The organism is Spirosoma panaciterrae DSM 21099 (genome assembly GCF_000374025.1).
Lineage (GTDB): Bacteria > Bacteroidota > Bacteroidia > Cytophagales > Spirosomataceae > Spirosoma > Spirosoma panaciterrae.
Genome location: NZ_KB893177.1, coordinates 115,343 through 173,013, shown reverse-complemented (window position 1 = coordinate 173,013; position 57,671 = coordinate 115,343). Strand labels below are relative to the sequence as shown.

The window sequence follows — 57,671 nt, the reverse complement described above, 5'->3', positions numbered from 1 at the left end:
GCAGTGGTTTTTTCATGGCATATTGGTCGTCGGTTGATTAGACCCAACGGAGGCCGAAAGGGTTGGGGCTTCGTCAACTTTTTTTTCTGATTCGTGGCTTTCTGGCTGAGCCATGTCAACCCAGACCTTCATGTCATTGAGTTTCATCGGTCCAAATTGCGTTGTAAACGCTACATCAGCTGCATCACGCCCATAGGCTACGGTTATTCGGTTGCCACGCGGTTCGCTCTGCGTAGCATCAAACGTAAACCAGCGTCCATCTATATACGCTTCGAACCAGGCGTGTAAATCCATTGGATCGAGCTTATATAAATAGCCAACGACCATGCGGGCCGGAATATTTAAAGATCGGCAAAGCGAAATGCCCAAATGGGTGAAATCACGGCAAACGCCTACCCGTTTGTTGGCCGTATCCATAGCCGATGTGCTGGCATCACTGGTGCCATACTCATACCGGACATTCTCATGAATCCACTTTCGGATGGCTTCGGCCTGATCGTATCCGGGTTCGGCATGGGCGGTAATGTCGGCGGCCAGATCGCCCAACTGATCGGACTGGCAATAGCGGCTTGGCAAAGTGTAATGAAGCACATCGTCGGGCAAATCTTCGACGGGGGTATAAGGAGCGCCCGGCGCTACATCAATTAGATCGGCGGTTTGAACCGTAGCCGAAAAGTGAATGGAAAACGGTCCTGCCGGTGCCACAACCCGTTGGCAAAGATTCCCGTACATATCGGTAAACTCCGTTACGTTGACAGTCGGGGTGATTTGATACTCTTCCCGAATAATCCATTGCCCTGCACCTGAGCGCGGGCGCAGCATTAAGATGAGAGGAGTTGGCGTTTCAGCGTCAAAATAAAGTTCGCAGCCTGCATTCAGTTGCATAGTGATTAGGGAAAACCTGTTAGCGTATTGTTCTGTAAGGTTAACTCAAACAGGCGTTTATGGTTGCGGTTTTCGAGCGTTTATCTGCTCAAAACCAGCTATTATCGTCACTTTATTTCTTGATAATGACAAACTCAACCCGACGGTTTTGCTGACGACCGGCTTCGGTATCGTTTGTGGCAATTGGCTTGGTTTCGCCGAAGCCCTTGCTGCCAACCCGATCGGGTTCAATGCCTTTGCTGATGAAATACTCCCGAACAGCGTCGGCTCTGTCCTGAGAAAGCTTGTTGTTGATCTCGTTAGAGCCGGTGTTGTCTGTATGACCGCGTACTTCAATGGTCATTTTAGGATTCTCGTTCAGCGTGGTCACTAACCGATCCAGCTCAGGACCCGATTCCGGGCGGAGTTCTGACTTTCCGGTATCGAAGAAGATGTTATTCAGCCGAACAACCGATCCTTCCTTAATGGGAGCCATTTTAACGGGATCGCTCTTAATTTCCTGAAACCCTTTGGTTTGTGTCAGATCAATATTTATACTTTCGGAAATGAAGTCCTTGGCAATGGCCCTGACAGAAAATTTCTGGCCGTAGGGAAGTACAATTTTGTATTCACCTGTAACGGGGTCAGAAGTGGCTTCACCAACTTCGGCACCATCGGGTAATGTATGATAAACGATGCGGGCTTCAATGGGCTTACCCGTAATCTGGTCAACAACCTTACCGCTGATCAGGGCAACGGGATCGGGTCGGGTGGCATCGGTTTGGCCAGCCACTTCATCACCACCACCCAGCCGCCCAGGCTGATTCGTAGGTCGATCTTCAGTAAGCTTAACCCGAACAATATCGCCTTTACCAACGGTGTTCTTAAAGGTGGTCAGGTACGCATAATCCCCTGATGCCGAGAGGGTATAATAGGCGTCGTAGCCATCTGTATTCACCTTCGGCCCCAGGTTTACCGGCTTGGTCCAGTGTTTCCAGGTCTTGTCGACTCGCTTGGTGACATAAATATCGTTGCTACCTAACCCACCTTCCCGATTGCTGGAGAAATAGAGCGTAGCACCATCGGGGGCCAGAAAGGGCGTGGTTTCCGTAAATTTGGTATTTACCTCCGAACCCAGATCCATTGGTTTGGTCCAGGAGCCATCTTTCTGGCGGAAGGATACGTAAATGTCGTCTTCTTTACTGTTCTTCTTTTCACTGAACGCCATGACCAGCGTTTTGCCATCGGCCGACATAAACCCGCAATCGAACTGCCCTTTGCTCATGCCCACGTAGCCAGGAATCTCAATCTTTTGTGGGGGCGACCAGCCAGTAGCCGTTTTCTTACTGATTGAAAAGCCGCGTGTTTCGTAGTTTCCGTTGTTGTACTGCCCTTTTATGAGCATGGTGTTGCCGTCGGGCGTAATGCTATAGGCGCAATTGTATTCGTCTTTGTTCAGGGGGAAACCCATGCGCCGGGCAGGGCCCCATTTACCACTGGCTGCGTCCAGGTCAGAATACCAGATGTCCTGGCTACCTTTGGTGCCGTGGGTATTGTTGGGGTGGCTGATCCGGGCGAAATACAACGTTTTGCCATCCGGCGAAATAACGGGATTAATCTCGTTGTATTCGGAATTGACCTGATTTCCGAGGTTTTCAACAGCGGGGTTGGCTGATCCTGTCGAATCTTTCTTCACCTGTCCGTAAGTTTCGAGGGCAATGGACAGCAAAGCTGCGACAATAAGACCGTAGGCATTCATGCGACGTATAGGCAATGGGAGTAGAATACTTTGAAGAGAACGATATGATGTGAAGGTTTTGTATGAAATAGGCTCGTCAGCAATCAAACTATGGAACGATTGCTAACAAGCAGGACAGAGAATACATCTTACTTACACCACAACTCGCAGCTTGGCGAAACTCAATAGTAGGGTCTTTTCTCCCACAACATCGAACAAGATCGTAGCTTTACGCTCGGTTCCATTCACATCTACTTTTTTCACGGTTCCAAAGCCAAACTTGGCATGTTCAACACGCTGACCCGATGCCAGATCAGCCGTACTGCTTGGCGTGAAATCGGGCGAAGGCGTATGCGTAGCCGCTGTTTGTGGGGTTTGTGTGCGAGCTGTTTTCTGCGCCAGCGACCGTACAAATGCCATCGAGCCCGTTGAGGTGCTTTCACTGCGTTCGCGTTCGGGTCGGTCGAAGTCCATGCGGCTGGGTGCCGAGCGGAGTTTCGACATCTTCAGATACCGCTGGTCGATCTCCATCAGGAATCGGCTGGGTTCACACATTTTCAATCGTCCATAATGATAGCGGGTTTCGGCGTACGACATCGTCAACCGCTTTTCGGCACGCGTTATGGCCACATAAAATAGTCGCCGTTCTTCTTCCAGGTCGTTTCGGCTTTCGAGCATCATCTGGCTGGGGAACAGGTCTTCTTCCATACCGACAATATGCACGTTTTTGAATTCCAGCCCTTTGGCCGCGTGAATCGTCATCAGCGTTACTTTATCATTATCACCATCGTCCTCTTTTTCGTCAGCAGAGGTTAGTAGCGAGACAGATTGCAAAAACGCGGCCAGACTTTTCTCTTCATTATCCGGGTTATCGACAAACTCCTTGATGGCGTTCAACAATTCCTGCACGTTTTCGTAGCGGGCCAGCCCTTCCACCGTTTTGTCTTCATACAGTTCTTTTAACAGACCCGATGCTTTGGCAATGTGCGAGGCTACTTCGTAGGCATCTTTCTGGTCGAGGAGGAGCTTGAAACTCTTGATCAGATCGGAAAAGCCTTCAATGGCAATAGCAGACCTACCGGCTACATGTTTGGTGATTTCAGAGACAATTTCCCAGATTGAATCCTGCTTTTCGGCGGCTATCACACTGATTTTAGCCACAGTAGTATCGCCAATGCCGCGTTTGGGCAGGTTAATAATTCGCTTGAAAGCCTCTTCGTCCTGCTGATTGACCGTAAAGCGCAAATACGCAATCAGGTCTTTGATTTCCTTTCGCTGATAGAACGACAGACCACCAATAATGCGGTACTTGATGCTCATCTTGCGCAGGGCTTCTTCAAACGCCCGCGACTGGGCGTTGGTCCGATACAAAATGGCGAAGTCGTTGTTGGTCAGCGATTCGTTCATTTTGGTTTCAAAAATAGATGAGGCTACCAGACGACCTTCTTCGTTGTCCGACGAGGCTTTTATTACGTCGATCAGTGGCCCTTCTTCATTATCCGTGAAGACGTGCTTTTCCAGTTGCTGCTTATTCCGGGCAATGATCGAATTGGCCGCTTCCACAATCGTCTTGGTCGAGCGGTAATTCTGTTCCAGCTTAACGATCTTGACATTCTCTTTGCCATAATCGCGCTGAAAATTCAGGATGTTTTCAATGTTGGCTCCCCGGAAGGCATAGATGCTCTGCGCATCATCGCCCACGACGCAGATGTTCTGATGCACAGCCGCCAGCTTACGGGTAATCAGGTACTGCGAAATGTTGGTGTCCTGAAACTCGTCGACCATCACCTGCTGGAACTTATGCTGGTATTTGTTCAGAATATCCAGATGATCGCGGAAGAGTACGTTGGTATTGAACAGCAGGTCGTCGAAATCCATAGCATTGGCGGCAAAACAACGAACGCTATACTGCTTATAAATTCGACCAATGTGCGGCATCCTTGCCGATTCATCGTCGGCCTGGATTACGGCATTGTTGAGGTAATCATCCGGACCAATGAGCCGGTTTTTAGCCCCCGAAATTCGGGAAAATACGCTGTTGACCCGGTACACCTTGTCGTCGAGCCCCATTTCCTTAATGATGCTGCGCAACAGGGATTTTGAGTCGTCGGTATCATAAATGGAGAAGTTGCTGGTATAGCCAATGGCCCGGGCTTCGATCCGAAGAATCTTGGCAAATACAGAGTGGAAGGTGCCCATCCAGATGTTGCGGGCTTCCGTCCCAACTACCTTTTCGATCCGGTGCCGCATCTCACCAGCGGCTTTGTTGGTAAAGGTAAGGGCCAGAATCCGGAAAGGGTCAATACCGTTTTCGATCAGGTAAGCGATCCGGTAGGTTAGTACGCGGGTTTTTCCCGAACCGGCACCGGCTATAATCATAAGCGGACCATCGCCGTGCATAACGGCCTGCCGCTGTGGGTCATTTAATCCAGAAATATAATCAACCATTCAGCTCGTCTCTATCCTTCTATAACAATCAAAACTACGAAATAATTTGGTAGCGGACGGATAGAAACGAGAGTTTGGCAGGTGTCAAATTGAATAAACCCTCTGACTGAACCTATAGCCAGATTTGTTGTTTTAGTGTCAGAGGAAAGCCCCCATATCGATGCTCATTACTTCCGACACGGATGAATTTGTAGCAACGCCACCATCGCCTTTTCGGTAACGCAGCCACTCCCGAGTTTTGTAGTTATATACGAAGCCTTCAAGGATGCCGTAGTCGTTATCTTCGATAAGATAAATGATTTTTCGTAGGTCATTACGTTGCCCATTGTTCTGACATACTTCTATGATAATCTTTGTTTCTTCAGCGGTTTTATCGTACAGGATTACGTCGGGTACGGCATGCCCAGGCCCTTCATCCAATGGCGTTTCAGGGAGAGGTTCCAGAATAATTCTCTTTTGCTGGTAATATAATAGACCTAATTCAAACGTTAGTTTACTGATAACGCGCTGATGGTCAAATGGAGAATTTGGGCCATCTTCATGGACCATAAACGGCTGGCCTTCCTGAGTTTTATACATAGTGATCAATGCTTTTATAGAGCCAATCTACAGAAAAACAGCCTTTAAACGATGTGAGGGTAGAAACGCTGACTTTTTCTGAATTATTGTGCAACATTCTCAAATTCCGTGCATCTTTCTATCGATAATAACTTAAACGTTGGGAAATACTGAAGCTGTTGGAACCTAAACCGTACCCCGACCGCCATGCTGACCTGGTCAAACGCTGCCAACAGGGCGAGCGACGGGCTCAGTATGAACTCTATCAGCATTACGTAAAGGCTATGTATAACGTTTGCCTGCGGATTCTGAACCATGAAGCCGAAGCTGAAGATGTATTGCAGGAAGCCTTTATGGATGCATTTAGCCATATAGGCTCGTTTCGGGGGCAAAGTACGTTCGGGGCCTGGTTGAAGCAGATTGTGGTAAACCGGGCTATCAATCATCTCCGCGCCCGTCGATTGGAGCTGGTGGATATGGAATCGAATCGGTTTGGTGAAGATGACGGGCCCGATTTTGCCGATCCCGAACCATATGACGAAGACGGAGTTCAGTTGGAAGTAGACCGGGTCCGAAGGGCTATGCAACTGCTTCCAGAAGGGTACCGGGTCGTGCTATCGCTTTATTTGTTTGAGGGATACGACCATGAAGAAATAGGGAATGTATTAAACATCAGTGAAACAACATCCAGAACGCAGTATTTACGAGGAAAAAAACGTTTACTTGAATTATTAAACTAGTTGAGAAAGAGTTAGTAAGGGCTGACGGGAGCAAACCCTGTAGATGGTATTTGCTCGTTCGCTCGTTCACTCTTTCGCTTACTGACCTATGAAAAAGGATAACCTTGAACGTTTTGTGCGCGATAACCGCGAGGACTTTGACGACAAAGAGCCGTCGGTTGATCTGTGGAAAAAGATTGAGGCTGGCCTTGACAAAGCTAGTCTGGATAATCCGCCGATTGTCCAGAACAATGGTTCGCCGTTTGTAGCAGTCCATAAAAACCGTCCGGCTTCGGGGGGACGGCAAATTGGCTGGCCCACGCTCGATTGGCGAGTGGCTGCGTCCATTGCCGTATTGCTGCTGGCTGGCTGCTTTCTGTACATGAACAAGCAATATGGGGTAACCCGCCAGCCTGAACTCGTGGCAGCTAATCCGACTTATGCCAAAGAGGTAGTGCAATACACGCAACTCATTGACAATAAACGTGCTGAATTAAAACAACTGACCGAGGATAATCCCGCTCTATATCAAGAATTTGCGATTGACCTGGACCGGCTCGAGAACTCCTACCGGGCACTCAAGGCCGATCTGCCTAAGAACCCGAATCAGGAAGTGTTGATCCAGGCCATGATTCAGAATTTACAGCTTCAGATCAACTTACTTAACGAACAATTGCGTGTTATTGAGCGCATTAAAGACCAGTCCCATGAAACGAGTCCTGTATAGTGTTTTACTATGCCTTAGCCCATTAATTATGCGGGCCGAGGTGCCGGTTCTGCCCGGTATGGTTGAAACCACCGTTGAAAAGAAGAAGACCATCATCAAACTATTTGATGTCGATAGTAAAGATAATCTGGTCGTCGATAATCAGTTTGGTCAGGTTACAATAGGCTTATGGGATAAACCGGAAATAAAAATTCAGATTACCATTGTTGCTAATTCGGATTCGGACGAGCGTACCCAAAAGTATCTGGATGCGGTAACGATTGAAGAAAAGCGCAATGGCAACCAGATTACCGTTCGGACAAATTTCAGCCAGAGTGCAGTTTCGAACTGGAGTTTTGGCAAATGGAAAGATGATGGCGAACGGAATTTTGTGCGGATCAACTACGATGTGATGATGCCCAAACAAAATGCGCTGACGCTGAAAAATAAGTTTGGCAATACCACCATCCACTCCTTTCAGGCTCCCCTCACTGTATATAGCCGCTATGGTAATTTCATGGCCGAAGAACTAGCCAGCCGCCAGAATGATATCGATGTGGCCTATGGTAAAGCCAATATTCGTTACATCGATGCCGGAAAACTGGATATGGCCTATGGAAGCCTGGAATTAGTAAAGGCCAATGAGCTGACGCTCACCAATAAGGCGGGTAAAATGACCATTGGTGATGTCGGAAAACTGAATGCCGACATCAATTATTCGGGGGCTAAAATTGGTAACCTGCGTGAATCGGGTAAAATTAAGCTCAGCTTCTCGGGTGGCTTCCGAATCGATCAGTTGCCTAAAACCGTCGAAAATGTTGATATTCAGGCTTCTTACTCATCCGTAGCGTTGCCTGTCGACCGAAATAACGACTGCGATTTTGATGTAACGGTTAGCTACGGCAATTTCAATTACCCATCCAATTCAACCTGGCATTTTACCGCCCAGCCCGACGACGACAACCGACGAGGCCCAAAACTGGTCAAGCAGTATGTCGGTAAAGTGGGCAGTGGCTCAGGTACTAAAGTCCGCGTAGTATCCAAGTTTGGGAATGTAAATTTCCAGTAATCAGAACCGGGATTTAGCAGATTGAGGGATTAAAACAGATTTTGTTTTTGCTTCTTCGAAGCTCTATAATTTAACAAAATCTGTTTTAATCCCTCAATCCGTTAAATCCCGGTTCAGTTTCTCAATAATCTCCTTATGCTGGGGAAATTCCTCCAATAGCTGGTTCCGGTCGGCCATTTCGAAATCCGCAAAATCGAAACCGGGCGCAACCGTACAGCCAACCAGCGAGAATTCGGTACCTACAGCCGGTTTTGAACCAAACCAGCATCCAGCCGGTACTACATCCTGAAACACCTCACCCCGCTCCGGGTTATTGCCGAGTCGTATAATTCTGAGCGAACCATCGGGGTTTATAATAAATACCTCCAATGGGCCACCCGCATAAAAATGCCATACTTCATCGGACTGAATCCGGTGAAATGCCGAGAAATGGTGTTGCTCCAGAAGAAAGTAAATAGCCGTACAGAATGAGCGATTTCCCCCGAATCGCTGCGGCAAGGCTTCCTGAGCAATGCTTTCGGATGATCGATACGTTTCGGCAAAATACCCCCCTTCCGGGTGAGGAGTCATGTTGAAAGCCCGGACGTAATAAGCGGCTGTCATAATTTAATTTTGAATGATCGAGTGATTGAATGATTGAATAGGTTCTTGGTTTAGCTATTCAATCACTCGATCATTCACTCATTAAGTTTATTGTGCTGCTTTTACAACCGTAAGAAAGTCAGGGGCTTTAAGGGAAGCACCACCGATAAGGCCACCGTCTACATCGACTTGGGCGAACAGCTCGGCTGCATTTTGGGCATTGGCACTACCACCGTATAAAATGCTGATGTCCTGGGCCACAGAATCGCCATATTGGCTGGCAATGTGCTGACGAAGCTCAAAGTGCATATCCTGCGCCTGCGCAGCCGATGCTGTCAGGCCGGTACCAATGGCCCAGATCGGTTCGTAAGCAATAACGACCTTCGCAAACGAATCGGCCGATAAGTGGAACAGGCTCTCGGTAAGCTGGTTTTTTACGAAGCCGACGTAGTCACCGTTTTCGCGCAGATCACGGGATTCCCCACAACAAAAAATAGGAGTCAGGCCATTTTCCAGGGCAATGTTTACTTTAGCGGCCAGTTGAGCGTTGGTTTCGCCAAAATATTCCCGGCGTTCGCTATGGCCAAGAATGACGTATTCAACGCCGATAGACTGCAACATAGGAGCCGAAATCTCACCGGTGTAGGCACCAGAAGCTTTCTCATGACAATTCTGAGCACCGAGCGAAATAGAACCACCGGATGGTATGGCTTGCCGGGCTGAGGTCAAATAAACAGCAGGTGGACACAGAACAACCGTGACATCACCCGTCACTTCAGCATTCACCTTGTCGATAATTTCCGATACAAGAGCAGTAGCCTCGTCGGCTGTTTTATTCATTTTCCAGTTGCCAGCAACTATTTTTTTACGCATAACCGATTAATAATGAGAGTCGAAAACGATGTTCTGGGCTTCTAAATGGCCCTATATTGCTTGAAATTTTTGACGAAATTAGGGTTTTGAACGGAATGCACCATCTTAAAGAGTGCGAAAGTTGCCCGGATACTAAATAAGTGGAAATAACTATGTGACAGTCAATAAACTTACTGTCTAATTTTTGTGTTATTCGGATAAAAAATGCGTAATTTCAATGTAATAAATCTACGATAAATGAAAACGCTGATACTGGTATTCGGGCTGTTACTGTCCGGTTGGGCAGCTCGGGGCGATGATAACCGACGTGTGCCTGATAAGGACCATTACGGCTTTTTTATTTCCGGGAATCGGACCTGGACCCGTATCCCGTTTCAGCTTCATTCGAACCTGATTGTTGTTCCGGTACGGATCAATGATTCAGACACCCTGAATTTTATTCTGGATACGGGAGTTGCCAATACAATTATTACTGATCCGGCTGCTTTTTCGAAACAGAAGCTCCAACTAACGCGGAAAGTTAAGATTAGCGGTGCTGGCGAAGGGGGGAGCCTGACCGCTTCCATTGCCATCGATAATACCCTGACGATGGGCGGCTTACGCGCATCGCATCATAATCTGGTTATTCTGGACGAGGATATTCTCAAACTGTCAGAATATGTAGGAGCCCCCGTTCATGGCATTTTTGGCTACGAGGTCTTTTCAAACTTCGTTGTTAATGTTGATTTTCAGCGCCATGAGCTGATGATCATGAAGCCAGGCAAGTACAAATACAATAAACACAAAGGTGACCGTTACCCAATCACGATTCAGGATACCAAAGCCTATACCGATGCCTTATCGGTATTCGATGGCGAAAAAACCCTGCCCTTGCGGGTTGTGCTGGATACAGGTGCAGGTCACGCCCTTCTGCTCGATCGGTCGCGTAGTACGGCCGCCATGCCGATTCCAGAAAAAAGTATTCGGGCGCAATTGGGTCGCGGGCTAAATGGTGTCATAAATGGGAGCGTAGGTCGGATTCAAAAAATCCGGTTTGGGCGTTACGAAATGGATAATATTCTGGCATCATTTCCCGATAGTATAGCTTTTGGGATGAAGCTTATCAACATGCCCGAACGGCAGGGAAATGTAGGTTGCGAATTGTTGCGCCGATTCAATGTGACCTTTAACTATCCCGATCAATACATTGTGATGAAGCCTGTTAAGCGACTGATGCGCGAGAGCTTCGAACATGATATGAGTGGTATGGAGCTTCGGGCAAGAGGGGAGAGCTTCCGTACCTATTATGTCGACAAAATTCTTGATGGATCTCCGGCCGCTAAGGCTGGTCTGGAAGAAGGGGATGAACTCCTGTTTATCAATAATACATCGGCCAGAGATATGACCATCAGCGAAATATACAAGATACTACAGAAAGGCGAAGGGAGAGAGATATCGCTGGTAGCCCGGCGAAACGGGCAGCTCATCATTGCCCATTTTGCCCTTAAGCGATTGATTTAGCAGAAGGCTACACCTCCATTTTTTCGAGCTTAAATCGGAAAGTGGTGCCTTTGTCGACCTTACTCATTACGGTAATTTTCGATTTGTGCGCGTTCAGGATGTGCTTCACAATGGCCAGGCCGAGGCCAGTGCCCCCCCGTTCTTTCGAGCGGCTTTTTTCGACCCGATAAAATCGCTCAAATATCCGGCTTAAGTGTTCGGGGGGGATGCCGGGGCCATTGTCGCGGACCGATACGATAATGTGTTTTTTATCTTCTTCGAGGTGAACGATCACTTTGCCGTTGTCATTTCCATACTTCACCGCATTTTCTATCAAATTAGTCATGACCTGCATAATGCGCTGAACGTCGGCTTTTACCCAGGCCGGGCCGGGTTGTGAGGTCTTGAGTGAGAGCGATGTGTTTTTGGCTTTAGCGATGGTTTCGAGCTGCTCAAAAATTTCCTGAATAAGCTGTGAAAAGTTGACCCGCTCAAAGCTCATTTTTACTTCGCCGGTTTCCAGTTGCGACAGCGCCACCAGGTCTTTTACCAGTGCATCCAGCCCGTCGAGGCTTTTGGCGGCTTTCGACAGGAATTTATCCCGAACGTGTTCGTCATCGACGGCACCATCGATCAGCGTATGAATAAAGCCCTGGGCGGCAAAAATGGGTGTTTTTAACTCATGCGATACATCGGCCAGAAACTCCCGGCGAAACTGTTCCAGCCGTTTTAGCTCGTCAATCTCCTTCTGCTTCTTGGCGACGTAAACAAAAATTTCGTCGTTGAGCTTCTTAAACGGATTGCTGTTCTTGATGATGGATTTTCGGGAAATGCTAAAGTCGCGGATTTTGAGCTGGTGGATGGTTTTATACATCTTGTTGACTTCCCGGAAGACCAGTAACTCAATCGCATAAAGTACCAGAAAGAACGAGATGACAAACGACGAAATCCCGACCACAAACAACATACTGCTCGTAACGCCTTCTACGAATGTGAGAAAAGCGAGCGTCAATGCCGAAATCAGGCAAGCCAGTAAAAGAGCAATAATGCGGGGACTGAGAGACATTGTGTAAAGATAAAAAGAGCGAAAGAGTGAATGCGTGAAAGAGCGAAAAACCTGCCGGGTGCTTCGCTCTTTCACGCATTCACTCTTTCGCTCTTTACTCGGGCTGGTCGGTAAACATATAGCCTACACCCTTTAGCGTTCGGATATGGGTATCACCGATCTTTTCGCGGAGTTTCCGAATATGAACATCTACTGTACGTTCGAGCACATAAATATCGGCCCCCCAGATTTTCTGAAGCAACTCCTCCCGGCTGCATACCTTATTGGGGTGCTGGGCTAAAAAGAACAGGAGTTCGAATTCTTTCTTGGGGAGTATAACCGTTTTATCGTTCTGCGTAACTGAATAGTTTTTGCGGTTGATCAACAGATCGGCAATCATAATTTGCTCACCTGGATCGGCCTTTTGAGCTTCGCGCCGGAAGAGCGCATTGATCCGACTCATGAGCGCACGGGGCTTGATGGGCTTGGTGATGTAATCATCGGCGCCTACGTCGAAAGCGGCTACTTCGGAGTACTCTTCCGAGCGGGCTGTCAGATACAAAATGTAGGTCTGACGTAATTCGGCGATCTCTCGGAGCTGGCGGCCTGTTTCTATACCATCTAACTGAGGCATCATAATATCCAGTAAAACCAGTTCGGGGAGATAGCCTTTAGCGACTTCAATAGCTTTCCGGCCATCGAACGCTGTGCGAACTTCGTAGCCTTCTTTAAGAAGGTTGTATTCGAGCATCTCTACGATGTCGGCGTCGTCGTCTACGACTAAAACGCGATGAAGGGGTTGAGCAGCTTTTGCAGCACTCATGCGAAGTTAAATTGTTGAGAATGACCTACTTCACTCGTGGCGTTTAGTAGTTGCCTTCTGTTTGGCAGCCCGAAGTTACATGACTTATCCACAACGTTACCAATTCCAAATGCATCCTTAACAAAAACTTAACAGCCTGAACAGCAATCAATAGCTGTTAATCCTGCCTGATACTAAGATAATTAGAAGAAGCTTAAAGTGTATAATTACTCAAACTAAAGTGGGTAGTTGGTGGTTGGGGAAATAGTTCGTCCTGTAACTGATAGGCAGCTTGCGGGATTGCTTTGCTTTACATTCACTACTATGGACACACGGTCTCCAGAAATTCAGTTGCCTTTCTACGCTAAAGTTACTTGTATACTCTTATCATTGGTAGTCATCGTATATGGGCTACATGTTCTGGAAAGCCTGCTCATCCCTTTAGTGTTTGCCATCCTGTTTGCTGTATTACTCTTTCCGCTGGTCAATCGGCTCGAAAATTGGAAAGTCCCCCGAATACTAGCCATTATCCTTTGTCTGTTATTGGCACTAACCATTCTGACAGGTTTATTTTATGGCATTTCCGTTCAGCTCAGTAACTTCAGCGAAGTAGTTCCCCAGTTTGTGAAGCGTGGAAATGAATACATCAACAGCATACAAAAGTTTGCCGACGAGCACCTGAATATCGATAAGCAGCGGCAGGTCGATGAAATACGGAAATACCTGAATCAGGCCCTCTCCGAAGCAGGAGTCATTGTGACCACTACTCTGCTGACCACAACCAACATTATCAGTACACTGTTCCTGGTTCTGCTGTTCGCTTTTTTCTTACTGCTTTACCGCGATTTTTTCCGGACGTTCTTTTATAAAATCTTCAGCGATGCCCGTCGCTCAAAGGTCGATGGGGTGATGAGTGGCATTTATGAGGTCGTCAAAGATTACATGGCGGGGTTATTCCTGGTCATTATTATTATTGGTACGTTGATGACGGTAGGTCTGCTGATTCTAGGTGTCGATTATGCCGTGTTCTTTGGTTTCTTTGGGGCTTGCCTGGTTTTGATTCCCTACTTTGGTATTTCGCTGGGTTCATTGATACCAGCCGCCTACACACTGGTTACACAGGACAATCCGTTCAAAGCCCTGGGAGTTATTGGTGTGTTTCTGTTCGTACAGGCGCTGGAAGGGAATTTTATTACGCCTTATATCGTCGGATCGAAAGTGAGTATCAATCCATTGGCGGCTATTATTGCCCTTATTCTCTGGGAAAATGTGTGGGGGTTGCCAGGGCTGGTACTGGCTCTGCCCATGACCGCCATACTGAAAGTGATTTTTGATGCTGTGGATTCACTAAAACCGTATGGATTCCTGATCGGTGAAGCCGAAAAGCCCCGCCCACCCATAAAGAACCTTCAGGAACTAGCCGAGCAACTGCCCAAACGAACCAAAAAAGTTGGGAAAGTGGAGGAGAAAAATGAGTGAATGAGTGATTGAGCGAATAGCTACCAAAAGCTTTTTTATTCGCTCAATCACTCATTCACTCAATCGGTCATTAAAAATTGAGCGGATCGAGGTTTTTGAAATGGCCGTTCATGCGGATGCGTTGCTTGGTGCGCTCCATGTCCGATACAACGGGTAAGACTGTATTAAGATGCTGGATCAGAAAAAGCTGCCGTTCTGCTTCGCTCTCCAGTGTCAGCAACTCATATTCCTGTTCGATTGATAAGCCTACTTTGTGCGCTACCTTATAGGATAGGTTTTCGGACCTCGGGTTATAATCGGTTTCTATCTGGAGGAGCTTATATAAGCGTTCCAGTCGTTCGGTCAGGGCCGATGCGTGGGCGCTAAAATTATCGCCAGCTTCAACCATTTCTACTTCGCCACCTGCATACAGTTTGCCCGGAATCGGGTTTTCGAAATTAACCAGCCGGAAAATGCGTAAGCCCTTGGTCTTTATATCCATCCGGCCATCAGGGTAGCGTTTGTGAAGGGTCGTAACGTGCATCTCGGTCCCATAACCCGGAAGCTTATTGTTAATGAAGGCGGGGATACCAAACGTACGTTCTTCTTCCAGACACTCATTAATGAGCTGTCGATAGCGCGGTTCGAAAATATGCAGGTTCAAATCCTCGCCAGGATACACAACCAGATTGAGCGGAAACAGTGAAAGCGCCTTTTGCATAGGTCCGAAAAGTACGGCTTTTTACGTAAAAACCGCATCAGATTCCATAAAACGGACAGAACGGGCTTTTGCTTCGGCATAGATCGGGTCGGCAAGATGGCCTAACCCTGCCACATCTGACATACAGTCGGTTACGACAACTAGCTTCGAAACCAGTTCAGGAGCGAAGTTCAGTATCTGTTTCAGACTGTTGGCTACGCAGTGCGATTTAGCTTCTCCCATCAGGTAAACGGTATCAAACCGAGCCAGATCGACAATCAGGGACGTATTCAGTTGCGTTTCGGCAACGGCAGGGTCAGGAACCTGCGCCCGGAAAATGCCAAAATGTTCGGAGAGCGGGTATAGTCCTTTTTGTATGGCTACGTAATCCTGATTGCGCAGGTGCGACCAGCTTTTCAGCGCATTCAGTAATGTGTCGTGAAGGGCGGCCCCCCGCGAGCCAATCAAACAATGCTCAGGCCAGATAAAATGGTCGAACTGCCCATCGGCTTCGAGGTCATGGACATATTTTTTCGCTTTTTCAACCGAAAAACGGGGTGTCCACCGGCCTGCGTCCACATCATCGCCCGTGATACGCGTGAAGGGCGCCGGATGCGTTCCGCTGGCATCCTGCCAAAAGCCCGGATGGGCAATGTCTAAAATATGATGCGTATCCAGCGTAACAACGATATGGTCGATCTGATTGCCGTGCTGCCGGATCAGATTCGCCATGCGGTCAACGTCCTGCTCAGCTCCGGGCACAAACAAAGCACCATCGGGATGGCAGAAGTCGAACTGAGCATCTATTATCAGAAACGCATTTTTCATGGGGTCGAGTCCCGTCGCTGAATTCGCTGGTAACGGTGCTCAAAGGTAATAAAACTCACAGACCGAGACCGAACGAAAATCGTACCATCGCCTGTATAGGATGGCGAAGTCCTGCATCTCGTCCGTTTAAATAGGAGGCTCCTGCAACCAGATTATAGAAATAAAAGCGCGTTCGTATGCTATGAATACCTATCCCCAATAAAGTAGCCTGCCGAAATGGATTAACGGTAATGGTTTGGTTCGATCCACCTCCTTCTACAGCTAGTTTGTCATGAAAAGGCAGGAGGCCCCGTGTTGTGACGTAAAATTGACGGTAGAAATTATTGGCCGACTGACCTTTCCGTATCGCTTTAGTAATCATTGGATAGTAATTTATTCCAACCTGCCCGAGCCAGCTACTTCCTGATATAGGGTTCTTCGGTGTGCCGGGAGAAAATTGCCAGCCTACACCACCCAGAATTGCCCAGGAAGGTGTAATCTTGTGCTCAATACCAGCCCACAAGCTAAACAGGCTCGTTTGTTCAATTACTGGCCGAGGGTCATTAAAGAGAACAATGCCTGCCTTATACGGGTATTCGACCCCAATCTCAATCAAGGTAATTTCCTGACGACTTCGCCGAAAAAGCTCTTTCATCAACTTCTTCTCTTTGTCGGTTCGTTCAGGATTGATTTGTTGGGTCGAATCGACCGATAATTTTTCCTGCGAAATTTCGACACGTGTGGAGTCAGACTGGCCGTAGCTATTTAACGTTAGACAGCTAATTGCCCAGCAAACAACAGAATATGTATAAAACGGCTTCATATCGTATGAAATGGTGAGAAGGGTGGATGGAAACAATTACAAGCCAAAGCCTACCAGAATAGAGGCTCGAATGCCAACGGGCATGGGATTAAGGCTACGGATCGTATAACCTGGGCCAATGTTTGCATCCAGATAGCCAAATCGGCTTAACCGCCGTTGTGTACCCAGCCCAAAACCTACCCATGAATGGGTTAAGCCGCTGGCTGGAGGCTCAAGGGAGTTGCTTGCCCAAAGCGATTTGATCAGTTGCATGGTTACGTATTGGCCCGAAAAGTTATTGGCGCTTTTGCCCTGCCGTATTCGGCGGTTCATAACAAAATACCAGCGTCCAGCTACTTCGCCCGAAATGCTCGCTTCATCAAAAGTTTTTGCCAGACGGCTATAGGAAGAGTGAGCCGAAATAAGAAGCGAAAAAGCAGATGTAAGTTTTTGTTCAACAGCGATTTCATTTCGAAAGCCCCATATGGGATCGGGGGTTGCTCCAAAACCAGTCGGCATCACGCCCAGCTTGATCAATGTTTTTTCTTCGATCTGGGCCCGTATAAACCGATTATAGAGCATCTTGAACCGTTTTGTGCCGTGCTGTGGCTGCTGGCTTGCCGCTTCCTCGCTGTATACAAGGCGTGTCGAGTCGGCTGACTGCGAAACGCTTTTGCTGGCAATCAGGCTAAGTATAGCTATAGAAAAGAGTAAAAGTCGGTTCATACGATTTGTGGCTTAACGACGGTCAACGAGTGGTTTTTCTCCCTGGATAATAATCGGACTATAGCGATTCTGAATAACGATTTCGGGCTTGTTGGCCAAAGGCTGGTACTTGAAAACCTGTTTGCTTTTGGTCTTTATCAGTTGATCGGCCACATTTTCGGGTACGCGTATGTCTGCAAACGAGTTGGTCAGTTCAAACCCAAAATCAGTCATGCGTTTTGTCGCGATGAGAATTTCGGTACGAGTCGCATCTACATTCAAGGCATCAAGGGTAGGGTTGGGCAGGAGGGTGAGTTTTCCGAAGCTGGCCTGGATCGTTACGTTTCCGCTTACATCCTGTAGGGTAATCTCGGCTTTTTCGGCCTTAATGGCCAGCGTAGCGTCAAGGTTGCGTCCGTCAATATCGCCATAGTCGGATTTTGTTGTGAGTTTGCCCGTGATATCATCCAGCCTTAGCCTGCCAAAATCGAAGGTCACCGTGGTATTGCCATCCAGATTGCTCAGATTCATATCGCCAAAAGAATTGGTTATACTGAGAAGGGCCTTAGCCGGAAGACTGATCTCATAAATGGCTTTCAACTGGCTTTTCAGCTTCCCAACCGATTGAGGAATGACGAAGCGATTCGACAGGTCAATCTGGTTATTGATCGCCCGTAAGGAGTACTGATGATACCCTAATTCCTGTTCGGCCACAGCTCGATCCGGATGTTTGGCAATGAGCCGCAAACGCACCGAAATCATTGAGCGATTCCAGCCTTTAATCGTTACATCGGCCTTTTGGGCAGTCAAGACAATAGGCTGACCTTCGGTGTAGGGTAGCTCTTTCTCGATGATCTTTGTGATGACCTGTACCGACTGCGCATAGCTGCTTAAGCCCCCGTAGATGCAAATGATCAGCCCGATAACGCATCTGATTAGCCGAACGAGACAATTGGGCAGCCGCGCCAGCCTAAAAAGACCCATGTTCATGATTCCAGAAGGGTTATCAATTCTTTCGTCACTTCGGCCCGCTGGGTTTCCAGTTTAGTCTGGGCGCGTAGTAAGGTTGGGTCGTCGCCGAAAACGGCCCGTTCCTGTTCAATACGTTGCTGCTTGATCGTCAGCGCCGTCAGTTGTTTCCGTAGTTCGTGAACTTCGGGACGCTGGCAGACGGCTTTCTGCTGGGCACATCGCTTCGCAATAAATTCTTCGGTTCGCGTAGTCGAAGCGGGCCAATGGATTGACTTTGGTTGTTTGGACGAAGCGGGCTTTGGTATCTCAGTGGCATATTCGATGCGCACTTTTTCTGGGATTTCGGAAGGCCATAACGACCATACCCCTACCATAAATAACGCAACCGAAGCGGCCAGACCTACCCATGGGAGGGATAAGTTGCGCCAGAGCGGACGGGTTATAGTTCGTTCGCTAGCAGATAGCCTGCTGTCAATTGAATTCCATAGATCAGCCTGGGGTTCGTAAGCGGGTAATTCACGAATCAGCCGATTAAGTTGCTCATCGGCCTGCAAATGAGCTTCGATCCGATCCCACAGCTTATCGGCTGGGTCGTATTCGGGTAGTTGCGGCAGTGAGTCGTTCATACTAGTCGTTGTCTTAATAGCTTCTTTGCATAACTCGTCTGCGATTTCGAAGTACCTTCCGAAATACCGAGCAGGTCCGCAACTTCTTTATGGGTATACCCTTCTACTTCAATGAGTAGGAACACCGTGCGGGCACCGTCGGGAAGCTGACGAATAGCCGCATCTAATTCAAGGCCCGTCAGGTTATCGCGAAATGCAATCGGGCTGTCATGCGTGCGTTCGTCCAGGGTCAGAAACCGACCTTCAAGCTGCTGTTTTCGGAGAGCCTGACGAACGACAATGATTTTTATCCAGGCACCCAATGTCGAACGAAAGGCGAACTGCTCCAGATTTCGAAAGACCTCCACAAAAGCGTCCTGTAGCACATCGTTGGCATGATCGTAGTCGTTTATGATCCGAAAAGCGGTCGAAAACATAGCCCGCTTGTATCGTTCGAACAGAAGCCGCTGGGCAACCCGGTCATTGGCCCGACAGCGGTCGATCAGGTCGCGTTCAGATATGTCGGTCGATGTGGCCAAGCGGAACATGGTTTTAACGGTGCGTCGGACTAAAGGGACACACTATAGAGAAAAGGTTGGAAAGTAAGGCAAAAAATGCAGAGAAGCAGGTCGATACAGAGAAGTAAAGCAAACCGTTTCGCTCTTTTTCGTTATTTTGACGTATGAATTATATTGAACTTCAACTGCATCTGTCGCCCGATTATACCGACATACTTACCGCCGAACTGGCCGAACTGGGATTTGAATCTTTTGTGGAAACCGACGAAGGACTGAATGCCTATATAGTTGATTCGGATTTCGATGAACAGCTCATACAGGAATTGATTGAGAAATACGCGGCTCAGACTGCAATAGCCTATGAAGTTAGTTCGTTAGAGAAACGAAACTGGAACGCCGAGTGGGAGCGCGATTATGAGCCGATCGAAGTGGCGGGCCAGGTCCGGGTCCGGGCGTCCTTCCATCCGTTGGACGCCCGATTTCGTTACGACATTGTCATTAATCCGAAAATGTCGTTTGGAACGGGCCACCACGAAACCACGGCGATGATGCTGGAGCAACAGCTTGGCCTCAATTTTGCCGGAAAAACGGTGCTCGATGTGGGGAGTGGAACGGGAATTCTGGCGATTCTGGCCGCTAAAATGGGGGCAAATGCGGTACTGGCCTTCGATATTGAAGAATGGGCAGTTGAAAATGCCCGCGAAAACGCCGAACTTAACGACTGCGCGCAGGTTACCGTATTCCAGGGAACGATTGCCGATGTAAAGGCTGTCGAGCCATACGACATCATCCTGGCGAATATCAACCGGAACGTGCTGCTGGCCGAAATTCCTACCTACACTACACTGTTAATCCAGAACGGATACCTGGTTGTCAGCGGCTTCTATGACAACGACGCGCCAGATATTCAGCAAAAAGCAGAAGAATCAGGATTAACGCTGGTAAAGCAGCTAACCAAAAATCAGTGGACTTCTTTGTCGTTTATTAAACGCTGATAGGGAAATACCCCTGGTCAGCCTTCGGATATGAATCGTATCTATTACAGCCTGGTTTTACCATCTTACCTGGGTTTGTGTCGTCATAGACCTTTTTGTGGGCAGTCGTCGGAAAAATTAGTGAGTACACAGACTCCGGTGAAAACCCAGATTCTGGTGGGACTTTTCTTCATGTTGACTCTGTCAAGCGCCATGGGTCAGGCGGTTCGGATTTCTGATAAGCCCGATCAGTTTGTAGCCGATGTGCAGAAACTAATGGCCACAGGTGGGCCTGCGGGCGTTCGGGCAGGAACCAACTTACAGGCCGTCTGGTCCGAAAACCGCCTTTCGGCCCAACAGCAGGAGCGGGTCATGTCCCTGAGCCGGAAGATGAACCAGAAGCGATTACCGGCAGCTACCATCTTTACGCCATTTTATGAAGCGTTGTATCTGGCCACGCAGCAGCAGCCTGCTACGAACGTCGATGGATTGCTGACTATTTCGGAAAAGCTGTTCGAAACAACGGATGCCAAGGTGTTTGCCCGAAGTCTGGAAACGGTTCGGCGGTTTATGGATCGTCGGGAATTGTATGCCAGTAACTACAACAAGTTATACGCCCATGGGGGCACGTTTGACTTTCGGTTTGTTGAAGGGCTGAAATCGTTGAAACCGACCGACATCAAAACGGTAGAGGACTCCGTTGCCGCAGCAAAGGCGGCAGCCGAACGGTCTCGATTCGATGGGTGGGATACACCCGCTTCGTCCGATTCCACCCAGCCCCGTTCCGTAGGGCCCCAGTATATTCCCCAGCGTCGGCCGTTACCTTCTGTGTCGGGTGTGTTGATTACGCTGAAAGATGTATCGCTGGCTATCGTGGCCAATGGCGACTCGGCTATTCTGGCGAATACCAGTGGCGATATGATGCTCAAAGACGGTGTATTGGTTGGGCAGGGTGGCAAGTTTACCTGGGCTACCGCCGGGCGACCGGATATTTTTGTGACGTTGAGCGACTATGCGCTCACGACCATGAATCCGCGCCTTCAGGCGGATGATGTAACGCTGACCTATGAGAAAACCCCACCCATCAAAGGAGTATTCGAGTATGTCAGTAAGAAAAAGGGTGGCCCCATTACCTATCCTCGGTTTATGTCGTGGCAAAATGACGTCAAACTGCCCGATTTAGGTCCTGATGTTGAGTATAAAGGCGGATTAGCGTTGTCGGGCACACAAATGGTTGGTGCGTCGGCCAGTGGGTTTCCGGCTCAGCTCACCGTAAAATACAACGGTAAGCCCGCTATGAAAGCTACCAGCCGTCGGTTCGATTTTGCCGTCAATGATATGCCGCCTGCCGATTCGACTCAGGCGGGGCTGGCGGCATCCGGCTTCAATACAACAGAGCCTGTAAAAACAACGACTGCTCGTACGGCTCAGGCAAGACCCATGATTTCGGCCAATTCGGCTGCGTTTGTGGGCTATGTCGATACCGACTCGATTACGCATCCATCCGTAAAGTTCCGGTACGACAAAGCCCAGCGCATAGCCTGGCTCGACCGCGAGCAACGCACCGATTTTGCCCGTGTGCCCTATGCCGACTCGTACCACAAATTTTTTATCATGCCCGAAGTGGTGCGCTGGGATTTGCCCCGCCGGAAAGTGGATTTCTATCAGATTGGCGCCAAACGCGAAGTGCCCGTCCGCTTCGAATCGTTCGATTATTTCCACCCTCAGCGCTATTCCGATCTGACGGTCGATTATGGATTTCACCCATTACAGATTGTCGCTAACTTCGTTTCTACCAAAAAGCAGCAGACATTCCTGGACGACGACATTACCCAGTTTGCCAAAAACGTAAATGCAAGTGCCTTGCGTGGTGCGCTGAACCGGATGGTGCTGGAAGGCTACATCGACCGTGACCCCAAAACCAGTATGATGCGCCTGAGTCGTAAGGGCGTACTGTATGTACTGGCCTATGCACACAAGCAGGATTACGATAACTTCCAGGTACAGTCGCTGTTTGTCTCGAACGATAGTATCAAAAACGCGACCATCGACCTCAACGACAAGATTCTGACCATTCGGGGCGTCCGTCAGTTTACCATGTCCGATTCGTTGAAAATTTTCGGCTTCCCCTCCGATAAGATACTCCGGGTAGGGAAAGGCCGCGATTTTACGCTGAACGGACAGCTCAAAGCAGGAACGTTACGATACGCTGGTCGGGATCTGAAATTCAACTATGATAAGTTCGCGATGAGCCTTAACAAGATCGACTCCATTACTTTTCAGTCGCAGAAACTGGCGGCACAGGGGAAAGAGGGCGAAATCGGGGGCGATATTAAGTACGAGAATCCAGGAACGGTTTATCTGGCGGGCTCTGACAACAAATCGGGGCAGATGGCGGGTAAGAAAACCACCCAGCGTCTGGTAATGCCCGAAGGGATGACCGTTTATTTTAACCAGCCCAACCGGGGTAACCTTACCTATAATCAGAAAGTCTACTTCAAAATCCCGGCTATCGACAACGACAGCCTGGGTAAGGGCGACATTGCGTTTATGGGAACGTTCTATTCGGATGGAATTTTTCCGCCATTCAAAGCGCAGCTAGTTACCATGCCCGACAACACCCTGGGTTTTGTGCATAAGGCACCTGCCACGGGCTACCCGGTCTATGCTGGCAAGAAGGGAACAGTGCCATCGACCGTCAAGTTTACGGGCGATCTGGTCATGGATAAAAGCGGCCTCCGGGCCGAAGGCGTACTCAATCACCTGACTACTACGCTTACGACGAAAGGAATCCTGTTTATGACGGATTCGCTGCTGGCATCGGGCGATAAAGGAGAAATAAAAGAAGGGCTCGTTGGGAAAGGCTATTTTCCGCAGGTTCAACTCAACAATTTTAGCATGAAATGGTGGCCTAAAACCGATAGCATGGTCATCACCACACAGAAAAATAACTTCAATTTTTATAGCGCCACTACCAATCTGGAGGGTGGATTGCTGGTACGTTCGTCAGGGTTGTTTGGCCATGGAACCCTGCGCCGGAAAGACTCAGAGACGATTTCGAACAGCATCAAATTCAATAAGGATGGTTTCCTGGCCAGTGGGGCACAGTTTAAAATCGTTTCGGATAAAGAAGCACCGGGAACGCCCGCTGGTAAACCCATTCTGTTAGGAAATGACGTCGATGTCGACTTCAATCAGACGAAAGGATTGGTTGGGCTGGCGATCAATAAAAAAGAAAGCATAGGCGATACCGTTTCGCCAAGTATAGAATTTCCCTTTGCTGCGTACAAGACCAGTATCAACCGGGCGCAGTGGAACGTAAATGCCAAAACCATTGCCATGAAAGGCGATGTGAAAACATCCCTGTTTACGGCAACAGCCGAGGAGCAGGAAGGGCTGGCGTTCAACGGTTCAGCGGCTTTGTATGACGTGGAGAAACGGACGCTGAACATTAGTGGAGTGCCGTATATTACCTCCGCCGATGCCCGTATCTACCCCGACAAAGGCCTGGTGTCGATCCGGCGAAATGGCGAAATGATGGCATTGAAAAATGCCCGACTGGAGCTGGATACCATCAACCTGTTTCACCGATTGAAGAACGGCAATATTCAGGTGCTGTCGCGGACTCGGTTTGCCGGTGATGCTACCTATCAGTTTGCTACGGCCAAAGGCGATACCGCCAGCATCAAAATGGGTAGTTTCGAGTTGAAAGAAGCCCCTGCCACGTTTGCTGCTAATGCTGAAGCGGCTTCTTTAACGGCCGATGCCAAGAAAGCGAGTCGTAGTGCCGCTCGTACTAAGGGTGGAGCCGACAAGCCCATGACAACCTATTTTACGGTGGCTCGTGCGGAGGTCGATGAAGCGGATAATCTGCAACTGGCTCCTAAAATGCTCTTCCGGGGGGGCATTGTGATGGAAGCGCCCAAGCAGGACCTGTCCATGGATGGCTTTATTAAGCCGGCTCTGAAAAAACGCAAAGACCTGATTAGCGACTGGATTCCATTCAAGGAAAAGGTGGCTGAACGGCTGGAGATAAAAGTCGATAAGAATCTTAAAAACGACGGTGGCCAGCAACTGGTAGCTGGTATTCATTTCCGGGCAGGTGGCGCTGGCGTGTACCCCACGTTCCTGTCGCCCAAAGAAGACTCCCGCGACGATGATCTTTTTAGTGCTACCGGGATCATGCGCTACGATGAAAAAGACAAAGTATATCGGATTGCCTCAAAAGGGGGCGATGCGGTGGCAGTGGTCGATTCGGTAGCCAAAGCGGATAGTTCGGAAGATGCCGATGTTGAGAATGCCTATACCTTCAACGATGCGCGTGGGCTGATGACCTACAAAGGCAAAATGAACTTCATGAACACGGCCCCGCAGGAATATTTGCTGTCATCGGGGTCGGCGCGGATCAACATCGACAGTAGCCTCTATCGGTTCAATACATTGATGGTGTTTGCCTTGCCCGTACCGGATCTGGTGAATACGAGCATTGCCGATAAGATCGTCAAAACGAACCTGGAAGAAAAGAATGACGAAGCGGCCGACGACGATCTGAACCGCCTTTCGGATAAGCTCATACCGCTGATTGGGCAGCAGGCCGTAGATGCGTATCGGGTTAAAGCGCAGAACCAGCACGTACCACTCAATCAGGCATCACCCAAACTAAATGCTATGCTGGTTATGGCCAATGCCAATTTACGCTGGTCGCCCAAATACAATGCGTTTTACAGTACAGGCCAGCTAGGAGTGTCGAACATCATGGCTACCGACATTAATGCGCAGATGGATGGTTTTGTCGAAATTCGTAAGACGGGCAATGGCGATGAGTTCAGCATCTACCTCGAATCGTCGCCGGATGTCTGGGTGTATTATGATTACAAAGGGGGTAATGGGCCAGGCGCTATCGGTCAGTTAGCTATTATCACCTCGGAGCAGGAAATCAATGACCGACTTCTGGCTGGCTCGAAAAACTCGTCTAAAGCGGCTCTGGAGGTAGTCCCGGCAACGGTCGATGAAAAAACGCTTTTTGTTGATCGCTACCTCGATCAGTATAAAACGAAGGCTAAGCCTGCCCCGAAGCCGAAATTACAACCCGGGCAGAAAGTGGTGAAGGAAGAGAAGAAGAAAGACGAGAAGAAAAAAGACAAAGAAGCCGAGAAAGAAGGGTTTTAACCTCGTTTTTTACCATTTCAACAAAGTAGAAATCGGAGAATGAGTCTATCGGTTTCTACTTTGTTGAAAAAGACATTATGAAAGCCCTTTGGCAAGACCTTCGTACTCATTTTCGCATCGACTTCCGGCCTGGCCTGTACGCGGCTACTGCGCTTTGGCTTACCGTACTTCTTACGATCAACTTCACGCTCGATCTCGAAGATGCCTACATCGATTCGTTTCAGGGAAAACCCATTTGGCCAGTTCTTTACTTTTGTCTGTACGCAACGGCCTATTATGTCAGTGTCTGGCTCTGGACATACGTTCATCGACGACCAGACATCTGGAGAAATCGACAATTCTGGCTGCGAAGTGGGGTAGCACTCGTTTGTTACTCCATCTACGCGGGGTTTTATGCACATAGTCAATGGAGTCAGCAGCTTTTTGGAGGACAGATTTATGTTTTTGCGTATTACTGCCTGCACAACCTTCAGTCGCTACTGACCATTGTATTGCCGTTGGTACTGTTCTATATATTCCTCGACCCATATCCCAGTAGCTTTTACGGTATGGCCCCCAAGCGGAAAGGCTTAGCGCTGTATGCCCTGCTGCTGGCGTTAATGATTCCGTTAATTACCTGGGCCTCGTTTCAGGCCGATTTCCTGGAATCGTACCCGACCTACCGGGATACCAATGCCAACGAATTTTTCGGTGTGCCCGAATGGGTGACTGCCCTCGTTTATGAACTCTGCTACGGCTGGGACTTCGTACCTACCGAACTGCTTTTTCGAGGGTTTCTGGTCATCGGTATGAGCCGGGTACTGGGGCATGGGGCTGTGTTGCCCATGGTCGTCTGGTACTGCTCCATTCACTTCGGGCGACCCCTAGGCGAAGCCGTTTCCTCCATATTTGGCGGCTATTTACTGGGGGTTCTGGCTCTCAGCACCCGTAGTATCTGGGGTGGATTGCTCATTCACATCGGTATCGCCTGGGGTATGGAAATTGCCGCCTTTTTGCAAGGGAGAGGCCACTAGCATTGAATAGGCTATGTTTTAAACGAGCCGATGCACTTCAAGAGAAGCAGACAAAGGGATCAATCAAAAAAGCAGATTGCCAACCGATTCCTTTAGCTTCTGGAGCAATGCCAAAGAAAACAGACGCAGAAATGGCGGGGTTTCTGTATCCGTAAACGATACCCTGCCCTAGTGTTTTATGCGCTCCCGATGCTGTTTACCCCATTTGATCATCTCTAGGATAATGTCGCCGAAGGAATGGCAGTAGTCTGTCGATGTGTATTCCACCACAACTGGCGTGGAGGGAATTACCGTTCGCTGAATTAATTGATTGGCTTCCATCTCTTTTAGCTCCCGAGATAACATACGGGTCGTTATGCCGGGTATGCTTCGCTCAATTTCGCGGAACCGTTTATTGCCATTACAAATCGAATTGATAATGGGCAACCGCCATTTGCCGCCAATCACATAAATCGTATCCTGTAAAGCCTGTACTTCCTGACGCTGATTTCGGGGATTATCCAGAACTGTACTGGCCAATTCATGGCGCTTGTCTTCCTGCATAGTTGGTATACTTGATTATACTGGTAACAAAGTTATACCAAATTCGCTTTACTTTTGCTCCATCCTATCAAAGTTTATAAATCATGGATACGCTAACAGGAAAAATAGCTCTGGTTACGGGCGGAAATAGTGGTATTGGCTATGCAACCGCTAAAGAATTAAAGCGGCAGGGCGCTCAGGTAATCATAACAGGACGACGAAAAACGGCCGTCGATCAGGCGGCTGCTGAATTAGGCGTTACAGGTATAGTGGCCGATCAAGGGCAACTCGCTGCCGTGGAAAAGCTGGCTGCTGCTGTGCAGGAGCTATACCAGACCATTGATATTTTGTTTATCAACGCTGGTATTCTGGAAGGAGCCAGTATTGAGCAAGCTACCGAAGACGTGTTTGATCGGGTAATGAACGTCAATTTTAAGGGCGCTTATTTTACCTTAAGCCGGTTTATTCCTTTACTGAATGACGGCGGATCGGTCGTTTTTCTGTCATCGAATACGGCTAGCATGGATGGCGCTAATTCCTCGATCTACTCGTCCAGTAAGGCGGCTCTAAATGCCGTCATGCGGATTGCGGCTGTAGAACTGGCTTCCCGTCAGATCCGTGTAAACAGCGTAAGCCCAGGCCCCACTCAAACCGAGATTCTGACCAAGGCGGGGTATAGCTCGGAGCAATTAAAGCAACTCGATCAGTGGATGCTTGATCGCATTCCACTCAAACAAATCGGTAAAGCCGAAGATGTTGGTAAAATGGTGGCTTATTTTAGTAGTGATGCCGCTCGTTTCATTACGGGGGCTGAACTAATCATGGATGGTGGTATGAGCCTAAAGTAAAATAGGTCTACTAATATGCCGAATCAAACCCGTCAAAAAACACTGTCGAGCCATCCGGCCGACGGAATCGGCAGTAGTCAACCGAACCCGTTCCGGTAAATTCATACGTAACACCAACTAAGTCAACTGGCGAAGAGGGAATAGTTGTTTGATAGGCCAGCCGCCCGTTTATCCAAATATGCGCTCGGTTCTGGATAACCTCGCACCGCAGCTCGACCCAGTTGGAAAAGTCAACACCAAAAGCTGATAGATTCGTATTGCGTCCGTCTACCTGATGGCCCGCAAGGCCTAGAAATAAATCCGAAATGCACCCTTTCGCCGATAAAGGAATAAAAAACATTTCCCCCTTTCCATGGATCATCAGTTGGGTCTGCTGACAAGCAGCAGACCCGGTTCGGTAAGTATGGCGGAGCCGGGTTTCAAGTACAAAGTTATTAGATTGTAGGCCTTTTAGCTCTCCAATGTAGCGATAACGGGTAAGCGGTGGCTGAGGTTGCATAGTTACGTGATGGGCTTCAATGAGTGACGGGGGCAGATCAAGTTTTCCGTGCTGGATCACATCGCCAGCCTTGAAATAAACCGGAACCGGCTCCTGCATTACGGCGATGTTCCAGCCCTGCGAGCGGATGAGTAGGTCGTGCTCCCGAACGACCTGTTTTCCCACCACCAGCTTAGCCCGGAAGTAGCCCGGATAATAGTAGATCGATGTATGCTGATGACCCGTGCGGGCAACAAGCTGACGCCGGGTCGGGTCCCAGGACTGTTGAATAAATACTGAATCCGTAGGAGAAGCAGTCGCGTCGTAATCGAACACCACTGAGTTCGGAATACCCTGCGTGATTGGTCGACTACGAAATGAGAAATCCTGGGGCGAAAGAGTCGGTTGTTGATCCGATAACAGCAGGAAAACGAGTAGTCCACTCAAGGCCATTCCCAAACCATACAGAACAACCCGGCTCAGTCGCCAACGTAAGTCAGGTTGGATGGCGGGCGAATCAGTAGTGGGTGAACCGGGAAGTGCCGTGATCGGATGCCGTTGATCAGCCTGGCTTTCAAAATCATGCCAGTTTGGATAGTCTAAGTACTGGACCAGTACGTTTAATGTGGTAGTCGTGGGCGAGGAATCATAGCGGACTTTACCCCATACGCGCTTCAGGGTGGTTATACTCAGGCAAGTGCCGGTTTTTTGCAGAATAGCCTCACTCAATCGATCAAAATCAGCGGTAGTCCATCCTTCAGCACTCCCCAAACCGCTGATCTGCTCAATTTGCTGGCGACACCTGGCCAAACTGGAATGATCTTTTTTTGCTGTCATGTGGCTGTCAGTAAGGCGATTATCGATTTGGTACAATTTGAATCATACTTGAACGCGATTGATCGAATAGTTTGAACGCTGATGAGTAGGTTTACAGCCGTTCCTGCCAAAGGCTCGTTCGCATTAACTCATGATGTACGCAATGAAACAAATCCATATCGCATCAATCCTACTGTACTGGCTGTTGAGCTTGCTTCTGAATGGCGTTGGCCTGGCACAATCGGCCGATGTTTTACGGCCTGATCTGACAATCCTGACCAGAAATTCCCAGACGGTCGTCAATCGTACCGCCACCGCTCTGATAGAGGGTACTTATAAAGGCATCCGCCTGGATGAAAAAACAGACGAAGGAGTAGCCTGGATACCTGACCTTCGCCTGGATAAGGGCACACTTGAATTCGACGTACGAGGTAAAAACGTACTCCAGCAGAGCTTCGTAGGGATTGCCTTTCATGGACAGGACAACAAAACCTATGAAGCCATTTATTTCCGACCCTTCAACTTTTTTAGTACTGATTCCCTCCGTCGGGTTCATGCCGTACAGTACATTGCTCACCCTATGTTTACCTGGCAAAAGCTCCGTACCAACTTTCCGGGAAAGTACGAATCCGCATTAAGTTCTCCGCCCGATCCCAACGGCTGGTTCCATGTACGCGTAGAAATTCAATCACACGCCGTGCGGGTCTTTGTCAATCAAAACACGACGCCGGCACTAGTGGTCGAACGACTTGTTCAGACAGCGAATGGTCGGGTAGGTCTGTGGGTGGGCAATGGCTCTGGAGGTGATTTCGCCAATCTTACTGTACGGCCAGTCCAATTTTGATTCAAGCTTGCCTTTACTGGATGCTGCGGCCTTTTCGACCCTGGCTTACAAATACTCTTCTGTATTCGTTCGCGTATTGATCACCCGAAGGCCTTTGAGCAGGGTGCTTCGCTCGACCCCATCCAGAAAAGACATTTGCCCGTCGGGATTTCGGCTTTCGCGAAAACGAGAATACACATAGCCCTCGTCGACGGTCAGAGCAGCTAAACCATTTAATTTCTCCTGCTTCACAAAGTAAGCATTATTGCCTGCCTGATTACAGCCCACAAAAGCATATCCCTTTTCAAGGGCCAGATCATACAAAGCAGGCAGCGAAGCACCGAAATATAAGTAGGAATAATGAGCCTGCTCACGATCAAAATCAGCTCTGTACGGAACACTGATCGATCGTTCGGCCCCAAACAGACTGTTGTATTCGATAACGACAATATCGGCCTCAACTACGGAGATTGCCTGCCAGACCCAGTAATCATTGCCATCGATATCAATACTGAGCAACCCAATCTGCCCGGTGAATCCATGATCAACCAATAGTTGATTGATGTTTTCAACAGTAACAAAACTCGCAATCGCTTTTAGGCTGTAGCGCCAGTAAAAGGAACTTGCCTTGATGAAATCAATGAAAGAGGACGAACCATCGATAATCAGCCCTTTCCAATTATCATTCATTAATAAAAACCGGGTGTTGGCTTCCTCATAATCTTCAACACCAAATTCAATAAAGGTATCTACCTGGGGCTTGATACGACTGATTAGGTACTGAAGAATACCATCATCACCAAACTGGGAAAATACTTTAAATTCGGCTTCCTTAAGGGAGGTCGCCTGTCTGGCTAGTTTCGCCAGTGCTGCTCCCATCACCAGTTTAGTGGCTATATTGTCTTCTTTTGCCTGTCTAAGCTGGGCTTGCACTTCGCGAATCTGGGCTTCCAGGGGTTCGTTCAGAAATCGCCTTATTTTCCTTCTCATATAGCATGCATGGGCTGTTCGATTAGCGGAAATATAGGGCAGAATAAGGTTAGATAGCCAATGGACTCCCATTAACTTAGCATACAGGCTGGTAAAGGCAAATTGGCAAAGGAATTAGTGAGCCCACCCGGTTTTGATTTGTGGCAACAAAGATTTCAAAAGACCAAGGTTTCGTAAGACGGCTGTTCAAAGCGTGTTTTGCTTCCTTTACTTTTGCTTGGCTAATGTTGCCAATATGTAGTGCAGGATCGATTTAGGCTGGGATTTGCTCTACCAGCACTGGATGGCCGGCTTTGTCGAAATAGGTGCAGGTCATGGCTTCAAGATCGACAACCCATTTTTCGATGCCCGTAGCGGCACAGGCTGTACAAAACGTAAAATAGTCAGTCTGGCCTTGCTGATGGATATGCAGGGCGTGAGCAAATGTTTCTTTATCGACAGTATCGGCGATGGACAGTTGGGCATACATCGGCTGCGACGACGTTTGGTATTGGCTGTCGCCGACGTAATCGGTATGGCTGTCGATCACCCAGGTTTCAAACGCTTTGACGCCTAATTTTTTGATTTCCTGAATGTAGTTCGGGAAGTCGGCTCCTGATTTAACATTAGCATGAGCGGCTTTGATTTGGGCTACTGTAAACATGGCTCGTTGTTGGTAAGCGATTGGCTGAATAAGAATATCACCACAAAGGTCCAACAATGAGAGTGGCTGGTATTGTAAAAAATCGTTTAGCTAATTGGTCCGTTTAAGGCGTTCGGGTGTTTCGCCCGTGTATTGCCTGACGTCTTTGATGAAGTGGGCCTGATCGAAAAAATTATGCTCGTAGCAGATTTCGGTCAGCGACTTGGTGCTGGTTGTCAGGTCGTTGAGAACAGTATTGAAGCGAACGATGGACGCAAATTTCTTAGGTGTTGTACCCACCAGCTTTCTGAAGCGCTTTTCTAAAGGGCTTTGACTGATCGCCAATGTTTGATTGAGTTCCGAAATTCTGATCGTTCCTTTTGACTGATAAATAAGCCTGACCGCTTCCATAACCAGTTTGTCGCGTTGAATCACCTTAAGTTGAGACAGCAAAAAGCGTTCAATAACCCGTATGCGCTCACTGTCTGTCTGGGCCATGGCTAATTTCTCCTCAGTCTCATCGATTGTCTGCTTGCTGAAAATGATATCAAGCGAAATACTTTGGTTAAATAGCTCATTGGCCGGGCAGGAAGTAAAAAAAGCGAGACCGATTTCCGTGAAAAAAACGAGGATGGTCCCTATATCAGCCGAGTTTTTAAATAGCTTGACCTGATCAGTAAGCCCCGTAATACCTGCTGTCGATAGCTGGTTTATGTGATCCTTTGCTATACTGGCTAATTGGCCCTGGTATTGAAACCCAATGACTAAACTGGTGGATGGAAAGATTTTATACGTAGTCTCCAGCGTGCTTTCTGAAATAACAAAATGCTTTATATAGGGCTTCAGTGGATCAGTAGGGAGGACTTTGTCAAATCTCATCCGGCTGTGCGTTTGCAACGATTTATTTCTGTAAAGATACCAATCGTTTACGGCTTTGTAGCCGATGTAATAACGGATTCTCTATTTGTTTTCTGTGTTAATTCTTTGGTAATCAGAGGGTGAGTTTGTTTTTGCCACGGGCTTATGCCTAGATGTAAAAAGGGCAACATGAATCATCCGAACTTATACGTTATATACTATAGAGTTTGCTGGTTTATCTGGTTCAAATGCGATCTTTGTGTAAAATTTTGTTGCTTATCTAATTCCTAATTGTATTATTTATGAGTTCCTTTCATCAGCAGCCGCCTACTCCATCTGGTAAAAAATTCGATGCAATCGTTGTTGGGTCAGGTATTAGCGGAGGCTGGTCGGCCAAGGAACTTGCCGAGAAAGGATTAAATGTATTGCTGCTCGAACGAGGCCGTATGATCGAGCACGTAACGGATTATCATACGGCTACCAAAGCCCCCTGGGAGTTTCCGCATCATAACCTATCTGTACCGCTGGAAACGCTCAAACAATACCCCATTCAAAACCGGACGGGTTTTACGATTACCGAAGCAACCCACCAGCATTTCGTCAATGACCTCGACAATCCGTATGTCGAAGAAAAACCGTTCGACTGGATTCGGGGCTATCATGTGGGTGGGCGTTCGCTTATGTGGGGACGCTACTCGTTTCGATTTTCGGATCTCGATTTTGAAGCCAACGCCAAAGAGGGTATCGGAACGGATTGGCCCATTCGCTACAAAGACATTGCCCCTTGGTACGATTACGTCGAAAAATTTGCTGGTATTGCCGGAAATCGCGACGGCCTACCGCATTTACCCGACGGTCAGTTTCAACCCGCCATGCCCGATAATTGCGTTGAGCAACATTTCCGAAAGTCGGTCAACAGCCAGTTTGGGGATCGAAAAGTGATCTCGGCGCGGGCCGCTCATCTGACGGCCCCTACGCCAGAGCAAACGGCCCTTGGTCGGGCAAAATGCCAATATCGAAACCTGTGTATGCGGGGCTGCCCATACGGTGCCTATTTCAGTACGCAGTCGGCAACTCTACCCGCAGCCCGGCGTACCAGGCGACTCACCGTTCGGCCACATTCCATTGTCAATTCTATTATTTACGACGATAAAACCGGGCAGGCAACGGGCGTGCGGGTGATCGACGAGCAAACGCACCAATGGCATGAGTTCAGGGCGAGCATCATTTTTCTGAATGCATCGGCATTAGGTTCAACGTATATCCTGATGAACTCAAAATCGAATCGATTTCCGAATGGAATGGACGATAGTGGTCAGTTGGGCCGTAATCTGATGGATCACCATTTTCACGTAGGAGCCCACGCCGATTACGACCACGACCTGGATAAATACTATTATGGTCGGCATCCGGCCGGGCTTTACATTCCCCGCTTTCGCAACTTACCGGGGCAGGATAAGCAGTCTTTCAAGCGTGGATATGGGTTTGAGGTCTATACAGGTCGCGAAAACTGGGATCATGCCTTTCACCTGGAAGGCTTCGGTGCCGATTTTAAGGAAAAAGCTACGCAGTTTGGTCAATGGAAAATCACGCTGGATGCCTTCGGGGAGTGTATGCCCTACGAAGATAATCGGGTTTCCCTAACCGATGAAATCAAGGACAAGTGGGGGCAGCCCGTTCTGAAAATGGATGTCCATTACCGCGAAAACGAAGCTCTAATGCGGAAAGATGCCCGCGATCAGGCCGTATTGATGCTCGAAAAAGCGGGTTTTTCCAATATTGATGGTTTCGATAGTCAGGCGCATCCAGGCTTGAGCATCCACGAAATGGGAACGGCCCGTATGGGTACATCGCCTAAAAATTCGGTCTTCAATAAGTTCAATCAGCATCATGCCGTCAAAAATGTGTTCTGTACCGATGGAGCCTGCATGACGTCTTCACCCTGTCAGAATCCGTCGCTAACGTATATGGCTCTTTCGGCCCGGGCGGCCGATTATGCGGTGAAAGCACTGAAACGGGGTGATATTCCGCGCTAAATCAGGTTTTTTAAGGTCTTCTATCGGGCGAAGGAGTAAGAGTTTGCAAAAGCCATCTTTGGGTTTTGCTACCCTATATAATCCGTTCGCTGTCAGAAGACCCATGCGTATCCAAAATCTATTGATCTGTTATCTGGCAGGACTTGTGGGCGTTATGGCGCAACCCAATCCTGCCCGGCCCGACTTGTGCCAGGGAGCCTATTTCACGGAAGCAGAAGGAGCCAAAGCGTTACAGACGTTTGCCAGTACCTATCATGACCGGGCCAGTTGGGAAGCTCGTGCCGCTCTGATTCGGAAAGGCATTCGCGAGGGAATGAAATTACCTGATAAGCCAAAGTTTGCCCCGCTTCAACCCATTCGGCATAGTTTGCGACAAATGGACGGCTATACGGTCGAAAATGTCGCGTTTGAGAGTTTACCGGGTCTTTTTGTAACGGGCAACCTGTATCGGCCCTTGAACGTCAAAGGCCGAGTGCCGGGTATTCTTTGTCCACACGGACATGGAGGTAGCCAGAACAACCGCCTGATGGAATACACCCAGCAACGTTGCGCTACCCTGGCACGAATGGGAGCCGTCGTGTTTGCGTATGATATGCTGGGCTATGGCGACTCGAAGCAGACCGACCATAAGATTGCCGAAGCGTTAACCTTACAGACACTGAACGGAATGCGGTCGCTGGATTTTCTGAGTGGATTACCCAACGTCGATACCGACCGTATTGCCATGTCGGGCGAATCGGGAGGAGGAACACAAACCTTTCTGCTGACGGCGCTCGACCCAAGAATCAAAGTTTCGGTGCCCGTCGTGATGGTGTCGGCTCATTTCTTCGGCGGCTGTGTTTGCGAAAGTGGTATGCCGATTCATAAACGGCCTACTCACCAAACGAGCAATGTTGAGATTGCGGCACTAGCGGCACCCCGACCCATGCTGCTGGTATCGGATGGGAAAGACTGGACGAAGAATACACCATCTGTAGAATACCCGTACATTCAGAACATCTACGGCTTTTATGGGGCAAAAGATCGGGTCGACAATGTCCACCTGCTCACCGAAGGGCACGATTACGGTCCGAACAAACGGTTAGCCGCCTATCAATTTCTGGCAAAACACCTCAAACTCGATCTGTCTCGTGTGCAGAAAAATGGACAGATCGACGAATCGCCCAATACAATACTCGAACCAACGGCTTTACAAGTCTTTACCGCCGAACATCCACGGCCCGCCCGCGCTGTTGTAGGCGACGATGCGGTGATGGCGCTTCTCAAATAAACCCCTCACATAAAACCCGGCTCTAGCTGCCTAAATCCTCAACTTGCATGGATAATTTTAATATCAACCGTCGTCAATTTATACAAGGTTCTACCGCTTCTTTGGCACTATCGACTTTTGGTGCCCGAGGACTGGATTTGATTAACCCTCCAAAGGCATACCGCGTTGCTTTGATTGGTACCGGCTGGTACGGTAAAAGTGATTTGTTCCGGTTGATCCAGGTAGCTCCCGTCGAGGTTGTTGCCTTGTGTGATGTCGACAAACATATGCTTGATTACGCGGCTAAAATGGTTAGTCAGCGGCAAAAGTCCGGCAAAACGCCTAAGCTTTACGGCGATTATCGGAAAATGCTGGCCGAGAACCAGTTGGATATTGTTCTGATCGGTACGCCCGACCACTGGCATGCCCTGCAAATGATCGATTGCGTAAAAGCGGGTGCGCACGTCTATGTGCAAAAGCCGATTAGTGTGGACGTAATGGAAGGCGAAGCCATGGTAGCAGCCGCCCGTAAATACAACAAAGTCGTACAGGTAGGAACGCAGCGCAAAAGTACCCCGCACCTGATCGAAGCCAAGAAGCGAATTGTCGATGCCGGGTTGCTCGGAAAAATATCACACGTCGAAATGGCTTGCGATCTGCACATGCGTAACAACGGAAATCCACCCGTGCAGGCTGTTCCCGACTTCCTGGACTATAATATGTGGACTGGCCCGGCTCCGCTCCGCCCTTACGATGGTTTACCTCACGTGCGCTGGTGGCGGACATTTATGGAGTACGGTAATGGCATCACGGGTGATATGTGTGTGCATATGCTCGATACCGTCCGTTGGATGCTGAACCTTAAGTGGCCGAAGCGGATTACCTCGCACGGCGGTATTTATGTTCAAAAGGAAGGGAAGTCGAATATCTCCGATACGCAATCGGCCCTGTTTGAGTACGACGAACTGAACTGCGTATGGCATCACAAAACCTGGGGTACCGCCAATAATCCGGATTACCCATGGTCGTTCACCTTATATGGCGAGAAAGGGACTTTGTGGGGGAGTACGATGCAGTGTGACTTCATCCCGGATGGAAAGGGAGAAAAAATCCACCTCGACGTAGTATACGAGAAAGAGAAATATCCGGAAGATGTTACGGAAGATACCAACCCTAAAATTGAGTTGAACGCGGCTCCAGCAACTCGCTTGCATATGCTCAACTTCCTGGATGCTATCGAACGAAATGGCCGACCAGTTGCCGATATTGAAGAAGGTCATATTTCGACGGCAAGCTGCATTCTGGCCAATATGTCGATGAAAACGGGCCGCCCAATGGTATACGATCCAGTTAAACACGAAGTCGTTGGCGATAAGGAAGCGACCAAAATGCTGGCTCGCGAGTACCGTTCGCCCTGGGTTCACCCCGATCCGAAGAAAGTATAAAGCTATACGAAACTCTAAAAGCTATAAATTCCGTGGGTGTATTCAACGAATTAACGTTAATTCGTTGAATACACCCACGGAATTTATAGCTTTTTTTAACCTAGAGCTACTAACTCTTTCAGTTCGGCATCGCTTAGATCGCCGAGCCAGGTTTCGCCAGTTTTAACGCTGAGATCGGCCAGTTCTTTTTTGTTACGGATCATGGCGTCGATTTTCTCTTCCATCGTTCCCTGGTTGATCAGTCGATACACGAGCACGTTTTTGGTTTGACCAATGCGGAATGCCCGGTCAGTGGCCTGAGCCTCGACGGCTGGATTCCACCAAAGGTCGTAGTGGATAACGTGGTTGGCTTGTGTGAGATTAAGTCCCGTACCACCCGCCTTGAGCGACAGAATGAAGGTGTGATCGCTCCGATTTTTCTGAAACTGCTCAACCATCCGGTCACGTTCATCGCGCGAGGTGCCACCATGCAGAAACAGAGGGGGTGTACCGAAAGCCTGCTGAATAAATTGCGCCAGCAACTCGCCCATCTCCTTATACTGGGTGAAAATGAGTACTTTTTCGTGGCTTGCATAGATGTTTTCCAGCAGGTTTAGCAGCAGGGTTGTTTTGCCGGATAATGCCGGAGCCTCGGCGCCTTGTTTCAAATATTGACGAGGGTGATTGCCAATCTGCTTGAGGGCGGTCATTAGTTTCAGAACCAGACCCCGGCGGGCAATACCATCTTTTTGCTGGATGGCTCGTAAGCTCTCCTGAACGACGCTTTCGTAAAGAGCGGCCTGCTCGGTAGTGAGGGTACAGAACTGATTATTCTCAATTTTGTCGGGCAAATCGCTGATGATACTCCGGTCGGTTTTTACCCGGCGGAGCAGGAATGGGCTCGTGATCCGTCTGAACTGATCCAGTTTCTGGTGGTCGCGTTCCTGCTGGATCGGCTTGCCAAATTCCTCGTTGAACTTACCCATCCCACCCAGATAGCCTTTGTTTACGAAATCCATAATGCTCCAGAACTCCGATAATCGGTTTTCGACAGGAGTACCGCTGAGCGCAATGCGGATCGGGGCTTTTAGGGCTTTAACGGCTTTGGTTTGTTCGGTATCGGAGTTTTTGATGTTCTGCGCTTCGTCGATAATAACTATGGCCCAGGTTGTTTTCTTGAGCTTGTCGAGATCGGAACGGATTACGCCATACGTAGTTAGCAGCAGGTCGTACTCGGTGGCTTTATCGTCAGGAAGTTTACGGTTAGAGCCATGGTAGATCAATGGGCGAAGATCGGAGGCAAAGCGGGCAATTTCTTTTTGCCAGTTGGTCAGCAGGGTTGTTGGCAACACCACCAGCCCTTTTTGTTTTTTGAACCGACCCTCCTGTTTGAATTTAAGCAGCAAGGCAATGATCTGAAGTGTTTTCCCCAGGCCCATGTCGTCGGCCAGCAGACTTCCCATGCCCAGGGATGTGTTTTTCATCAGCCAGTCGTAGCCGCGCTGTTGGTAAGGGCGTAACGTAGCGTTAAGAGCGTCGGGAAGCGGCTGCGAGGCACTCTCGGTAAACTGTTTGACGAGGGTTCTGACTTCGGCCGATAACCCCAGTCGTCCACCCTTGTATTCTTCAGCCAGAGCCGCCTTGAGCAAGTCGGAGCCCGTCAGTTCGGGCGGGTTTTCGAGCTGTTTGTAAAGTTTGGTCAGCTCGTTCGGGTCGATCAATACGTACTGATCTTTGATCTTGACCAACCCCGTTGTTCGGCCCACCAGCTTCTGAAATTCATTCACACTGATCATTTCCTCCCCAAGTGCCACCTGCCAATCGAAGGTCAGCATATCGTCCAGCCGCATAAAGGCATTATCGGCAGTAACTTTTGCTTTAAGTCGCCCACCTGCCTGCGGACGAACCCAGTGCTGTAGCGATTTGGGCAGCCAGAGCGAAATACCCAGCAGTTGCATACGGGGCAAGGTTTCGAGCAAAACGTCGACAAACAGACTGGGTGAGTAAGTCAGATAGGCCGGACCCCCCATTTTAGTCAATCGGGCTAAATCCGGGAAGTGTCTTGATAGTACCAGCAAATCCTGCAATACAGCCATCCGAATGCCCTGGTGTTTCTTTTTGGTCAGCAGATCGGGCAGTGGAATGGGTGGTTCAAGAGTGCCTTTGGCGGTTTTCGATTCACGGTCGCGAATGAGCAGGCTTAAGTGAAATTCATCGCCGAATTCGTTGTCTTCTACGGCTACAATGGGCACAAATCGTTTGTGGGTCAGAAAGAAGTCGTTGAGCCAGAGCTGTATAGCCAGAGGCATTTCTTTTCGGCCAAAGCCTTCGAACCGTAACGTTTCGATGCCAAAAAACAGTCGGTCAGCATCCTCCAGCGGCCAGCGCTCCCAAAGCTCGATGGTCGTTGGTTTGATGACCCGTCGTAAAAACAGTGAACAAAGTGTTAATACCAACTGCTCACCGGGTAGGGCCAGCCATTCTTTCTGCCAACGGACCGTTAGCAAGGTGGGTGGGATTTGAGAAGACAGAAACTCGGTTTGCTGTTTTACAAATTCGTTGAGCATGGCCGGAATCCAGCGAACCCGGTACTGATCTTCACCGGGAGTTACCCGGAGCAATTGCGGCACTACGGCTCCCCGACGTAACAGTGCGGCCGAAAATTGGTGGGTAAGGTATAAGGCTCGGACTGAATCGCTCATTTCGGGCCAGTCGGCTTCGGTGAGGGTGCCGATCCAGCCTACCAGGTCACTCATTTTAAACCCGCTGAGTGAACGAGGTTCGCCATGCTCACTGAAAATATTGATCTTTTTCACCGACATCACTTCATCCAGTTGTAGCTCGATGCTATCACTGAAGCCAGGGTGTTCGTCGAGTGATGTCGATTTGTCGTCGGTTGGCGGCTTGCTGAAAAGTTTGTAGGCCCGGGTTAACGACTTGTGAAAATCGCCTTTGGTAAATGTAACGTCTGGGGCGAGTAAGCCTAACAATTGCTCCGATAAGGCTGGTATCGTAGCGTAATCCAGGCGGGTTCGGGTGGCTTCGGAGGGTTGCCAGTCTTCATCGTCGGGCAGTTCGTCGGTACAGATATCTTTGAACGACAGAACCTGGCTCATACTGCCGCCCATTACATCGACCTGATCTTTTTGCAATTCCTCTAGTATGTCCAGCCCCTTTAGCTGAAAAACCAGAAATGGATTTCGGTCGATCTCATTGGCAATGATGTAAATAACAGCAGCAACATGCTTGCACGGAACGGCAAAATCAGGGCAGGAGCAACCCATCGATAAATCCCGGAACGACGCTGGAAACAGTTGGATGCCCCGGCGATTAACGAATTCGGTCAGTTCAGGGGGTAATTGCCGATTCAGGAGTTGCGCTAGCGTGGCCGGATTTTCACGAATTTCTGCCAAAAGCCATGTTCGTTCCTGCTCGGTAAACAGCGGCACCGATAACTTGATTTTATAGGGTCGGGGTGCCGTTCCTTTTACGGAAGCACTAATCTGATTGGTCGAAATAAGCAGACCCATAACGGCCCCCTTGTTGGCGTAGCTTTTTCCGCGTGGCAGGCGGTTTGCCATATCAATGCTTGCCAGAGCATTAAGCCATTTCTGGCCCCACCACGTTTTGCCGTAAGCGATCCGTTCTGCCATTTATGCCGAAAAACAATTAATTCGGGTACAAAAGTAGGTGATTCAGGACTTTACAAAGAGCCGTGCCGGTGTCGTTTCTGACCATACGCGGCTTTTTGTGTAACGATTGAACAATCAAAATCGCGTAGTGGCTTATACAAAAGCAAAATTTCTTTAGAAACGCTTCCTGCCGAAGTGCCACGGAACGGTGAAGAATAAATCCTTCTTCTCATAGCGAGGGCGCTTGAGGAATGACAAAGCGATTGCGCCTTTGAAAAACGTAAGCGGATAGGAGTCCATAAACCGAAATAAAGTGACTGGTTTATCTGCAAGTTATCGTAAAAATTTATAACTAGCAGATAGTCAGTTAGAAAGTAGGTGACTTGAGCCGTTTTTGGATCGTATTCGGATTTATCATGAATGAGTAAAGAATGAAACGGCAATACGCTCACTTTCCGAGGCTATTGTCATCGGTTCGTGTTCTTTTTGTTTACTTTTACCTAGGTACGTTCGTCAGTCAAACCCGTATTTTATATGGTTCTGAATACTCCTGCTACTGATACGCCACTGGGCCGAGGGATTAAACACATTGGCATTGGAAAATACGGAAGTAAGCCGCTACCGCCCGATTTACTGTCTGAGTGTCGTACCGCACTAACCGACCCGATGAGCCACCCTTTGCAGCGGGGCGCCTTTTGGGGCGCCTTGGTAGCGAAAGGGCCAACACAGGAAGAGCGAACCCTGGAGGAGTTAATTGGTAAAGGCGCTTTTTCGCACCCTACATTTTTTATCAATAAAATTTGTCCTGGCTTACCCGACCGTTTATTGCCTGTTGCTACCAAACTGGTGCGAGGGGGGCATTTACAGGTGACGGAAGCCGAACAACTGGGCGATTATTTGTTCGGTCAGAACGACTGTGAGGTGTTTCGGGCGTTGGCAGCCAGCATCCTGCGTGTTCGACACGAAACCAACGACGAGTATCTGGGGCTTATGCGGGCGGCCGAACGTACATTTTCGCCTGGATTTGGGTCCATGAGTTGTGCCGATCGCCCGTTGATTCAACTTGCCGAACCGTTCGATGGGGTTGAGAATAGTTACCTGATAACTCCGCTATTGGCCCAGTTCTTTCAGAAGCGGGGTTATGGAGCCGTGTCGCTGGTTGGCCGGTCAGGTGGGCCAAAGTTTACCCTCAATGCATTGGATTTGTACATGAATCTGGGGTGTCAGTTTCTGCAAAGTAACCATGAGCTTGATACACCGTTGGCAAATTATGGCTGGGTGCTCGACCAGAAAGCGCTGTCACCTGCGTTGAATCGGTGGGTTGAGCGCCGGCAGGTTATTATCAAACGCCCGTTTCTGGCAACCCTCGAAAAAGTATTGAACCCCTGCCATGCCCAAATTTTGGTTACGTCTGTTTTCCATATTACGTACCAGATGAAAATGGCTGAACTGGCGCTTTTGGCGGGTTTTGATGGTGTTCTGGTTCTTAAGCGGGGGCTGGAGGGAAGTTTGGCCCCATCGACCAGCCGGGCTTGTGGGGTATTGTGCGCGGTCAGAACGCCCCGTGGCCATTTATTTTTTCAACATTTCGAAGGCGACTCGCCTGCCTTTGCTGCGTTCCGTACCCAGACCGAAACCGAACATGAGCAACCTCAGGCTCTGGAAAATGCTCGTTTGGTACGGCAGTTTATGAAAGAAGGTCGTACGGCAGATGCTGACTTCGATAATCGGGTTCACTTTGCCCATGCGCTCTATCAACGTGGCCTCGACTGGATTGAGGGGCAACTGCGTTAATGCTGCCGTTCGTCGTTTAAATTATCCATTCATCCAAAATAGCCCAGGAAACACTCCAGAAGGGCATCTTTGGATAAAATACAACCTAAATATTCCCGTTTTAGGTGTACGATATTGGAACAGTAAACGACAGCTAAAGGATGAAGGGCGCAACGAAAATCTCGTTGCGCCCATTTTTTTGCCGTTCCGCCGTACCTTTGTTAATTATGACAGACGTAGTAATCATTGGCGGTGGAATCGTTGGACTGGCTACCGCTTTACAATTAAAGCAACAGCGCCCGCAACTCTCGATCATCCTGCTTGAAAAGGAGCCGTTTGTGGCACGTCATCAAACCGGACACAACAGTGGAGTGATTCACTCCGGGTTATATTATAAACCGGGTAGTCTGAAAGCGACCAATTGTATTCGGGGCTATCAGATGCTGATCGATTTCTGTGATACCGAAGGCATCCCCTACGAATTGTGTGGCAAAATCGTGGTAGCGACCAGGCCAGAAGAAGTCCCTCAATTGGAAACCCTGTATCAACGCGGCCAGCAAAATGGATTAGGTGGTCTAAAAAAACTATCGCTGGCTGAAATGCGGGAGATTGAGCCGCACGTCAATGGTGTAGCCGGGATGTTCGTACCGCAAACGGGTATTATCGATTATAAGCAGGTAGCTGAAAAATACGCGTCTAAATTTCAGGCTTTGGGTGGAGAAATCCGATTCAACGAGCGTGTGGAGCAGGTTACACCCGGCAATAGCCTGAGCATTGTAGTGACCGACAAAGGTCGTTACGAAACCAGGCTTGTGGTAAACTGTGCCGGGCTTTATTCCGATAAAATTGCGCAGCTTACCCAACGCGAATCGGTCAACGTCAGGATTGTACCGTTTCGGGGGGAATATTATCAGATCAAACCGCAGAAAGAGTACCTGGTCAAAAACCTGATTTATCCCGTTCCTGATCCTAACTTTCCATTTTTGGGGGTTCACTTCACCCGTATGATTCACGGTGGCGTAGAGGCAGGTCCGAATGCCGTACTGGCCTTTCAGCGCGAAGGCTATAAAAAGTCGGATATCAACCTGAAAGAGCTATTTGAAACGCTCTCATGGCCGGGTTTTCAGAAAGTAGCGGCTAAATACTGGGAAACGGGCTTAGGTGAAATGTACCGTTCGTTCTCGAAAGCGGCTTTCACCAAAGCGTTACAGGCATTGATTCCTGAAGTTCAGGAAGCTGATCTGGAGCCGGGTGGGGCAGGTGTTCGTGCCCAGGCTTGTGACCGTACAGGCGGCTTGCTGGACGATTTTGCCATACTGGAAACCGATAAAGCCATCAATGTCGTGAATGCGCCTTCGCCAGCGGCAACTTCGTCGTTATCCATTGGCAAAACCGTATCGGAGAAGGTTCTGGCTCGTTTTTAAATGGACGCACTTGATCCGTTCGTTCGGCATATTCAGGCACGAGTTGCGTTGACTGACGAAGAGCTGCAGGAACTGCTTGCGGTCTTTAAACTGAAAAAGGTTAAGAAGAAACAGTTTATCATTCAGCCAGATTTTGTGGCTACCCATAGAAGCTATGTGTTGCAGGGGGCCTTACGATCGTATGTGGTTGATCAAAATGGTGCTGAGCACACAGTACAGTTTGCCTTGGAGGACTGGTGGATATCTGACTATAACAGCTATTTGTACCAAAAGCCAGCTACTCTATTTGTTGTGGCGATGGAAGACAGCACCTTAGTTCAAATAGACTACATGACCGAACAGCGTCTTAAAGCTGCGAATCATAAATTCGAAACATTTTTCAGAATAGGTGCCGAACGAACGGCGGCTTATCACCAACGGCGGATTATTTCAGCTCTAACCCGCACAGCCGAAGAGCGGTATAATGACTTTCTGGAAGCGTATCCTACGGCAGCGCAGCGGTTGCCTCAATATGCCATTGCTTCCTATTTGGGGATGACTACTGAGTTTCTTTCTAAAATCAGGCATGATAAGGTTAAGCGAAAAAGTTGAACTGGTTCAAGCGTTTTTCCTAAGCTAGTTCATTTTAAAGCCCTGCCGCTGCGGTCAATTTTGTGGCGTTAAAACACACGAAAATGTCACAGAAATTAGCAGGGAAAGTAGCCGTAATTACGGGAGGTAATAGCGGTATTGGGTTTGCAACCGCCAAATTATTCGCCAAAGAAGGCGCTAACGTTACGATCACAGGCCGAAATGAGGCCACCATCAAGAGTGCTACGGCCGAAATTGGGCAGGGAGCTATTGGCTTCGTTAGCGATGTATCCGATATCAGTAGCATTGAGCCGGTCTATAAAAAAGTTGAAAGCACATTCGGTAAAATAGATGTATTAATCGTGAATGCGGGTATTGTGATGATTTCTCCACTAGAAAATTTTACCGAGGAGATGTTTGATACAATAAGCGATATCAATTACAAAGGCGTCTTTTTCACTGTACAGAAAGCACTACCTTACTTAAATGAGGGTGCTTCAATCGTGGTTACCTCCTCTACTGTGGCCAATAAAGGTATAGCGGGTGGAGCGGCCTATTTGTCGTCAAAAGCAGCGGAACGAGCGTTGGTAAGGGCTTTTGCTGCTGAATTAGTTAGCAAAAACATCCGGGTAAATGCCTTATCGCCCGGTTCGATTGATACGCCTATCTTTGAAAAGGCAGGCTGGGGAGCTGCACAGATTGATGAGATAAACAGCTTTTTTGCGACCGTAACACCCATGAAACGCGCGGGCACAGTTGAGGAAATGGCGAAAGGCTTTTTGTTTCTGGCTTCTGGCGATTCGTCCTATATGACCGGGGGGGATTTACTACTGGATGGCGGCTTCAGTAATCTGTAGCCTGTTGGCAAAAGAGATATTGTATAAAAGGGCGACCGTCTATTCTGATGATAAATTAGGGAAACGATCGCTCTTTTACAGGACAAAGGTCATTATTACAACGGCTGAATATAGGTTTTGAACCACTCCAGTACACTCTCGAGAGAATGGAAACCTGATGCTTCGTCAAGCGTAAATTGGGTTAATAAATCGTCATCAACCAGTTCTGCAAACCTATATTCATTAAGAAGAAGGAAAATTAGTGCTGCCTGCAAACCTGTACGTTTATTACCATCCTGAAAAATGTGGTTGCAGATGATATTGTACATATACAAACCCGCTTTCTGATAAATTTCTGGATAAAGAGACTAGCCAAACATATCCGCTTGTACCGCTTCCAATAAGTAGTCTAAATTTTCTTCATGGAGAAAATTGCTGGGTGGAACGAAATTGCCACCCACATGCTGAATGGTTAAGAAGTTAATATACAGTATATCTTCCTTCTCCAGATACTCCATTACGCCAAGGCCTTAAATACGTTTTCGTAGCGTTTAAAATCCCGTTTGATAATCGCGTCAATTTTTGCCTTTCGGTCAGATCGGCTAGTGTCTTCTTCAATAATTTCGCGGATAATGTCTTTGAAAAAATCTTTGTTTTCGTGCATCATTTCGCGGATGATCCCCTTAACCTCCTCTTTCTCCGTTGCTGTCATGGATGTAGCATTTTTACAAAGATAGTAACAGTGGATTAGGTTGGGAGGTTCTGCTCATTTGAGCGAACAATGCGGGGTAAACGTAGTTTTCCTTAAAACAGATGTTTGTTTAAAACCACATAGCATTCATGAAAGCTATCAATCAAATTGAAGAGCTGGATACACCGTCCGATCTAAAAGAAAAAGGACGCGAAAAAGTGGCTGAAGCCTTGAATCGTCTGGTTGCCGACGCCTTTGCCCTCTACATCAAAACCAAAAATTATCACTGGCACGTATCCGGTCGCCATTTCCGCGATTACCACCTGCTACTCGATGAGCAGGCTGATCAGATTTTTGCGACCATCGATCCATTGGCCGAACGGGTTCGGAAAATAGGCGCTAATACCATCCGCTCGGTGGCGCATATTGCGCAGTTGCAGCGGGTGAAGGATAATGACGAGGACTTTGTGAAGCCAATCGATATGCTGAAAGACCTCGAAGAAGAGAATCGGAAAATGGCAAAAAATATGCGCGACGCCCACCAAATTGCCGATGATGCCGAAGACGTAGCCACAGCCAGCTTACTTGAAAATTTCATCGACGAAACCGAGCGACGTACCTGGTTCCTGTTCGAGACCAGCCGGGATTTAAGTTAATAGTTAAAAAGTGGTCAAATAGTGTCAAGAGTGGTCAAGAGTGGTCAAGAGTTGCTACATTATCTGACCACTTTTGACACTATTTGACCAGTCTTGACCTCATTTACGGTCGTCTTTGCCAGTGATAAATTGGGAAAGACGACCGCTTTGTTTAAGTTGGCAGCATGAAAGTTCGTCCATGTGCCCTAATCTGGCAGCAAACAGCCAGCAATGTTGAAGTATTATTCATGCGTTATTCTTACGGTGGGCATGATGTATTTGCGTTGCCAGGTGGTAGCCCCGACCGGAATGAAACCTTACCCGAAACGATTGTTCGGGAAGTTCAGGAAGAGCTAGGAGTTTCGGTCGACGTTGGCGAAATGATTCTGGCGGGTGAAATGCTCCTTTCGCAACGGAACGACGATGTATTGCACGTGGTCTTTGCCGGGCGGAATCTTCAGGGCATTCCCGTATTAAACCCGATCGAAACTACGGCGCTTGAATTGGTTTGGAAACCAGTTTCTGAACTACATGGCCTCAATTTATACCCAAACGTAGGGAAGCAGCTTCAGGCATGGTTTGAGAGCGCTGTAGATTTAGGCTACGTAGGCCGTATAGAGCAACAGTATTTTGGTTGATATAATAAGTTTAAATGATGCTTCTGGAAGTTCTGAATACGCTGTTTCAGCGTGATCTTGCTAAACTAAGGCAGGAAATCAGTCTATATAAAGACGAGCGAAACCTTTGGCTTGTGGAGGAACATATTGCCAATTCGGCAGGTAATCTGTGCCTGCACCTGATCGGTAATCTGAATACCTACATTGGAGCCGAATTCGGTAAAACGGGATACGTTCGTCACCGGGATCTCGAATTTTCACTCAAAGATATCCCCCGGACTGAACTGCTGGCGAAAATTGATGAGACGATGGCTGTTGTTGAAAAGGGACTTTCGAATGTGACGGAAGCACAACTTGCCGAAGAATACCCGATGCTGGTTTTCGAGAGGCCCACTTCAACGGAATACTTTCTGGTTCATTTAACGACGCACCTTACATACCATCTCGGCCAGATCAATTACCATCGCCGTTTGCTTGATTCGTAATCGGGGGTGTTGCACTCAATAAACTGCCAGCAACCATGCCGAGGGTGCTGGCCAGCAATCCCCAAAGCAGGGGTGGATGTTCGCTTTGTTGCCACAGACAGAGTAGCCAGACCACAAAGCCAATCGCCATGGAGCAAAGACAGCCGATCAGGGTGGCCCGTTTCCAGTAAATTCCGGCCGCTAAGGGCACAAATAGCGATACCAGACTGAAAGCTGAAGATTCGCCAACTAAGTCGAAAATATTGGTATCGCGGGTTGTGCTCATCAGTACGCAAATCACAGTAATTACAACTACTGCCCAACGGATGGTTTTCAACAGATTGGCATCGCTGATATCAGGCCGGAAGAATTTGACAACGTTCTCGCCAAAAACGGTTGATGGGGCCAGAATGGCCCCGCTCGATACACTCAGAATGGCTGAGGTAACAGCGCCAAAAAACAGGATCTGTAGAGGTAAACTCCCATGCCGCATCACCATATTTGGAATAATGAGCTGATTATCTTTGGGCAAATCGGGATGAAGGATCTTGGCACTCAAGGCAATAAAAAGCGGCAGCATGGCAATGGTTAGATACATGCCCGAAGCCAGGTAGGATGCCCGCACTGAAATCGTTTCCGATTTGGCCGACATAACCCGCTGAAATACGTCCTGCTGTGGGATAGAACCCAGACCGATAGTTATCCAGGCAGCTAGGTACGCTAACCAATCCTTGCCAGTATTGTCGGGTACTAAGCGAAAGAATCCAGCCGAAGTGCGCTGTCGAATGGTTTCCCAACCACCTACTTCGTTCCAGAGTAATACTGCCAGAACTGCCAGAGCCAGAATGATAATTAAATTATGAAAGAAATCTGTCACGGAAATCGACCACATACCGCCCAATAGCGTATAAATCATGACGATAGCCGCACTGGCCATGATGCAGTATTCGCGCGGTATGTCGGTCACAACGCTCAGGACAATGCCGATAGCAATCAACTGGGCGGCAATCCAGCTAAAATAGGATGGAATCACCATAACGGCTGATAGCAGCTCGGCAGCGCGCCCATACCGAATGCGGAAATAATCGCAGAAAGTCGTAATGTTGAGCCGATACAAAGGTCGAGCGAAAAAAGCACCCACCAAAAACAGGCATAGTGCCGAACCAAAAGGTTCTTCGATGACAGCCAGAAAACCACCTTCAACAAACATGGCTGGTGCGCCCATGATGGTTTCTGAACCAAACCAAGTCGCAAATGTTACGGACGCTGCTAAAAATAAGGGTAATCCCCGACCAGCCAGAATGAAATCCTGCGAAGTAGTGACGCGCCGGGCCGCCCAGGCACCAACTGCCACATTAGAGAGAAGATAGAGCGCTATGAAAAAGAGGAGCATATCAGAACAGTAGCAATCGCCAAAACTACATAATCAGCAAATAAAAATTCCGTAAGCAGTCGAAAGGAATCAACGGCTTACGGAACGGTAATGCTACTATGTACCAATCGATTACAGCTTCAACGTGGATGGCAAATACTTCGCAATCAGGTCTTCGTAGTAAGGCTTCAGCTCACTCACAACGGGTGGCTTGGGACTTTTCGAATACAAGTCATACGGATTGAACTTCCGAACCCATTTGAACATCTCATGATCATGCTCGTCCATCAGGTGGTTGTACGATTCCTCCCGGTGCTGAGAGTAAAATGAGTGATACCGCATCATGTACAGTGCCGGTTCGGGCATGTAGTTTTTCATCATCTGATACAGATACTCGTCGTGCCCCCACGACATATGCACGTTGCGAAGCCCACAATTTGGCTCGTAAACACCGTACTTGGTATTGTACCGATCATCCTGACTGTCGGGGTTATTAGCGAAAAACTCAGGATAAACAATTTTGTCCGAATGCTTGCAGCCAACGGGGAATGTATCGCCAACCACTGCCCATTGCGGTTCGCCAAACAGGCAAAGTACTTTGCCCATATCGTGCAGGAAACCCGTCAGCACGAACCAATCTGGATGGCCATCGGCCCGGATGGCTTCGGATGTTTGTAGCAGGTGCTGAAGCTGATCCAGGTCGGTATCGGGGTCCGAATCATCGACCAATGTGTTCAGGAATTCTGCAACGCCCCAAACAGGTAATTCTTTTTTATCGAATTTCAGGAATTCCCGCTCTTTTTCCAGCACGAAATCATAGGTCTGGTAGGTATGATTCAGTCGATAGAACTCCCGAACGGTATCACGCTCGGGCGTGTCGTAGTTGCGATAGTCGTCTTTCGATTTGTGTTCGGGCTGGGGGTAACGACTCAGTACGTCGTCTTCCCATACATCCAGGCTGGCAAGGGGGGCTGTTTCGCTAATCATGATCGATAAAAAATTTAACTAACAAATCTCGAAAATTTATTCCTGTAAACCAATACGATAGAGCAAAGGTTGAGCCAGAACGTATTATTGAGTTAGCTCATCCAATGCCAGAATATTGGCCAGCTCAGTGGGGTATGCACGGGCTAGAATCTTTAGTACGGCAGACGCGTTCGCTTTATTGTCGGCCTTGTTGGAAAAGTAAGCCATCAGGAAGTTTTTATCCGGGATAGATACTACAAAATTATTGAAGCCGCAGGTACTGCCTGAGTGGAATAATACCAGGCTGTTGGGCTGTTGGAAAAACCAGCCTGCGCCATAATAGCTACCTGGATTAGAGCGAATGGCCTGGCCCGTACGGATCAGCGTAGCCTGGAGGTTGATAAGCGTATGATTGCGTAAGGCATCGATCCATTTTTTGTAATCGGTTAGCGACGTATACACTCCGCCGTCTCCTTTCGTAGCACTGGTTACACTCTGATCCGAAAACAGGTAGTTTGTTCCTTTTTTGCGGTAACCCATCGCTCGATTGGCAATCGGTTTTCTTGCTTCGTAAATGACCGATTGTGTCATGTGCAGTGGTTTAAAAATGCGTTCCCGAATAAAGGTCGAAAACGGTTGCCCCGATACGCGCTCAACGATCAGAGCGAGCAGGCAATAGCCTGAGTTGCTGTACCGAAACGCACTTCCTGGTTCGAAATACAGTGAATCTCGGTCTTTAAGCAGCGTAAGTACGTCGGCATCCAGGAGTTGCTCGTGCTGGTTTGGGTTCATCACAGCTTCGTAATCCAGTAGGCCCGATGAGTGGGTTAGAAGATTTCGAACTTGTACTTTCCGGCCAACCTGACCGTTGAACTCTGGAAAAAATCGAACAATCGGGTCAGCCAATGAAAGTTTACCGTCTTTCTCCAGTAGTAGAATGCCCATAGCGGTAAACTGCTTGGAAACAGATGCCATTCGGAAGTTCGTTTCGGCCGTAATCGGTGTTTTGAGAGCTACGTTGGCTGAACCTTTACCTGACTGATAAATGCCTTTCCCGTCGATTTCGACCAATAGTGCAGCACCTGGCTGGCCTGATTGAATGGTTGACCGCATCAGCGAGTCGAGCCGTTTGGGCAGTTGTGCCAAAGCCGCTGTGGACAATAGCAGAAGACCCGTCGTCAGGAATTTTAGCATGTATTTCTACCAGAAGACCGTATACAATACAGCCAAAATACCAAAAATTCCGACCGAGCCAATCACGAACGAAGGCGTTACCCGGAACATACTGCGATCAACGATGATTTCATCGCCTGTTCGATGACTGGCTGGGTCGGTGAGGGATACAAGCACCATCAAGACAATATCGATGCAGAAAACCCAGGTAGTGCGGTGCAAAAACGGAATCGATTCGGCCTGAACCCCAAAGAGATTCATGAATTCGGACCAGAATTTTAGTAGTGTAGAGAAAGGTAGCGTCAGGATGGCAACCGTCAGGGCGGCCCGGTTGGTGGCTCGTTTCCAGAAAAAACCCAGTAGAAAAATCGCGAAGATGCCCGGTGTAATGAAGTTGGTATATTCCTGAATGTACTGATACACCTGATCGAGCGAGCGGAGCATGGGGGCCAGCGCAATGGCAATGATGAATGAGACAATAACCGCCCAGCGGCCTACATTGACCAGTTTTTGCTCCGACGCGTTTTTATCCACGTACTTTTTGTAGAGGTCGAGGGTAAAAATGGTTGAAATGGAGTTGCATTTGCCTGCCAGTGACGCCACAATAGCCGCTGTTAGTGCCGCAAAAGCCAGCCCTTTCATGCCGATTGGCAACAAATTCATGAGTACGGGGTAAGCATGATCGGGCTTTAGAACCCCCGACGCATCGGTCATCGCTTCACGGAAAGAGCCCGTCTGAAAGAGAACAAAAGCCGCGATCCCCGGAATAACCACAATGAGTGGAATCATTAGTTTTAGCAAAGCCGCAAATAGAATCCCACTTCGTGCCGTTTTGAGGTCGGCTCCCAGGGCGCGCTGAACAATGTACTGATTACATCCCCAATAGTAGAGATTGTTCAGCCACATGCCCCCCGTCACCAGGGCCATACCGGGCAGTGCGTCGTAATAGGGGTGACCTTTGGGAAGAAACATGTGAAAATGACTGTCGGCCTGCGTCCGAAGCGAGACCAAGCTACCCCAGATTGATGTTGTTCCGGTTTCTTTTCCCACTAGTTCGAGAGCCAGGTACGTGATTACTAAGCCACCGAAAATCAGGACAATGACCTGGATAACGTCGGTATAGCCAATCACTTTCATCCCTCCCAGGGTGATAAAAATGGCAAACACGGCTAACCCGATCGTACAGGCCGTAAAGGAAATACCAACCAGCGATTCGATGGCAATGGCACCCAGATACAGGATTGATGTGAGGTTGACCAGTACATAAACCACCAACCAGAATATGGCTAGAATGGTACTTACAGTGTCGCTATACCGCTGCGCCAGAAACTGAGGCATCGTATAGATATGATTGCGCAGGTAGATCGGGATGAAAAAAACGGCAACGATGATCAGTACGGCAGCAGCAAACCACTCGTAAGAAGAAATGGCCAGCCCCATGGCAAAGCCCGAACCGGCCATGCCGATGAAGTGTTCGGCCGAAATATTTGATGCAATCAGCGAAGCCCCAATAGCCCACCAGGTTAGCGATCCTTCGGCCAGAAAAAAATCGGTAGTATTCATTTGGGCCGATCGTTTCCGCTGGTAAACCCAGTAGCCGTATCCGACAACAACAATAAAATAAACAAGAAAAACGATGTAATCGGCCGTAGCGAGGTGATTCATGTAGTGCAGTGGGTATTAAAAAACCGAGGTGTCTTGCACTAAAGCAAGACACCTCGGTTTTTTAATGTTACGCAGGTAGAAACCCGCGATAGTGTTTCCTCATTCTTTACTGTGTCGTTGCGGATAGCCAGCCGCATAACGTTACAGCTTACTGAAATCAAATGTTTCGAGGAAAGCCGTCGTGAATTTACCCGACTGGAATCCGGGGTCGTCCATCAGCTTGATATGGAACGGAATCGTTGTTTTGATACCTTCGATCACAAACTCCTGCAAGGCCCGTTTCATCCGGGTAATCACTTCTTCCCGCGACTGGCCTGAAACGATCAGTTTTGCAATCATCGAGTCGTAGTTGGGCGGAATGGTGTAGCCACTGTACACGTGGCTGTCGATTCGGACACCGTGCCCACCTGGGAAATGCAGGTTCGTGATCTTACCAGGCGAAGGGCGGAAACCATTGGCAGGGTCTTCCGCATTGATACGGCATTCCATCGCATACAGCTTCGGCGTATAGTTCCGGCCTGAAATTTCAGTACCGGCAGCCACCTTGATCTGCTCTTTGATCAGGTCGAAGTCGGTTACCTCTTCCGTAATTGGGTGTTCCACCTGAATTCGGGTGTTCATTTCCATGAAATAAAACTTCCCGTGTTTATCGACCAGAAACTCGATGGTTCCAGCTCCTTCGTAGCCAATGGCCTGTGCACCCTTAATGGCGGCTTCACCCATTTGTTGCCGGAGTTCGTCGGAAACGATAGGGGAGGGGGTTTCTTCGACCAGCTTTTGGTGACGACGCTGAATGGAGCAATCGCGTTCCGAAAGATGACAGACTTTTCCGTATTGATCGCCCACAATCTGAATTTCGATGTGGCGCGGCTCTTCAACGAATTTTTCCAGATACAGACCGTCATTACCAAAAGCGGCTCCCGCTTCAGTACGGGCATCATGCCAGGCTTTTTCAAAATCGGCTTCTGATCGGATAATTCGCATACCACGACCACCGCCACCAGCCGTAGCTTTGACAATAACCGGATAACCCATTTCGGCCGACAGTTTTTTGCCTTGTTCGATGGAGTCGAGCAGACCTTCTGAACCGGGAATCACCGGAACACCAGCCGCTCTCATGGTCGCTTTGGCCGTGGCTTTATCGCCCATGCTGTTGATCTGATCAGCAGTGGCACCGATAAACTTAATGCCATAATCGGCGCAGATTTGTGAGAATTCGGCGTTTTCCGACAAAAAGCCGTAGCCTGGATGGATGGCATCGGCCCCAGTTACTTCGGCTGCTGAAATAATATTAGGAATGCTGAGATACGACTGTTTGCTTACTGGCGGACCAATACAGACAGCCTCATCGGCAAAACGTACGTGTAAACTATCGCGGTCGGCCGTTGAAAAGACGGCCACCGTTTTAATGCCCATTTCGCGGCAGGTACGGATAATTCGCAGAGCGATTTCCCCCCGGTTGGCGATAAGAATTTTCTTGAACATAATGTAAAGAGCGAAAGAGTGAAAGAGCGAAAGAGTGACAATTGGGCGCCGAATAAACGCTCATTCACTCTTTCGCTCTTTCACTCTTTGTTTTAGATGGGTTCTACCAGGAACAGCGGCTGGTCGTACTCGACAGGGGTCGCATTTTCAACAAGCACTTTAACAATACGGCCCGACACTTCTGATTCAATTTCGTTGAAGAGCTTCATGGCCTCGATAATGCACACCACTTTACCTGCGGTTACGCTGTCGCCTACCTCAACAAATGAAGGTGTTTCGGGATTAGATGACCGATAGAACGTACCGATCATTGGCGATTTGATGGTAACATAGTTTGAGGTGTCGGCCTTAGGCGTAGCTACTGGCGCAGGAGTCGATATGGCGGTTGGGGCTACTGCCTGAGGAGGTGCTACAGGAGCCTGCACTGCGGCAGGAGCTATGGCTGGTGCCGCTGCTACGGGTGCAACTGCCGGAGCGCCCGAACCATATCGCTTGACACTGATTTTGAGATCGTTTGTTTCGATGTTGACTTCGTCCAGACCCGATTGAGAAATGAAGTCAATAAGTTGCTGTATGTCTTTGGTTGTCATAGTTTGGTAGTCACACAGTTGAATGAGTGATTGGTAGTTTAGGAAAGAAATTTACTTTCTAACTGGATTAAAGACTAACTGTTTAATGATAGCTATTTCACTCGTTCAACGTACTCGCGAGTACGGGTATCGACACGGATTTTTTCGCCGGAATCGATAAAAAGCGGTACCATAATTTTAGCACCCGATTCCACTTCAACCCGCTTTTTGGGGCTGTTGGCCGTGTCGCCTTTGATCCCTGGCTCTGCGTAGGTCACTTCCAGTTCCACAAACGGAGGGAGTTCGCACGAAAGTGGGGTTTCGTTTTCGGCATTGATCAGCATTTCCACCTCCTGGCCTTCTTTCATCAGATCGGCGCTATCAACTATTTTCTCGTCGAGGTTAATCTGGTCGAACGTTTCCTGATCCATGAAGTTGTAACCGGCTTCGTCCTTATACAGGAATTGGAATTTCCGGCGCTCAACCCGTACAGGATAGATCGTAACTCCTGAGTTGAAGGTGTTGTCAATCACGCGGCCTGTAGTCAGGCTTTTCAGCTTCGTACGAACAAATGCAGCGCCTTTTCCTGGCTTTACATGTTGAAATTCAGTAATTTGAAAAAGGTCGTTGTTGAAGTTTAAGACCAGTCCGTTGCGGATGTCTGCGGTCGTTGCCATCGTTTTTTTAATGTATGATATAAGGTGTATGATGTATGATATAAAAGAATGTTCAAAAGCGTACATTCTATATCACATACCATATATGAAAAATTAATAGGCCCACTTTACGTAGGCGGCTCCCCAGGTAAAGCCACCACCAAAAGCGGCTAGTACCAGATTATCGCCTTTTTTCAACTGCGATTCATAATCGAATAAGCAGAGTGGGATAGTTGCAGCAGTTGTATTGCCGTATCTGTAAATGTTCATCATGACCTTATCGGATTGGATACCCATCCGATGGGCTGTTGCGTCGATGATGCGTTTGTTAGCCTGGTGTGGAACCAGCCAGGCAACATCAGCGCCTGTCAGGTGATTCCGCTCCATAATTTCGGCAGATACATCGGCCATATTTTTGACGGCAAACTTAAATACCGAAGGGCCATCCTGATAAACGTAATGCCAGCGTTTTTCGACGGTTTCGTGAGTAGGTGGATAGCGGCTTCCCCCTGCTTTCTGAAACAGGTGATTTTGTCCGACCCCATCCGATTTTATAATCGAATCCAGAACCCCATTGCCTTCGTCATTAGGTTCAAGGAGTACGGCGCCAGCTCCATCCCCGAAAAGCACACAAGTGGTACGGTCCGTGTAATCAACGATTGCCGACATTTTGTCTGCCCCTACAATAACGACTTTTTTGTATTTGCCGGTCTCGATAAATTGAGAGCCTACTGTAAGGGCATACACAAAACCGGAGCAGGCAGCCTGAATATCGAAGCTTCCGACGTTACGGATGCCAACCATGTCGCAGATGAGATTGGCGGTGCATGGAAACACATAGTCGGGGGTTGTTGTCGCACAAATAAGTAAATCGACTTCTTCGGGTCTGGTATTGGTCTTTTCCAGCAGGCCGGTTACGGCTTTAGCTCCCATGTGCGACGACCCCATACCTTCACCCTTGAGAATGTGCCGTTCCTTAATGCCTGTACGGCTTGTAATCCATTCATCATTTGTATCCACCATACGCTCCAATTCAGCATTGGTCAGCACATAGTCGGGAACGTAGCCGTGGACTCCTGTTATGGCAGCTTTACTCATAAGTGGTATTTACAACGTTTTCTGTTTGTCGCTTCCTTTGACCAGTCCATGAAAATGAGCATGCCAGTCAAGGAAAGCGGCAAACAGAAAACTAACTCAATGCTTGTGCAATTTTTATATAGGCGTTGGACTCAACCTGTCGAATGGCCAGGCCAATCATGTTTTTAATCGCTAAAGGGGATGAGATACCATGCGCAATAATGACATTGCCATTGACACCCAATATCGGACTACCGCCTACAGACTCGTAGTTCGTTTTATCCAGAAACTCATCACGAATACCCCGTCGGCTGGCGATATCATAAAAAGATTCGCCGAGTTTAAACATGGCATTTCCGGTGAAGCCATCGGTTATGATGACGTCCGCTTTGCCATCGAAGAAGTCTCCCCCTTCAATATTACCGACAAAATTAATCCGACGATTGTCTTTAAGAAGTTGGTGGGCGGCCTGAGCAATCAATGATCCCTTCTGTTCTTCAGAACCAATGTTCATCAGGGCCACGCGAGGCTGGTCTATGGCAAACGTATATTGCGCATAAATCGAGCCTATTTCGCCAAACTGGGCCAGCATTTCGGGCTTACAATCGGCGTTGGCGCCAATGTCGAGCATTACGGCATGCCCTCCCGTAACCTGTGGCACAAAGCCAGCAATACAGGGTCGTATAATGCCTTCGATCGCTTTTATGCTAAACAGGGCCCCGACGTGCATGGCACCTGTATTGCCAGCACTACAAAAGGCATCAACCTGTTTGTCTTTCAAAAGCTTAAACCCA

Annotated in this window: 53 protein-coding genes (2 of these 53 running past the window's edge); 20 read left to right on the top strand and 33 right to left on the bottom strand. The window is 48.5% G+C overall.

The genetic code is table 11. The features are described from left to right. The 5 genes from B153_RS0109190 to B153_RS0109170 all read right to left on the bottom strand — a co-directional run. Positions 1-16, bottom strand: the beginning of a protein-coding gene (locus tag B153_RS0109190) for a hypothetical protein (protein WP_020596405.1). 419 nt of this gene lie to the left of the window's left edge; the window shows 16 of its 435 coding nt (coding positions 1-16); its start codon is at positions 14-16; the stop codon falls past the left edge of the window. Beyond that, positions 13-885, bottom strand: a complete 873-nt coding sequence (locus tag B153_RS0109185) for a transglutaminase domain-containing protein (protein WP_020596404.1) — start codon at positions 883-885, stop codon at positions 13-15. The genes B153_RS0109190 and B153_RS0109185 overlap by 4 nt, the downstream gene beginning before the upstream one ends. A gap of 112 nt (positions 886-997) precedes the next feature. Beyond that, positions 998-2,623, bottom strand: coding sequence for an OmpA family protein (locus B153_RS0109180; protein ID WP_020596403.1), 1,626 nt, complete (start codon positions 2,621-2,623; stop codon positions 998-1,000). A gap of 132 nt (positions 2,624-2,755) precedes the next feature. Next, positions 2,756-5,050 carry an ATP-dependent helicase gene (locus B153_RS0109175; RefSeq protein ID WP_020596402.1) on the bottom strand — a complete coding sequence of 765 codons (2,295 nt, stop codon included), beginning with the start codon at positions 5,048-5,050 and terminating at the stop codon, positions 2,756-2,758. A 138-nt stretch (positions 5,051-5,188) separates the two neighbouring features. Continuing rightward, a complete protein-coding gene (locus B153_RS0109170; RefSeq protein ID WP_020596401.1) occupies positions 5,189-5,629 on the bottom strand; it encodes a hypothetical protein in 441 nt (146 codons plus the stop codon). 158 nt (positions 5,630-5,787) lie between these two features. Between B153_RS0109170 and B153_RS0109165 the strand changes: the two genes are divergently transcribed. The 3 genes from B153_RS0109165 to B153_RS0109155 all read left to right on the top strand — a co-directional run bounded on the left by B153_RS0109165 (position 5,788) and on the right by B153_RS0109155 (position 8,102). Continuing rightward, positions 5,788-6,348, top strand: a complete 561-nt coding sequence (locus tag B153_RS0109165; RefSeq protein WP_020596400.1) for an RNA polymerase sigma factor — start codon at positions 5,788-5,790, stop codon at positions 6,346-6,348. Positions 6,349-6,436: 88 nt separating this feature from the next. Then, a complete protein-coding gene (locus B153_RS0109160; protein WP_020596399.1) occupies positions 6,437-7,054 on the top strand; it encodes a hypothetical protein in 618 nt (205 codons plus the stop codon). After that, positions 7,035-8,102, top strand: a complete 1,068-nt coding sequence (locus tag B153_RS0109155) for a DUF4097 family beta strand repeat-containing protein (protein ID WP_026262016.1) — start codon at positions 7,035-7,037, stop codon at positions 8,100-8,102. The genes B153_RS0109160 and B153_RS0109155 overlap by 20 nt, the downstream gene beginning before the upstream one ends. Before the next feature lie 93 nt (positions 8,103-8,195). Here the strand turns inward: B153_RS0109155 and B153_RS0109150 are convergent, their stop codons facing one another. Together B153_RS0109150 and tpiA are read right to left on the bottom strand one after the other, a co-directional pair. Next, complete coding sequence (locus B153_RS0109150; protein ID WP_020596397.1) at positions 8,196-8,705, bottom strand: cupin domain-containing protein; 510 nt, start codon at positions 8,703-8,705, stop codon at positions 8,196-8,198. 87 nt (positions 8,706-8,792) lie between these two features. Next, the gene (gene tpiA, locus B153_RS0109145) at positions 8,793-9,557 is read right to left on the bottom strand and encodes a triose-phosphate isomerase (protein ID WP_020596396.1); all 765 of its coding nucleotides are present in this window, start codon (positions 9,555-9,557) and stop codon (positions 8,793-8,795) included. Between the two features lie 237 nt (positions 9,558-9,794). On the opposite strand from tpiA, the gene B153_RS0109140 reads away from it, so the two are divergent. Continuing rightward, complete coding sequence (locus B153_RS0109140; protein ID WP_020596395.1) at positions 9,795-11,057, top strand: aspartyl protease family protein; 1,263 nt, start codon at positions 9,795-9,797, stop codon at positions 11,055-11,057. A gap of 7 nt (positions 11,058-11,064) precedes the next feature. On the opposite strand, the gene B153_RS0109135 is transcribed toward B153_RS0109140, so the two are convergent. Both B153_RS0109135 and B153_RS0109130 read right to left on the bottom strand, forming a co-directional pair. After that, on the bottom strand, positions 11,065-12,102 hold the full coding sequence (locus tag B153_RS0109135; RefSeq protein WP_020596394.1) for a sensor histidine kinase: 1,038 nt from the start codon (positions 12,100-12,102) through the stop codon (positions 11,065-11,067). A 94-nt stretch (positions 12,103-12,196) separates the two neighbouring features. Continuing rightward, positions 12,197-12,904, bottom strand: a complete 708-nt coding sequence (locus B153_RS0109130) for a response regulator transcription factor (protein WP_020596393.1) — start codon at positions 12,902-12,904, stop codon at positions 12,197-12,199. 303 nt (positions 12,905-13,207) lie between these two features. On the opposite strand from B153_RS0109130, the gene B153_RS0109125 reads away from it, so the two are divergent. Further along, positions 13,208-14,362: an AI-2E family transporter gene (locus B153_RS0109125; RefSeq protein WP_026262015.1), complete on the top strand. Its 1,155-nt coding sequence runs from the start codon at positions 13,208-13,210 to the stop codon at positions 14,360-14,362. Positions 14,363-14,432: 70 nt separating this feature from the next. Here B153_RS0109125 and B153_RS0109120 read toward each other — a convergent pair whose 3' ends face one another. The 7 genes from B153_RS0109120 to B153_RS0109090 are packed head-to-tail and all read right to left on the bottom strand — an operon-like array spanning position 14,433 to position 19,480. Then, the gene (locus tag B153_RS0109120) at positions 14,433-15,062 is read right to left on the bottom strand and encodes an LON peptidase substrate-binding domain-containing protein (RefSeq protein WP_020596391.1); all 630 of its coding nucleotides are present in this window, start codon (positions 15,060-15,062) and stop codon (positions 14,433-14,435) included. 21 nt (positions 15,063-15,083) lie between these two features. Further along, on the bottom strand, positions 15,084-15,869 hold the full coding sequence (locus tag B153_RS0109115; RefSeq protein WP_020596390.1) for a cysteine hydrolase family protein: 786 nt from the start codon (positions 15,867-15,869) through the stop codon (positions 15,084-15,086). Positions 15,870-15,924: 55 nt separating this feature from the next. After that, positions 15,925-16,671, bottom strand: coding sequence for a hypothetical protein (locus tag B153_RS0109110; RefSeq protein ID WP_020596389.1), 747 nt, complete (start codon positions 16,669-16,671; stop codon positions 15,925-15,927). Between the two features lie 36 nt (positions 16,672-16,707). Further along, positions 16,708-17,376, bottom strand: coding sequence for a hypothetical protein (locus tag B153_RS0109105; RefSeq protein ID WP_020596388.1), 669 nt, complete (start codon positions 17,374-17,376; stop codon positions 16,708-16,710). 12 nt (positions 17,377-17,388) lie between these two features. Beyond that, on the bottom strand, positions 17,389-18,345 hold the full coding sequence (locus tag B153_RS0109100; protein WP_020596387.1) for a DUF4097 family beta strand repeat-containing protein: 957 nt from the start codon (positions 18,343-18,345) through the stop codon (positions 17,389-17,391). Next, complete coding sequence (locus B153_RS0109095) at positions 18,342-18,953, bottom strand: hypothetical protein (protein ID WP_020596386.1); 612 nt, start codon at positions 18,951-18,953, stop codon at positions 18,342-18,344. Before B153_RS0109095 ends, B153_RS0109100 begins: the two co-directional genes overlap by 4 nt. Then, positions 18,950-19,480 carry an RNA polymerase sigma factor gene (locus B153_RS0109090; protein WP_020596385.1) on the bottom strand — a complete coding sequence of 177 codons (531 nt, stop codon included), beginning with the start codon at positions 19,478-19,480 and terminating at the stop codon, positions 18,950-18,952. The genes B153_RS0109095 and B153_RS0109090 overlap by 4 nt, the downstream gene beginning before the upstream one ends. Before the next feature lie 134 nt (positions 19,481-19,614). On the opposite strand from B153_RS0109090, the gene prmA reads away from it, so the two are divergent. The 3 genes from prmA to B153_RS0109075 all read left to right on the top strand — a co-directional run bounded on the left by prmA (position 19,615) and on the right by B153_RS0109075 (position 26,606). Then, a complete protein-coding gene (prmA, locus tag B153_RS0109085; RefSeq protein ID WP_020596384.1) occupies positions 19,615-20,445 on the top strand; it encodes a 50S ribosomal protein L11 methyltransferase in 831 nt (276 codons plus the stop codon). A 30-nt stretch (positions 20,446-20,475) separates the two neighbouring features. Further along, the gene (locus B153_RS0109080; RefSeq protein WP_020596383.1) at positions 20,476-25,593 is read left to right on the top strand and encodes a hypothetical protein; all 5,118 of its coding nucleotides are present in this window, start codon (positions 20,476-20,478) and stop codon (positions 25,591-25,593) included. A gap of 77 nt (positions 25,594-25,670) precedes the next feature. After that, on the top strand, positions 25,671-26,606 hold the full coding sequence (locus B153_RS0109075) for a CPBP family intramembrane glutamic endopeptidase (RefSeq protein WP_020596382.1): 936 nt from the start codon (positions 25,671-25,673) through the stop codon (positions 26,604-26,606). 168 nt (positions 26,607-26,774) lie between these two features. Here B153_RS0109075 and B153_RS0109070 read toward each other — a convergent pair whose 3' ends face one another. Next, the gene (locus B153_RS0109070; protein WP_020596381.1) at positions 26,775-27,149 is read right to left on the bottom strand and encodes a winged helix-turn-helix transcriptional regulator; all 375 of its coding nucleotides are present in this window, start codon (positions 27,147-27,149) and stop codon (positions 26,775-26,777) included. 83 nt (positions 27,150-27,232) lie between these two features. Between B153_RS0109070 and B153_RS0109065 the strand changes: the two genes are divergently transcribed. Then, positions 27,233-27,976 carry an SDR family oxidoreductase gene (locus B153_RS0109065; protein ID WP_020596380.1) on the top strand — a complete coding sequence of 248 codons (744 nt, stop codon included), beginning with the start codon at positions 27,233-27,235 and terminating at the stop codon, positions 27,974-27,976. A gap of 10 nt (positions 27,977-27,986) precedes the next feature. Here B153_RS0109065 and B153_RS0109060 read toward each other — a convergent pair whose 3' ends face one another. Then, positions 27,987-29,291 (bottom strand): hypothetical protein, encoded by a 1,305-nt coding sequence (locus B153_RS0109060; RefSeq protein WP_020596379.1) that lies wholly within the window; start codon positions 29,289-29,291, stop codon positions 27,987-27,989. Positions 29,292-29,433: 142 nt separating this feature from the next. Between B153_RS0109060 and B153_RS0109055 the strand changes: the two genes are divergently transcribed. Further along, positions 29,434-30,114, top strand: coding sequence for a hypothetical protein (locus tag B153_RS0109055; protein ID WP_020596378.1), 681 nt, complete (start codon positions 29,434-29,436; stop codon positions 30,112-30,114). 45 nt (positions 30,115-30,159) lie between these two features. On the opposite strand, the gene B153_RS0109050 is transcribed toward B153_RS0109055, so the two are convergent. The 3 genes from B153_RS0109050 to B153_RS0109040 all read right to left on the bottom strand — a co-directional run bounded on the left by B153_RS0109050 (position 30,160) and on the right by B153_RS0109040 (position 32,584). Next, positions 30,160-31,083, bottom strand: a complete 924-nt coding sequence (locus tag B153_RS0109050) for a hypothetical protein (RefSeq protein WP_020596377.1) — start codon at positions 31,081-31,083, stop codon at positions 30,160-30,162. A 253-nt stretch (positions 31,084-31,336) separates the two neighbouring features. After that, positions 31,337-31,726 (bottom strand): DUF1398 domain-containing protein, encoded by a 390-nt coding sequence (locus tag B153_RS0109045; RefSeq protein WP_020596376.1) that lies wholly within the window; start codon positions 31,724-31,726, stop codon positions 31,337-31,339. Positions 31,727-31,816: 90 nt separating this feature from the next. After that, positions 31,817-32,584, bottom strand: coding sequence for a response regulator transcription factor (locus B153_RS0109040; protein WP_020596375.1), 768 nt, complete (start codon positions 32,582-32,584; stop codon positions 31,817-31,819). Positions 32,585-32,865: 281 nt separating this feature from the next. On the opposite strand from B153_RS0109040, the gene B153_RS0109035 reads away from it, so the two are divergent. From B153_RS0109035 to B153_RS0109025, 3 genes are all read left to right on the top strand, one after another. Then, complete coding sequence (locus tag B153_RS0109035; RefSeq protein WP_020596374.1) at positions 32,866-34,599, top strand: GMC oxidoreductase; 1,734 nt, start codon at positions 32,866-32,868, stop codon at positions 34,597-34,599. Positions 34,600-34,702: 103 nt separating this feature from the next. Next, complete coding sequence (locus tag B153_RS0109030) at positions 34,703-35,869, top strand: alpha/beta hydrolase family protein (RefSeq protein WP_020596373.1); 1,167 nt, start codon at positions 34,703-34,705, stop codon at positions 35,867-35,869. 47 nt (positions 35,870-35,916) lie between these two features. Continuing rightward, entirely contained in the window at positions 35,917-37,293 is a 1,377-nt protein-coding gene (locus B153_RS0109025; RefSeq protein ID WP_020596372.1) for a Gfo/Idh/MocA family protein, read from the top strand. Between the two features lie 95 nt (positions 37,294-37,388). Here B153_RS0109025 and B153_RS0109020 read toward each other — a convergent pair whose 3' ends face one another. Beyond that, positions 37,389-40,925 carry a DEAD/DEAH box helicase gene (locus tag B153_RS0109020; RefSeq protein ID WP_020596371.1) on the bottom strand — a complete coding sequence of 1,179 codons (3,537 nt, stop codon included), beginning with the start codon at positions 40,923-40,925 and terminating at the stop codon, positions 37,389-37,391. Positions 40,926-41,438: 513 nt separating this feature from the next. Between B153_RS0109020 and B153_RS0109015 the strand changes: the two genes are divergently transcribed. The 4 genes from B153_RS0109015 (at position 41,439) to B153_RS0109000 (ending at position 45,528) form a co-directional block, all read left to right on the top strand. Further along, positions 41,439-42,698 (top strand): hypothetical protein, encoded by a 1,260-nt coding sequence (locus tag B153_RS0109015; RefSeq protein ID WP_020596370.1) that lies wholly within the window; start codon positions 41,439-41,441, stop codon positions 42,696-42,698. Between the two features lie 206 nt (positions 42,699-42,904). Next, positions 42,905-44,101 carry an L-2-hydroxyglutarate oxidase gene (gene lhgO / locus B153_RS0109010; RefSeq protein ID WP_026262012.1) on the top strand — a complete coding sequence of 399 codons (1,197 nt, stop codon included), beginning with the start codon at positions 42,905-42,907 and terminating at the stop codon, positions 44,099-44,101. Beyond that, positions 44,102-44,692 (top strand): Crp/Fnr family transcriptional regulator, encoded by a 591-nt coding sequence (locus B153_RS0109005; RefSeq protein ID WP_020596368.1) that lies wholly within the window; start codon positions 44,102-44,104, stop codon positions 44,690-44,692. Positions 44,693-44,775: 83 nt separating this feature from the next. Then, a complete protein-coding gene (locus B153_RS0109000) occupies positions 44,776-45,528 on the top strand; it encodes an SDR family oxidoreductase (protein WP_020596367.1) in 753 nt (250 codons plus the stop codon). 95 nt (positions 45,529-45,623) lie between these two features. Here B153_RS0109000 and B153_RS38845 read toward each other — a convergent pair whose 3' ends face one another. Together B153_RS38845 and B153_RS0108985 are read right to left on the bottom strand one after the other, a co-directional pair. Then, a complete protein-coding gene (locus B153_RS38845) occupies positions 45,624-45,860 on the bottom strand; it encodes a type II toxin-antitoxin system death-on-curing family toxin (RefSeq protein WP_425423143.1) in 237 nt (78 codons plus the stop codon). A 164-nt stretch (positions 45,861-46,024) separates the two neighbouring features. After that, positions 46,025-46,219 (bottom strand): hypothetical protein, encoded by a 195-nt coding sequence (locus B153_RS0108985; protein WP_020596364.1) that lies wholly within the window; start codon positions 46,217-46,219, stop codon positions 46,025-46,027. A gap of 128 nt (positions 46,220-46,347) precedes the next feature. Here B153_RS0108985 and B153_RS0108980 point away from each other — a divergent pair, with 128 nt between their 5' ends. The 3 genes from B153_RS0108980 to B153_RS0108970 all read left to right on the top strand — a co-directional run bounded on the left by B153_RS0108980 (position 46,348) and on the right by B153_RS0108970 (position 47,935). After that, positions 46,348-46,854, top strand: coding sequence for a Dps family protein (locus B153_RS0108980; protein ID WP_020596363.1), 507 nt, complete (start codon positions 46,348-46,350; stop codon positions 46,852-46,854). A gap of 164 nt (positions 46,855-47,018) precedes the next feature. Continuing rightward, the gene (locus B153_RS0108975) at positions 47,019-47,471 is read left to right on the top strand and encodes an NUDIX domain-containing protein (RefSeq protein WP_020596362.1); all 453 of its coding nucleotides are present in this window, start codon (positions 47,019-47,021) and stop codon (positions 47,469-47,471) included. 17 nt (positions 47,472-47,488) lie between these two features. Then, positions 47,489-47,935 carry a DinB family protein gene (locus tag B153_RS0108970; RefSeq protein WP_020596361.1) on the top strand — a complete coding sequence of 149 codons (447 nt, stop codon included), beginning with the start codon at positions 47,489-47,491 and terminating at the stop codon, positions 47,933-47,935. Here the strand turns inward: B153_RS0108970 and B153_RS0108965 are convergent. From B153_RS0108965 to plsX, 9 genes are all read right to left on the bottom strand, one after another. After that, positions 47,904-49,307 (bottom strand): high affinity choline transporter 1, encoded by a 1,404-nt coding sequence (locus B153_RS0108965; protein ID WP_020596360.1) that lies wholly within the window; start codon positions 49,305-49,307, stop codon positions 47,904-47,906. The two genes, B153_RS0108970 and B153_RS0108965, sit on opposite strands and share 32 nt — an antisense overlap. A gap of 111 nt (positions 49,308-49,418) precedes the next feature. Continuing rightward, entirely contained in the window at positions 49,419-50,273 is an 855-nt protein-coding gene (locus B153_RS0108960; protein ID WP_020596359.1) for an inositol oxygenase family protein, read from the bottom strand. A gap of 84 nt (positions 50,274-50,357) precedes the next feature. Next, positions 50,358-51,446, bottom strand: coding sequence for a serine hydrolase domain-containing protein (locus B153_RS0108955; RefSeq protein WP_020596358.1), 1,089 nt, complete (start codon positions 51,444-51,446; stop codon positions 50,358-50,360). A 6-nt stretch (positions 51,447-51,452) separates the two neighbouring features. After that, entirely contained in the window at positions 51,453-53,090 is a 1,638-nt protein-coding gene (locus B153_RS0108950; protein ID WP_020596357.1) for a sodium/sugar symporter, read from the bottom strand. A 141-nt stretch (positions 53,091-53,231) separates the two neighbouring features. Then, positions 53,232-54,575 carry an acetyl-CoA carboxylase biotin carboxylase subunit gene (gene accC, locus B153_RS0108945; protein ID WP_020596356.1) on the bottom strand — a complete coding sequence of 448 codons (1,344 nt, stop codon included), beginning with the start codon at positions 54,573-54,575 and terminating at the stop codon, positions 53,232-53,234. Between the two features lie 92 nt (positions 54,576-54,667). After that, complete coding sequence (gene accB, locus B153_RS0108940; RefSeq protein WP_020596355.1) at positions 54,668-55,165, bottom strand: acetyl-CoA carboxylase biotin carboxyl carrier protein; 498 nt, start codon at positions 55,163-55,165, stop codon at positions 54,668-54,670. A 92-nt stretch (positions 55,166-55,257) separates the two neighbouring features. Beyond that, entirely contained in the window at positions 55,258-55,821 is a 564-nt protein-coding gene (gene efp, locus B153_RS0108935; protein ID WP_020596354.1) for an elongation factor P, read from the bottom strand. Between the two features lie 93 nt (positions 55,822-55,914). Beyond that, positions 55,915-56,898, bottom strand: a complete 984-nt coding sequence (locus B153_RS0108930) for a beta-ketoacyl-ACP synthase III (RefSeq protein WP_020596353.1) — start codon at positions 56,896-56,898, stop codon at positions 55,915-55,917. 91 nt (positions 56,899-56,989) lie between these two features. Continuing rightward, positions 56,990-57,671, bottom strand: the 3' portion of a protein-coding gene (gene plsX, locus B153_RS0108925) for a phosphate acyltransferase PlsX (RefSeq protein ID WP_020596352.1). Its footprint extends 260 nt past the window's final position; 682 of the gene's 942 nt are visible here — the last part of the coding sequence; its start codon lies beyond the right edge, outside the window; it ends in the stop codon at positions 56,990-56,992.

Excerpts from the sequence above, each read along its gene's own strand:
- B153_RS0109185 (WP_020596404.1), bottom strand. The coding sequence starts at position 885 with ATGCAACTGAATGCAGGCTGCGAACTTTATTTTGACGCTGAAACGCCA.
- B153_RS0109180 (WP_020596403.1), bottom strand. The coding sequence starts at position 2,623 with ATGAATGCCTACGGTCTTATTGTCGCAGCTTTGCTGTCCATTGCCCTC.
- B153_RS0109175 (WP_020596402.1), bottom strand. The coding sequence starts at position 5,050 with ATGGTTGATTATATTTCTGGATTAAATGACCCACAGCGGCAGGCCGTT.
- B153_RS0109170 (WP_020596401.1), bottom strand. The coding sequence starts at position 5,629 with ATGTATAAAACTCAGGAAGGCCAGCCGTTTATGGTCCATGAAGATGGC.
- B153_RS0109160 (WP_020596399.1), top strand. The coding sequence starts at position 6,437 with ATGAAAAAGGATAACCTTGAACGTTTTGTGCGCGATAACCGCGAGGAC.
- B153_RS0109155 (WP_026262016.1), top strand. The coding sequence starts at position 7,035 with ATGAAACGAGTCCTGTATAGTGTTTTACTATGCCTTAGCCCATTAATT.
- B153_RS0109150 (WP_020596397.1), bottom strand. The coding sequence starts at position 8,705 with ATGACAGCCGCTTATTACGTCCGGGCTTTCAACATGACTCCTCACCCG.
- tpiA (WP_020596396.1), bottom strand. The coding sequence starts at position 9,557 with ATGCGTAAAAAAATAGTTGCTGGCAACTGGAAAATGAATAAAACAGCC.
- B153_RS0109140 (WP_020596395.1), top strand. The coding sequence starts at position 9,795 with ATGAAAACGCTGATACTGGTATTCGGGCTGTTACTGTCCGGTTGGGCA.
- B153_RS0109135 (WP_020596394.1), bottom strand. The coding sequence starts at position 12,102 with ATGTCTCTCAGTCCCCGCATTATTGCTCTTTTACTGGCTTGCCTGATT.
- B153_RS0109130 (WP_020596393.1), bottom strand. The coding sequence starts at position 12,904 with ATGAGTGCTGCAAAAGCTGCTCAACCCCTTCATCGCGTTTTAGTCGTA.
- B153_RS0109125 (WP_026262015.1), top strand. The coding sequence starts at position 13,208 with ATGGACACACGGTCTCCAGAAATTCAGTTGCCTTTCTACGCTAAAGTT.
- B153_RS0109120 (WP_020596391.1), bottom strand. The coding sequence starts at position 15,062 with ATGCAAAAGGCGCTTTCACTGTTTCCGCTCAATCTGGTTGTGTATCCT.
- B153_RS0109115 (WP_020596390.1), bottom strand. The coding sequence starts at position 15,869 with ATGAAAAATGCGTTTCTGATAATAGATGCTCAGTTCGACTTCTGCCAT.
- B153_RS0109110 (WP_020596389.1), bottom strand. The coding sequence starts at position 16,671 with ATGAAGCCGTTTTATACATATTCTGTTGTTTGCTGGGCAATTAGCTGT.
- B153_RS0109105 (WP_020596388.1), bottom strand. The coding sequence starts at position 17,376 with ATGAACCGACTTTTACTCTTTTCTATAGCTATACTTAGCCTGATTGCC.
- B153_RS0109100 (WP_020596387.1), bottom strand. The coding sequence starts at position 18,345 with ATGAACATGGGTCTTTTTAGGCTGGCGCGGCTGCCCAATTGTCTCGTT.
- B153_RS0109095 (WP_020596386.1), bottom strand. The coding sequence starts at position 18,953 with ATGAACGACTCACTGCCGCAACTACCCGAATACGACCCAGCCGATAAG.
- B153_RS0109090 (WP_020596385.1), bottom strand. The coding sequence starts at position 19,480 with ATGTTCCGCTTGGCCACATCGACCGACATATCTGAACGCGACCTGATC.
- prmA (WP_020596384.1), top strand. The coding sequence starts at position 19,615 with ATGAATTATATTGAACTTCAACTGCATCTGTCGCCCGATTATACCGAC.
- B153_RS0109080 (WP_020596383.1), top strand. The coding sequence starts at position 20,476 with ATGAATCGTATCTATTACAGCCTGGTTTTACCATCTTACCTGGGTTTG.
- B153_RS0109075 (WP_020596382.1), top strand. The coding sequence starts at position 25,671 with ATGAAAGCCCTTTGGCAAGACCTTCGTACTCATTTTCGCATCGACTTC.
- B153_RS0109070 (WP_020596381.1), bottom strand. The coding sequence starts at position 27,149 with ATGCAGGAAGACAAGCGCCATGAATTGGCCAGTACAGTTCTGGATAAT.
- B153_RS0109065 (WP_020596380.1), top strand. The coding sequence starts at position 27,233 with ATGGATACGCTAACAGGAAAAATAGCTCTGGTTACGGGCGGAAATAGT.
- B153_RS0109060 (WP_020596379.1), bottom strand. The coding sequence starts at position 29,291 with ATGACAGCAAAAAAAGATCATTCCAGTTTGGCCAGGTGTCGCCAGCAA.
- B153_RS0109055 (WP_020596378.1), top strand. The coding sequence starts at position 29,434 with ATGAAACAAATCCATATCGCATCAATCCTACTGTACTGGCTGTTGAGC.
- B153_RS0109050 (WP_020596377.1), bottom strand. The coding sequence starts at position 31,083 with ATGAGAAGGAAAATAAGGCGATTTCTGAACGAACCCCTGGAAGCCCAG.
- B153_RS0109045 (WP_020596376.1), bottom strand. The coding sequence starts at position 31,726 with ATGTTTACAGTAGCCCAAATCAAAGCCGCTCATGCTAATGTTAAATCA.
- B153_RS0109040 (WP_020596375.1), bottom strand. The coding sequence starts at position 32,584 with ATGAGATTTGACAAAGTCCTCCCTACTGATCCACTGAAGCCCTATATA.
- B153_RS0109035 (WP_020596374.1), top strand. The coding sequence starts at position 32,866 with ATGAGTTCCTTTCATCAGCAGCCGCCTACTCCATCTGGTAAAAAATTC.
- B153_RS0109030 (WP_020596373.1), top strand. The coding sequence starts at position 34,703 with ATGCGTATCCAAAATCTATTGATCTGTTATCTGGCAGGACTTGTGGGC.
- B153_RS0109025 (WP_020596372.1), top strand. The coding sequence starts at position 35,917 with ATGGATAATTTTAATATCAACCGTCGTCAATTTATACAAGGTTCTACC.
- B153_RS0109020 (WP_020596371.1), bottom strand. The coding sequence starts at position 40,925 with ATGGCAGAACGGATCGCTTACGGCAAAACGTGGTGGGGCCAGAAATGG.
- B153_RS0109015 (WP_020596370.1), top strand. The coding sequence starts at position 41,439 with ATGGTTCTGAATACTCCTGCTACTGATACGCCACTGGGCCGAGGGATT.
- lhgO (WP_026262012.1), top strand. The coding sequence starts at position 42,905 with ATGACAGACGTAGTAATCATTGGCGGTGGAATCGTTGGACTGGCTACC.
- B153_RS0109005 (WP_020596368.1), top strand. The coding sequence starts at position 44,102 with ATGGACGCACTTGATCCGTTCGTTCGGCATATTCAGGCACGAGTTGCG.
- B153_RS0109000 (WP_020596367.1), top strand. The coding sequence starts at position 44,776 with ATGTCACAGAAATTAGCAGGGAAAGTAGCCGTAATTACGGGAGGTAAT.
- B153_RS0108985 (WP_020596364.1), bottom strand. The coding sequence starts at position 46,219 with ATGACAGCAACGGAGAAAGAGGAGGTTAAGGGGATCATCCGCGAAATG.
- B153_RS0108980 (WP_020596363.1), top strand. The coding sequence starts at position 46,348 with ATGAAAGCTATCAATCAAATTGAAGAGCTGGATACACCGTCCGATCTA.
- B153_RS0108975 (WP_020596362.1), top strand. The coding sequence starts at position 47,019 with ATGAAAGTTCGTCCATGTGCCCTAATCTGGCAGCAAACAGCCAGCAAT.
- B153_RS0108970 (WP_020596361.1), top strand. The coding sequence starts at position 47,489 with ATGCTTCTGGAAGTTCTGAATACGCTGTTTCAGCGTGATCTTGCTAAA.
- B153_RS0108965 (WP_020596360.1), bottom strand. The coding sequence starts at position 49,307 with ATGCTCCTCTTTTTCATAGCGCTCTATCTTCTCTCTAATGTGGCAGTT.
- B153_RS0108960 (WP_020596359.1), bottom strand. The coding sequence starts at position 50,273 with ATGATTAGCGAAACAGCCCCCCTTGCCAGCCTGGATGTATGGGAAGAC.
- B153_RS0108955 (WP_020596358.1), bottom strand. The coding sequence starts at position 51,446 with ATGCTAAAATTCCTGACGACGGGTCTTCTGCTATTGTCCACAGCGGCT.
- B153_RS0108950 (WP_020596357.1), bottom strand. The coding sequence starts at position 53,090 with ATGAATCACCTCGCTACGGCCGATTACATCGTTTTTCTTGTTTATTTT.
- accC (WP_020596356.1), bottom strand. The coding sequence starts at position 54,575 with ATGTTCAAGAAAATTCTTATCGCCAACCGGGGGGAAATCGCTCTGCGA.
- accB (WP_020596355.1), bottom strand. The coding sequence starts at position 55,165 with ATGACAACCAAAGACATACAGCAACTTATTGACTTCATTTCTCAATCG.
- efp (WP_020596354.1), bottom strand. The coding sequence starts at position 55,821 with ATGGCAACGACCGCAGACATCCGCAACGGACTGGTCTTAAACTTCAAC.
- B153_RS0108930 (WP_020596353.1), bottom strand. The coding sequence starts at position 56,898 with ATGAGTAAAGCTGCCATAACAGGAGTCCACGGCTACGTTCCCGACTAT.